54 protein-coding genes and 1 pseudogene (2 of these 55 cut by a window edge) are annotated in these 57,671 nt (G+C 37.5%); 25 read left to right on the top strand and 30 right to left on the bottom strand.

The genetic code is table 11. The features are described 5' to 3' along the window. Window positions 1–534, top strand: the final stretch of a protein-coding gene (locus AAKU52_RS04310; protein WP_354330601.1) for a glutamine--tRNA ligase/YqeY domain fusion protein. Its footprint begins 1,128 nt before the window's first position; only the last 534 of its 1,662 coding nucleotides appear in the window; its start codon lies off the left edge, out of view; it ends in the stop codon at window positions 532–534. 279 nt (window positions 535–813) lie between these two features. Here the strand turns inward: AAKU52_RS04310 and AAKU52_RS04305 are convergent, their stop codons facing one another. After that, complete coding sequence (locus AAKU52_RS04305; RefSeq protein ID WP_354330599.1) at window positions 814–1,650, bottom strand: N-acetylmuramoyl-L-alanine amidase; 837 nt, start codon at window positions 1,648–1,650, stop codon at window positions 814–816. Window positions 1,651–1,810: 160 nt separating this feature from the next. Here AAKU52_RS04305 and AAKU52_RS04300 point away from each other — a divergent pair, with 160 nt between their 5' ends. Continuing rightward, a complete protein-coding gene (locus AAKU52_RS04300; protein ID WP_354330597.1) occupies window positions 1,811–3,493 on the top strand; it encodes a DUF8614 domain-containing protein in 1,683 nt (560 codons plus the stop codon). Between the two features lie 11 nt (window positions 3,494–3,504). Here the strand turns inward: AAKU52_RS04300 and AAKU52_RS04295 are convergent, their stop codons facing one another. Genes AAKU52_RS04295 through gltX form a run of 8 tightly spaced genes read right to left on the bottom strand, consistent with a single transcriptional unit; the run spans window position 3,505 to window position 12,755 of the window. Next, window positions 3,505–3,870: a response regulator gene (locus AAKU52_RS04295; RefSeq protein ID WP_354330595.1), complete on the bottom strand. Its 366-nt coding sequence runs from the start codon at window positions 3,868–3,870 to the stop codon at window positions 3,505–3,507. Then, the gene (locus tag AAKU52_RS04290; protein WP_354330591.1) at window positions 3,857–4,444 is read right to left on the bottom strand and encodes a chemotaxis protein CheB; all 588 of its coding nucleotides are present in this window, start codon (window positions 4,442–4,444) and stop codon (window positions 3,857–3,859) included. Before AAKU52_RS04290 ends, AAKU52_RS04295 begins: the two co-directional genes overlap by 14 nt. 1 nt (window position 4,445) lies before the next feature. After that, the gene (locus tag AAKU52_RS04285; RefSeq protein WP_354330589.1) at window positions 4,446–5,267 is read right to left on the bottom strand and encodes a CheR family methyltransferase; all 822 of its coding nucleotides are present in this window, start codon (window positions 5,265–5,267) and stop codon (window positions 4,446–4,448) included. 9 nt (window positions 5,268–5,276) lie between these two features. Further along, a complete protein-coding gene (locus tag AAKU52_RS04280) occupies window positions 5,277–5,648 on the bottom strand; it encodes a response regulator (RefSeq protein WP_354330587.1) in 372 nt (123 codons plus the stop codon). Window positions 5,649–5,670: 22 nt separating this feature from the next. Then, window positions 5,671–9,249, bottom strand: coding sequence for a response regulator (locus AAKU52_RS04275; protein ID WP_354330585.1), 3,579 nt, complete (start codon window positions 9,247–9,249; stop codon window positions 5,671–5,673). Window position 9,250: 1 nt separating this feature from the next. Next, on the bottom strand, window positions 9,251–10,378 hold the full coding sequence (locus AAKU52_RS04270) for an ATP-binding response regulator (protein ID WP_354330583.1): 1,128 nt from the start codon (window positions 10,376–10,378) through the stop codon (window positions 9,251–9,253). A 29-nt stretch (window positions 10,379–10,407) separates the two neighbouring features. After that, window positions 10,408–11,238: a KPN_02809 family neutral zinc metallopeptidase gene (gene ypfJ / locus AAKU52_RS04265; RefSeq protein WP_354330581.1), complete on the bottom strand. Its 831-nt coding sequence runs from the start codon at window positions 11,236–11,238 to the stop codon at window positions 10,408–10,410. An 8-nt stretch (window positions 11,239–11,246) separates the two neighbouring features. Further along, complete coding sequence (gene gltX, locus AAKU52_RS04260; protein WP_354330579.1) at window positions 11,247–12,755, bottom strand: glutamate--tRNA ligase; 1,509 nt, start codon at window positions 12,753–12,755, stop codon at window positions 11,247–11,249. A gap of 88 nt (window positions 12,756–12,843) precedes the next feature. Between gltX and AAKU52_RS04255 the strand changes: the two genes are divergently transcribed. The 5 genes from AAKU52_RS04255 (at window position 12,844) to AAKU52_RS04235 (ending at window position 16,254) form a co-directional block, all read left to right on the top strand. Continuing rightward, window positions 12,844–14,055, top strand: coding sequence for a sensor histidine kinase (locus AAKU52_RS04255; RefSeq protein WP_354330577.1), 1,212 nt, complete (start codon window positions 12,844–12,846; stop codon window positions 14,053–14,055). Then, on the top strand, window positions 14,036–14,542 hold the full coding sequence (locus AAKU52_RS04250) for a DinB family protein (protein ID WP_354330575.1): 507 nt from the start codon (window positions 14,036–14,038) through the stop codon (window positions 14,540–14,542). The genes AAKU52_RS04255 and AAKU52_RS04250 overlap by 20 nt, the downstream gene beginning before the upstream one ends. A 221-nt stretch (window positions 14,543–14,763) precedes the next feature. Then, entirely contained in the window at window positions 14,764–15,120 is a 357-nt protein-coding gene (locus AAKU52_RS04245; protein WP_354330573.1) for a DUF6249 domain-containing protein, read from the top strand. A 79-nt stretch (window positions 15,121–15,199) separates the two neighbouring features. Continuing rightward, window positions 15,200–15,778: an RNA polymerase sigma factor gene (locus tag AAKU52_RS04240; RefSeq protein ID WP_354330571.1), complete on the top strand. Its 579-nt coding sequence runs from the start codon at window positions 15,200–15,202 to the stop codon at window positions 15,776–15,778. Further along, window positions 15,775–16,254, top strand: a complete 480-nt coding sequence (locus AAKU52_RS04235) for an anti-sigma factor (RefSeq protein WP_354330569.1) — start codon at window positions 15,775–15,777, stop codon at window positions 16,252–16,254. Before AAKU52_RS04240 ends, AAKU52_RS04235 begins: the two co-directional genes overlap by 4 nt. A 53-nt stretch (window positions 16,255–16,307) precedes the next feature. On the opposite strand, the gene AAKU52_RS04230 is transcribed toward AAKU52_RS04235, so the two are convergent. After that, window positions 16,308–16,868, bottom strand: a complete 561-nt coding sequence (locus tag AAKU52_RS04230; RefSeq protein WP_354330566.1) for a DUF2911 domain-containing protein — start codon at window positions 16,866–16,868, stop codon at window positions 16,308–16,310. Window positions 16,869–16,879: 11 nt separating this feature from the next. Beyond that, window positions 16,880–17,062: a hypothetical protein gene (locus tag AAKU52_RS04225; RefSeq protein WP_354330564.1), complete on the bottom strand. Its 183-nt coding sequence runs from the start codon at window positions 17,060–17,062 to the stop codon at window positions 16,880–16,882. A 253-nt stretch (window positions 17,063–17,315) separates the two neighbouring features. Here AAKU52_RS04225 and AAKU52_RS04220 point away from each other — a divergent pair, with 253 nt between their 5' ends. Then, window positions 17,316–19,907, top strand: coding sequence for a phosphoenolpyruvate carboxylase (locus tag AAKU52_RS04220; protein ID WP_354330562.1), 2,592 nt, complete (start codon window positions 17,316–17,318; stop codon window positions 19,905–19,907). Window positions 19,908–20,201: 294 nt separating this feature from the next. Here the strand turns inward: AAKU52_RS04220 and AAKU52_RS04215 are convergent, their stop codons facing one another. The 4 genes from AAKU52_RS04215 to AAKU52_RS04200 form a co-directional block, all read right to left on the bottom strand. Beyond that, window positions 20,202–20,786 carry a carboxymuconolactone decarboxylase family protein gene (locus AAKU52_RS04215; RefSeq protein ID WP_354330560.1) on the bottom strand — a complete coding sequence of 195 codons (585 nt, stop codon included), beginning with the start codon at window positions 20,784–20,786 and terminating at the stop codon, window positions 20,202–20,204. Window positions 20,787–20,861: 75 nt separating this feature from the next. Continuing rightward, window positions 20,862–21,407: a peroxiredoxin gene (locus tag AAKU52_RS04210; protein WP_354330558.1), complete on the bottom strand. Its 546-nt coding sequence runs from the start codon at window positions 21,405–21,407 to the stop codon at window positions 20,862–20,864. Window positions 21,408–21,519: 112 nt separating this feature from the next. After that, the gene (ygiD, locus tag AAKU52_RS04205) at window positions 21,520–22,347 is read right to left on the bottom strand and encodes a 4,5-DOPA-extradiol-dioxygenase (RefSeq protein ID WP_354330556.1); all 828 of its coding nucleotides are present in this window, start codon (window positions 22,345–22,347) and stop codon (window positions 21,520–21,522) included. A gap of 491 nt (window positions 22,348–22,838) precedes the next feature. Further along, window positions 22,839–23,243: an HYC_CC_PP family protein gene (locus tag AAKU52_RS04200; RefSeq protein WP_354330554.1), complete on the bottom strand. Its 405-nt coding sequence runs from the start codon at window positions 23,241–23,243 to the stop codon at window positions 22,839–22,841. A gap of 109 nt (window positions 23,244–23,352) precedes the next feature. Here AAKU52_RS04200 and AAKU52_RS04195 point away from each other — a divergent pair, with 109 nt between their 5' ends. Together AAKU52_RS04195 and AAKU52_RS04190 are read left to right on the top strand one after the other, a co-directional pair. Then, the gene (locus tag AAKU52_RS04195; protein ID WP_354330552.1) at window positions 23,353–24,051 is read left to right on the top strand and encodes a peptidylprolyl isomerase; all 699 of its coding nucleotides are present in this window, start codon (window positions 23,353–23,355) and stop codon (window positions 24,049–24,051) included. A gap of 47 nt (window positions 24,052–24,098) precedes the next feature. Next, on the top strand, window positions 24,099–24,869 hold the full coding sequence (locus AAKU52_RS04190; protein ID WP_354330550.1) for an exodeoxyribonuclease III: 771 nt from the start codon (window positions 24,099–24,101) through the stop codon (window positions 24,867–24,869). 96 nt (window positions 24,870–24,965) lie between these two features. Here AAKU52_RS04190 and AAKU52_RS04185 read toward each other — a convergent pair whose 3' ends face one another. The 6 genes from AAKU52_RS04185 to AAKU52_RS04160 all read right to left on the bottom strand — a co-directional run bounded on the left by AAKU52_RS04185 (window position 24,966) and on the right by AAKU52_RS04160 (window position 31,042). Further along, on the bottom strand, window positions 24,966–25,529 hold the full coding sequence (locus AAKU52_RS04185) for a 5-formyltetrahydrofolate cyclo-ligase (RefSeq protein WP_354330548.1): 564 nt from the start codon (window positions 25,527–25,529) through the stop codon (window positions 24,966–24,968). Window positions 25,530–25,803: 274 nt separating this feature from the next. Next, window positions 25,804–26,418 carry an ABC transporter ATP-binding protein gene (locus AAKU52_RS04180; RefSeq protein ID WP_354330546.1) on the bottom strand — a complete coding sequence of 205 codons (615 nt, stop codon included), beginning with the start codon at window positions 26,416–26,418 and terminating at the stop codon, window positions 25,804–25,806. Between the two features lie 10 nt (window positions 26,419–26,428). Further along, on the bottom strand, window positions 26,429–27,214 hold the full coding sequence (gene lpxA / locus AAKU52_RS04175) for an acyl-ACP--UDP-N-acetylglucosamine O-acyltransferase (protein ID WP_354330544.1): 786 nt from the start codon (window positions 27,212–27,214) through the stop codon (window positions 26,429–26,431). Beyond that, window positions 27,211–28,623 carry a bifunctional UDP-3-O-[3-hydroxymyristoyl] N-acetylglucosamine deacetylase/3-hydroxyacyl-ACP dehydratase gene (locus AAKU52_RS04170; RefSeq protein ID WP_354330542.1) on the bottom strand — a complete coding sequence of 471 codons (1,413 nt, stop codon included), beginning with the start codon at window positions 28,621–28,623 and terminating at the stop codon, window positions 27,211–27,213. Before AAKU52_RS04170 ends, lpxA begins: the two co-directional genes overlap by 4 nt. Window positions 28,624–28,637: 14 nt before the next feature. Further along, on the bottom strand, window positions 28,638–29,696 hold the full coding sequence (lpxD, locus tag AAKU52_RS04165; RefSeq protein ID WP_354330540.1) for a UDP-3-O-(3-hydroxymyristoyl)glucosamine N-acyltransferase: 1,059 nt from the start codon (window positions 29,694–29,696) through the stop codon (window positions 28,638–28,640). Between the two features lie 122 nt (window positions 29,697–29,818). Next, window positions 29,819–31,042, bottom strand: a complete 1,224-nt coding sequence (locus AAKU52_RS04160) for an HD domain-containing protein (protein ID WP_354330538.1) — start codon at window positions 31,040–31,042, stop codon at window positions 29,819–29,821. A gap of 62 nt (window positions 31,043–31,104) precedes the next feature. Here AAKU52_RS04160 and porX point away from each other — a divergent pair, with 62 nt between their 5' ends. The 4 genes from porX to AAKU52_RS04140 are packed head-to-tail and all read left to right on the top strand — an operon-like array spanning window position 31,105 to window position 35,075. Continuing rightward, on the top strand, window positions 31,105–32,658 hold the full coding sequence (gene porX, locus AAKU52_RS04155) for a T9SS response regulator signal transducer PorX (protein WP_354330536.1): 1,554 nt from the start codon (window positions 31,105–31,107) through the stop codon (window positions 32,656–32,658). A 9-nt stretch (window positions 32,659–32,667) separates the two neighbouring features. Further along, complete coding sequence (gene tsaE / locus AAKU52_RS04150) at window positions 32,668–33,096, top strand: tRNA (adenosine(37)-N6)-threonylcarbamoyltransferase complex ATPase subunit type 1 TsaE (RefSeq protein ID WP_354330534.1); 429 nt, start codon at window positions 32,668–32,670, stop codon at window positions 33,094–33,096. A 53-nt stretch (window positions 33,097–33,149) separates the two neighbouring features. Further along, window positions 33,150–34,376, top strand: a complete 1,227-nt coding sequence (locus AAKU52_RS04145) for an alanine dehydrogenase (protein WP_354330532.1) — start codon at window positions 33,150–33,152, stop codon at window positions 34,374–34,376. Window positions 34,377–34,400: 24 nt separating this feature from the next. Beyond that, a complete protein-coding gene (locus tag AAKU52_RS04140) occupies window positions 34,401–35,075 on the top strand; it encodes a M15 family metallopeptidase (RefSeq protein WP_354330531.1) in 675 nt (224 codons plus the stop codon). Here AAKU52_RS04140 and AAKU52_RS04135 read toward each other — a convergent pair. Genes AAKU52_RS04135 through AAKU52_RS04125 form a run of 3 tightly spaced genes read right to left on the bottom strand, consistent with a single transcriptional unit; the run spans window position 35,062 to window position 38,554 of the window. Beyond that, the gene (locus tag AAKU52_RS04135; RefSeq protein ID WP_354330529.1) at window positions 35,062–36,237 is read right to left on the bottom strand and encodes an MFS transporter; all 1,176 of its coding nucleotides are present in this window, start codon (window positions 36,235–36,237) and stop codon (window positions 35,062–35,064) included. The two genes, AAKU52_RS04140 and AAKU52_RS04135, sit on opposite strands and share 14 nt — an antisense overlap. A gap of 42 nt (window positions 36,238–36,279) precedes the next feature. Then, window positions 36,280–37,341: an aminotransferase class I/II-fold pyridoxal phosphate-dependent enzyme gene (locus AAKU52_RS04130; RefSeq protein WP_354330527.1), complete on the bottom strand. Its 1,062-nt coding sequence runs from the start codon at window positions 37,339–37,341 to the stop codon at window positions 36,280–36,282. After that, window positions 37,328–38,554 carry a D-alanyl-D-alanine carboxypeptidase/D-alanyl-D-alanine-endopeptidase gene (locus tag AAKU52_RS04125; protein WP_354330525.1) on the bottom strand — a complete coding sequence of 409 codons (1,227 nt, stop codon included), beginning with the start codon at window positions 38,552–38,554 and terminating at the stop codon, window positions 37,328–37,330. Before AAKU52_RS04125 ends, AAKU52_RS04130 begins: the two co-directional genes overlap by 14 nt. A gap of 149 nt (window positions 38,555–38,703) precedes the next feature. On the opposite strand from AAKU52_RS04125, the gene AAKU52_RS04120 reads away from it, so the two are divergent. The 3 genes from AAKU52_RS04120 to AAKU52_RS04110 all read left to right on the top strand — a co-directional run bounded on the left by AAKU52_RS04120 (window position 38,704) and on the right by AAKU52_RS04110 (window position 41,226). Next, window positions 38,704–39,957: an aspartyl protease family protein gene (locus tag AAKU52_RS04120; protein WP_354330523.1), complete on the top strand. Its 1,254-nt coding sequence runs from the start codon at window positions 38,704–38,706 to the stop codon at window positions 39,955–39,957. Window positions 39,958–39,986: 29 nt separating this feature from the next. Then, on the top strand, window positions 39,987–40,928 hold the full coding sequence (locus AAKU52_RS04115; RefSeq protein ID WP_354330521.1) for a hypothetical protein: 942 nt from the start codon (window positions 39,987–39,989) through the stop codon (window positions 40,926–40,928). 106 nt (window positions 40,929–41,034) lie between these two features. Continuing rightward, window positions 41,035–41,226, top strand: coding sequence for a cold-shock protein (locus tag AAKU52_RS04110; protein WP_008241764.1), 192 nt, complete (start codon window positions 41,035–41,037; stop codon window positions 41,224–41,226). 137 nt (window positions 41,227–41,363) lie between these two features. Here AAKU52_RS04110 and AAKU52_RS04105 read toward each other — a convergent pair. Then, window positions 41,364–42,152: pseudogene (locus tag AAKU52_RS04105) on the bottom strand (glycerophosphodiester phosphodiesterase). Between the two features lie 72 nt (window positions 42,153–42,224). On the opposite strand from AAKU52_RS04105, the gene ybeY reads away from it, so the two are divergent. From ybeY to AAKU52_RS04080, 5 genes are all read left to right on the top strand, one after another. Next, complete coding sequence (gene ybeY, locus AAKU52_RS04100; RefSeq protein WP_354330517.1) at window positions 42,225–42,674, top strand: rRNA maturation RNase YbeY; 450 nt, start codon at window positions 42,225–42,227, stop codon at window positions 42,672–42,674. 153 nt (window positions 42,675–42,827) lie between these two features. Then, window positions 42,828–42,950 (top strand): glycoside hydrolase domain-containing protein, encoded by a 123-nt coding sequence (locus tag AAKU52_RS04095; protein ID WP_354330734.1) that lies wholly within the window; start codon window positions 42,828–42,830, stop codon window positions 42,948–42,950. 969 nt (window positions 42,951–43,919) lie between these two features. Next, window positions 43,920–45,788: an ABC-F family ATP-binding cassette domain-containing protein gene (locus tag AAKU52_RS04090; RefSeq protein ID WP_354330515.1), complete on the top strand. Its 1,869-nt coding sequence runs from the start codon at window positions 43,920–43,922 to the stop codon at window positions 45,786–45,788. Between the two features lie 187 nt (window positions 45,789–45,975). Then, window positions 45,976–47,838 carry a tRNA uridine-5-carboxymethylaminomethyl(34) synthesis enzyme MnmG gene (gene mnmG, locus AAKU52_RS04085; protein WP_354330512.1) on the top strand — a complete coding sequence of 621 codons (1,863 nt, stop codon included), beginning with the start codon at window positions 45,976–45,978 and terminating at the stop codon, window positions 47,836–47,838. Between the two features lie 143 nt (window positions 47,839–47,981). Next, the gene (locus AAKU52_RS04080) at window positions 47,982–49,622 is read left to right on the top strand and encodes an Ig-like domain-containing protein (protein ID WP_354330510.1); all 1,641 of its coding nucleotides are present in this window, start codon (window positions 47,982–47,984) and stop codon (window positions 49,620–49,622) included. On the opposite strand, the gene AAKU52_RS04075 is transcribed toward AAKU52_RS04080, so the two are convergent. Both AAKU52_RS04075 and nadB read right to left on the bottom strand, forming a co-directional pair. Next, window positions 49,615–50,124: a gamma carbonic anhydrase family protein gene (locus AAKU52_RS04075; protein WP_354330508.1), complete on the bottom strand. Its 510-nt coding sequence runs from the start codon at window positions 50,122–50,124 to the stop codon at window positions 49,615–49,617. The genes AAKU52_RS04080 and AAKU52_RS04075 overlap by 8 nt on opposite strands. Window positions 50,125–50,139: 15 nt before the next feature. Continuing rightward, window positions 50,140–51,726: an L-aspartate oxidase gene (gene nadB, locus AAKU52_RS04070; RefSeq protein WP_354330506.1), complete on the bottom strand. Its 1,587-nt coding sequence runs from the start codon at window positions 51,724–51,726 to the stop codon at window positions 50,140–50,142. A gap of 399 nt (window positions 51,727–52,125) precedes the next feature. Here nadB and nadA point away from each other — a divergent pair, with 399 nt between their 5' ends. Continuing rightward, window positions 52,126–53,118 (top strand): quinolinate synthase NadA, encoded by a 993-nt coding sequence (gene nadA, locus AAKU52_RS04065; protein WP_354330504.1) that lies wholly within the window; start codon window positions 52,126–52,128, stop codon window positions 53,116–53,118. Window positions 53,119–53,161: 43 nt separating this feature from the next. Beyond that, entirely contained in the window at window positions 53,162–54,202 is a 1,041-nt protein-coding gene (gene thiL, locus AAKU52_RS04060; RefSeq protein WP_354330502.1) for a thiamine-phosphate kinase, read from the top strand. On the opposite strand, the gene AAKU52_RS04055 is transcribed toward thiL, so the two are convergent. After that, window positions 54,197–55,516, bottom strand: coding sequence for a DNA recombination protein RmuC (locus AAKU52_RS04055; protein WP_354330499.1), 1,320 nt, complete (start codon window positions 55,514–55,516; stop codon window positions 54,197–54,199). The two genes, thiL and AAKU52_RS04055, sit on opposite strands and share 6 nt — an antisense overlap. A gap of 188 nt (window positions 55,517–55,704) precedes the next feature. Between AAKU52_RS04055 and AAKU52_RS04050 the strand changes: the two genes are divergently transcribed. Beyond that, complete coding sequence (locus AAKU52_RS04050; protein ID WP_502931014.1) at window positions 55,705–56,394, top strand: zinc metallopeptidase; 690 nt, start codon at window positions 55,705–55,707, stop codon at window positions 56,392–56,394. Window positions 56,395–56,398: 4 nt separating this feature from the next. Here the strand turns inward: AAKU52_RS04050 and apaG are convergent, their stop codons facing one another. Together apaG and dusB are read right to left on the bottom strand one after the other, a co-directional pair. Then, complete coding sequence (apaG, locus tag AAKU52_RS04045) at window positions 56,399–56,785, bottom strand: Co2+/Mg2+ efflux facilitator ApaG/CorD (protein WP_354330495.1); 387 nt, start codon at window positions 56,783–56,785, stop codon at window positions 56,399–56,401. A 32-nt stretch (window positions 56,786–56,817) separates the two neighbouring features. Further along, window positions 56,818–57,671, bottom strand: the 3' portion of a protein-coding gene (dusB, locus tag AAKU52_RS04040; protein ID WP_354330493.1) for a tRNA dihydrouridine synthase DusB. It continues 154 nt past the right edge of the window; 854 of the gene's 1,008 nt are visible here — the last part of the coding sequence; its start codon lies off the right edge, out of view; it ends in the stop codon at window positions 56,818–56,820.

Genomic DNA, 57,671 nt, shown 5'->3' with positions numbered 1-57,671 from the left:
GAAATACCTTTCAGTAACGAACTTTGGATTGAACGCGAGGATTTCATGGAAGTACCTGCAAAAAAATGGTTTAGACTAGCCCCAGGTGCTGTGGTACGTTTAAAGCATGCTTACATTGTAAAATGTGAAGATTTTGTTAAAGATGAAAATGGTAATGTTACTGAAATTCATTGTTCTTACCTTCCAGACTCGAAAAGTGGTGAGGATACCAGCGGCGTAAACGTTAAAGGAACTATACACTGGGTGAGTAAGGCACATGCTAAAACAGCTGAAATTAGAAGCTACGACCGCTTGTTTAGTGTTGAAGCGCCAGACAGTGAAGAAGGTGATTTTAAGGATTACCTGAACCCTGACAGCATGCAAATCATTAAAGAAGCTTATATAGAGCCCTTCCTTGCCAATGCACTGGCAACAGAAAGGTATCAGTTTATTCGTAAGGGTTATTATAGCCTGGATAAAGATTCAACCACTGAACATTTGGTCTTTAACAGAACCGTAGGGCTGAAAGATGCCTGGGCAAAAGGAAAGAAATAGCACAAAAAAACTGGCTGCTCATTTTATCAATGAGCAGCCAGTTTTTTTTGTGCCCTATTTTTTTCGCCACTCCACCATATTCAAGTTTTTCTGTATCGTTCAAGGCTGATATTTGAATAGGTTTTGCCAGGTCGTTGGCAGGTCCTTTCTAGGTCAAAATGACCTACCAACCACCTACCAAGGATAAGTAAATAATCCAGCATTAGCAACCGATAGCTAAACGGAAAATCGGGGCACAAAAAAGCCCGTCTGCATAAGAAATAAGACGGGCACTTTTAATTACAAATATTTAGTGTACAAATTGTAAAGGATCAACTTATCAGCAAGTGTTAGCTGAGGTGTAATATCAATTTGAACGAAGTGTCTCTTAAAAGCGGTTATTGCTGCACCTAAATTACTGATGTCATATCCAATAATCCGCAAGGCAAACGTAGAATTAAAATCAGCGGGAGGCATCATTAACACGTCATCATACCACAAGCCATAACCCTTAGCAGCCAGAACTTTCCATGGAAAATTGCTCGGATCTGGCTTACGGGTAGGTGCTATATCGGCATGGCCTATAAAATTAGCCTTAGGGATGTTGTATTTTTTCTTTAAAGTGCCGAGTAAGGCACACAAACTATTAATCTGGGCAGCTGAGAAAGGTTCGTTGCCATTGTTATCCAATTCAATACCAATCGAAGAAGAATTCAAATCGGTATCATTCCCCCATCGGCCAATACCGGCATGATTTGCTCTTAAATAATCGTTTAACATTTGAACCACTTTACCATCGCGGCTAACGACGTAGTGTGCGCTTACTTGCGTTCTGGTTAAAATAAAAGTTTTGATGGTCTGGTCTAAGGAGTTCTGTGCGGTATGGTGTATGATGACAAAATTTGGCTTACGGATACCAAAATTAACGGTGCCAACAAAAGACTGCAAATTCTGATCAAGTGAATCTATCTTTTGATTTACCGGAGGCATTGACTGTATAACAGTGGCAAAAGATTTTGTCTGCTCTTTATATACTTTATTTGTAGCGGCATATTTAGAAGTTGTACATCCACAAAAAGTGAGCGCTAAAACACCATATAATAAAACCTTTAAAGTTGAATTTTTTTGTACCATCATATATTCCATATCAAAATGTGAAATTAACCAATATTTATATATTTGAACCCAAAATACTGGAAACTTTAGGTATGCCGTATTTTTTTTTACTATTTTAGTTGCGTCCATTCACTGAAAAAGAATAAAATTCTGCAGAGAAGGACAACTAAACTATTATTCAATGAAAAACATATCTACAGCAGTACAATTATTTTTTGGCTGCGTAATGCTGGCAGGAGTAGCTTCTTGCGGAGGCAATGATGAAAAAAAAACAGTATTTACAGAAAACACAAAGCTTTTTAAAGATAGCCTGAATGATTATGTGAACGATAGAATTAATATTTATGAAAGCGTAAAGTTAACCACTAATTTAAATGAGCTGAGCGTTAATGATCGTAAAATTCTACCGCTTTTGATACAGGCAGCACAAATTATGGATGAATTGTTTTGGAAACAAACTTATCCGCAGCGTGATAGCCTGCTAAATACGCTGAAAGATGAAAAAACAAAATCTTTTGTGAGAATAAATTATGGCCCCTGGGACCGCCTAAATGGTGATAAGCCTTTTGTTGCAGGAACAGCGTCTAAACCTGATGGTGCAGCATTCTATCCGCTGGATATGACAAAGGAAGAGCTTGAAAAGTCGCCCTTAAAAGACAAGTATAATGCCTATAGTATAGTGAAAAGAGATTCTACAGGTAAGTTAAGCCTTGTTCCATACCATGTACTTTATGCCTCAGAATTACAAAAAGCTTCTAGCTTACTCAAGCAAGCAGCACTACTTGCCGAAGACCCTGCTTTTAAAAAATATTTAAACTTACGCTCTGATGCCCTGGTTACAGATAACTACATGGCCAGCGATTATGCTTGGCTGGATATGAAAAACAATGGCCTTGATATTATTATTGGTCCAATAGAGAACTATGAAGACAAGTTGTTTAACGCCAGGACTTCTTACGAGGCTTATGTGCTGGTTAAAGACAAGGCTTGGAGCAAACGCCTGGCCAAGTATGTAACTTTGCTACCTGCATTGCAAAAGGGCCTGCCCGTTGCCGCTAAATACAAAACCGAAAAACCGGGCACAGACAGCGAGCTGAATGCTTATGACGTGGTTTATTATGCTGGCGATTGTAATGCTGGGTCTAAAACCATCGCCGTTAACTTACCTAATGATGAGCTGATCCAACAGAAAAAAGGTACACGCCGCTCTCAGCTTAAAAATGCTATGAAAGCTAAGTTCGATAAAATTCTCCTGCCAATTGCAATGGTACTGATAGATAAAGACCAGCAGCAATATGTTAAATTTGATGCTTTTTTCTCTAATGTAATGTTTCATGAAGTGGCACATGGTTTAGGCATTAAAAAAACCATTACTGGAAAAGGATTTGTTAAAGAAGCGTTAAAAGAGCAGTATTCATGGCTTGAAGAGGGCAAAGCCGATATATTAGGCCTTTATATGGTTACTGGTTTACATAAAAAAGGAGAACTTACCGGTAATTTGAAAGATTATTACACCACTTTTATGGCAGGCATCTTACGCTCGGTGAGGTTTGGCGCTTCCAGTGTACATGGTAAAGCTAACATGCAGTGTTTTAACTTTTTTAAGGAAAAGGGTGCATTTATTAGAACTGCTAACGGAACTTATCAGGTAAATTTTGACAAATTTGCTGTAGCCATGAACGAGCTGAGTAAATTAATTATTACGCTGCAAGGCAACGGTGATTATAATGCAGTTGTTAAATTACAAAAAGAAAATGCGATCATTCCTGCTGAGCTTCAAAAAGATTTGGATAGGTTAGGAAAAATAGGAATTCCTGTCGACATCGTTTTTGAACAAGGTGTGGATGTATTAGGGGTAAAATAAACAGCCTAAAATTAAATTAAATGCTTGCTTACAATATCTTCCAGTTCAAAAATATCAAAGGGCTTGGACAGATAACCGTCTGCACCTGCCTGCTCTGCCAATGACTGTACATCGTTGTTGGCAGAAAAGTAGATCACAGGAATATGTTTTAAATCGACATCATTTTTAAGTGCCCTGGTGGCATCTACACCGCCAACATCAGGCAGCCAATTGTCCATGAAAATAATATCAGGTGTATAGGCATTCACCTGACTAATGATGTCATTTGAAGTAGAAGAAGTTTTTATTTCATAACCCGCATCCTCTAAAATGATGGTGCATAATTCGAGTATATCGGTATTGTCATCAAAAATAAAAACTTTCTTAACTGAAGCCATTTGATTCGGGTTTGGACAACAAATTTATGAATTCTGCCATATCTTCCGCATTTAAAATAAAATCAGTGTCAACCTGCAGTTTTGCCTGTTCCGGCATAAAGGCAACCTGAGCGGTTTCCGGGTTTTGAATAATGACCCTCCCGCCCCAATTCTTGGCTGTTTTTAAACCATTTACCCCATCAGCATTGGAGCCAGACAACAATAAACAAACCAATTTATCTTTAAAAACTTCTGCTCCTGTTTGAAAGGTTGGATCAATTGCTGGCCTTGAAAAGTTTATTTTTTCTGAATAATCCAATGAAAAAGTATGGTTAAGCTCTAAAAGTAAATGATAATCTGATGGCGCAATATAGATTGTTCCTGGTAAAAGCGCTTCTTTTTCTTCTGCTTCCTTAACCGTTAACCTGGTGTGCCCCGAAAGCAGCTCGGGAAGTAATGACTCCGTGCCATTTTTACGGTGGATGACGATAATAATCGGGAATTTAATTTGGCTATCGATAGCAGGTAATACTTTGAGCAACACATCTAAACTGCCCGCTGAACCACCAATGATTAATGCTTCACAATTCACCATGTTAATTAACTTTACGCCAAACCTTCTCGTGCTGTAACCTTTTATACTTTTTTGAAATTTGCGAAAAATCTATCGTTTCTTTACTGCCCAATGCCAGGTAACCAAGATCTTCTAAACTTGTATCAAACAATTCCAACACTTTATGCTGCAGCTCGCGATCAAAATAGATGAGCACATTTCTACATAAAACTAACTGGAACGAATTGAAAGAATAATCTGAAACCAGGTTGTGCGTAGAAAAAATCATCTTATCCCTGAGCTCATCATCAAATTTAGCTAAAGAATATTTAGCCGTATAATAACTTGAAAAATCGTTGTTACCGCCCGAGGATATATAGTTCTCGGAATATTGCTTCATATAACTCATTGGAAACATTCCTAAATTAGCTTTTTCTAACACTGAAGGATTTAAATCTGTTGCATAAATTAATGATTTGTGCAACAAATTAAGCTCTTTCAATAGAATGCTGATAGAATAGGCCTCCTCACCTGTTGAACAACCAGCTACCCATATCCTAATAAAAGGATAAGTGCCTAAACGAGGTAAAACTTCCTCCCTTAAAGTTTTAAAGAAGGTAGGATCTCTAAACATTTCTGTTACATTAACAGTAACCTGCTCAACAAACCGCTTAAAATAAATGCTATCATTCATTATTTTAAACCTAAACTCTGTAAAACCAAGGATTTTATCTAGGGAATACAAGCGGATAATCCGTCGTTTTATGGAAGCTCTGGAATACCCTGTAAAATCATATCCATAGTTTTCTAATATATGTGATAATAAAACCTCAATCTGCTCATCACTAACTACCGGCGACTCCAAATGTTTCTGTTATATAAATTGTGAAAGTAATTCTGTGAGCTTTTCTACATTGATAGGTTTTGAAACATAAGCCACTGCACCTGCATTGAGGCATCTTTCCCGATCGCCCACCATTGCCTGCGCCGTTACTGCTATTACGGGTATTTCTTTAAGATTAGGGTGCGCTTTCATTTTTGCAATAGCCTGATAACCATCCATTCCAGGCATCATCATGTCCATTAATACCACGGAAATTTCTGGATGCTGAGTCAACAATTGAATACCTTCTTCGGCAATTTGTGCCGACAAACATTGATACCCCCTGGCTTTTAATACCGCAGTTAATGCAAAAATATTGCGGTTATCATCATCAATTATTAAAATTTTCTTACTGTTTCCCATAAAATATAAATGGTCCTTATTTTTAAATTTTGTCGTAAAGCCATACCCGTAGCAAGGAAACCAACTGATCAATATCTACAGGTTTAGAGATATAATCTGAAGCTCCTGCTGCAATACATTTTTCTCTATCGCCCATCATAGCTTTTGCTGTTACCGCCAAAATAGGTAACTTTTTATAGGCAGGAATCTTTCTGATTTCTTTTGTACTTTCATAGCCATCCATTTCAGGCATCATCATATCCATCAATACAATATCTACAAGAGGGTTATCTTTCAAAATCTGTAAGGCTTCCTTTCCATCTGTAGCGGCGAGCACCTTCATTTTATGCAATTCCAATGCTTTTGTTAGCGAGAAAATATTACGAACATCATCATCAGCAATCAATACTGTTTTATTGTTCAGCACTTCGTATAAGTCGCCCAGCTTACCCGTAGATGGCCTAAAGTTTTCATCACCTTCTTTCGTTTCCACAAGGTGTAAAAAAAGACCTGCCTCATCCAATATCCGCTGGTAGGAATGTGCGGTTTTTACAACAATAGTATCTGCATATTGCTTAATTCGTATTTCTTCTCTTTTAGACAAATTTTTACCTGTAAAAATAATGATTGGAAGGTTTTCTAAACCTTCCGTCTTTTTTATTATTTCAAGCGTCTCATAGGCATTCTTATCCGGCACTCCCATGTCAAGAATAACGCAATCGACTTCATTTTTCTTTAATGCATCAATACTTTGACTTACATTGTTAACGACTTCTGTTTGAATGCCATAATTACTTAAGAAGTAGTTTAAAGCCTCTGCATGCTGCCTGTTTTCTTCTACAATGAGGACTTTTTTAGGATGCCTGGTTAAGGCATGTTCTAATTTGTGAAAAATCTGTTTCATGTGCTCCAAAGCGACAGGCTTATTGATAAAGTCGACAGCGCCTTTTAGCAAACTTTCCCTTTTAACTTCCAGTGATGACATGATGTGTACCGGTATGGAACGGGTTAAAGGGTTGGCCTTTAGCTCTTCCATTACCTGCCAGCCATCTTTAACGGGAAGTTGGATATCTAACAAAATAGCCAAAGGATGAAAATAATTGGCCATTTCAATACCTACATCCCCTCTCACTGCAACTATGCCTTTATAATTCCGCTTACGGGTAAAGGTGAGTAATGTTTTTGCAAAGGCTGTATCATCTTCAATAATTAAAATCACTTTATCACCAGGCAAAATATGATCTCTGTCATCTTCCACTTCTTGTGGTATTTTATCGACAGTAAACCTTTGCGGGAGACTTTCAGGAATAGTTTCAAAGTAGGTTGGCACCGCATAGCTGTACGCTTTTTCGAGTCTTTGCTCTTCTTCAATTTCCTGGAACAAATAAAAAGTAAACTCACTCCCTACATTCTGCTTACTGTTCAATTCTATTTTACCACCCAATAGTTTAGCAAGCTCCCTACTGATAGACAATCCAAGGCCAGTACCGCCATAACTGCGCCGCGTTGAACCATCGGCTTGTTGAAAGGCTTCAAATATCAAATCTTGTTTATCCGGTGGAATTCCAATCCCCGTATCTGAAACTTTAAATACCACAGCGTTATTGCTTTCATCTTTGCTGATGGTCAATGCCACCTTTCCATGAGCAGTAAATTTGATGGCATTAGAAAGCAGGTTTTTCAGGATCTGCTCCAGCCTCATCTTATCGGTATTCACCTGATTAATTCCAGGTTCAATTTCCACCAGCAGTTGAAGGTTTTTACTTTTTGCCGAAGGCATAAATAGGGAACGCATGTCTGTAGCAACTTCTTTAAGACTTACATCCTCAACTTCGAGCTTCATCTTTCCCGCTTCAATCTTGGAAAGATCTAAAACCTCATCTATTAAACCTAACAATCCTTGTCCGGAGCTTTGAATTACTTCTGCATACTCAATATATTCCTTATCCAGGTCTTTATTCTCAGACATGAGTTTAGAAAGCAACAGAATAGAGTTTAAAGGAGTACGCAATTCATGCGACATATTTGCAAGGAATTCAGATTTATATTTGGTGCTCTGCTCCAGTTGTTGTGCCTTTTCCTGTATTTGGAAATTACGCTCTTGAATCAATTGATTTCTTTCTTCAAGTAAACCAGATCTTTCTTCAAGTTCTTGATTGCTTTGCAGTAATTCTTCCTGTTGCACACGCAATTCCTCTTCTGAGGTTTGTATTTTTTGTGTCTGGGCTTCCAGTTCTGAATTTAGACCCTCCAATTCACTTTGTTGGGCTTGTAGCTCTTCTGTTTGTGCCTGGGTTTCTTCTAAAAAATCCTGTAATCTTTTCCTGTTTTGAGAAACATGAAAAGCAATACCAATGTTTGAAGCAATATTTTGAAGATAATCAAGATGCAAGGGTGTAAAAGAATTTATAGAACCAAATTCCATAATACCCACTAAAATTGATTCTCTGAGAATAGGAACGGCTACAATATTTCTAGGCCTGGTATTTCCAGTTGCATAGCTGATGGTTAATTCTCCATCGGGAATATCGTTGAGTAAGATTTGTTTCCTTGATAAAGCTGCCTGACCAACAACACCCTCTCCTATTTGCAGTACTTTTTTAAGTTCTTTATTTTCTAGCGCATAACTTGCGGTTAATAGGAGGTCTTTATTTTCTAACAAATAAAATGCACCTACCTGACTGCCTGTACGTTCAATATTGTATTCAATAATGTCAGTGGCTAGTTCGTCTACACTCTTTTCGCCAACCATCTTATCATTTAACCCTGCTATGCTTGACTGCAACCATTCTTTATCGTTTAATAGTGTAAAAGAATATTGCAGAGACTCTGCCATTGCATTTAAATGCCCGGCAAGACTGCCAAGGCCATCTTTTTCTTGCTGGTCTAATCTAATTTCGTAGTTACCATTGGAAATCTGGCTTGACAACTCTTGAATCACCTGAATCCTTTTTTCCATTTCATCATTTTTATCCTGTAGCTCTTGCTGTAGTTTCATGCGCTCAGTAAGGTCTTCAGATACTTTTCGGTAGAAGAAATAGGTGATCAGTACCGCCAGAAAAGCAGCCAAAAGAATTAACATAGGTGTATAACCTGAAAGCTTACTCGAAGCAGAAGTCTCTTTGTTGAACGCCCTGCTTTCTTCCCTCTTCATCTCCGCCACTAGTGAACGGGATTCATCCATGTGTGCTTTTCCATTCAGGAGTTCAGCAACACTTACATTTCCACCTTTACGCTTTATTTCAATAGTGTTATCAAGCACATCCAGTCGCTGTTTAACAATTCCCTGCAGCTTTTTAATATTCCTTTGGTGGAATGGATTATTTTGCGTTTGAGTAGCAACCTGGTTCATTAAATCAAAGGTAGATTCTCTTGCACCAATGTAAGGGGCTAGAAAAACTTCCTCACCAGTAAGTAAGAATCCACGCTGCCCTGTTTCTGCATCCTTCAAGGTAGAAATTACATTTTCTAAATTTGAAATTATTTCATTGCTTTTTGAAACGAGATCTGAGCTTTTAATGAGGTTGGTAATACTGACCCAAGATGCTAATGAACTGGTAAAGAGCACCAATAAGGATAAACCCAAACCGATTCTTAAGTTATTTCTTAAACTTTTATGCATATTAATTATTACTTTCTGGAGGGGAATTGATGGGTATGTTAAAATAAAATTCAGATCCTTCGCCAAGTTTGCTTATTACTCCCACTTCGCCACCGTGTCTTTTGATAATCTCTGCAGAAATATAGAGGCCAATTCCCAATCCCTGGAACTGTATTGCAGTTTCTTCTACCCTAAAGAACTTTTCAAAAACATTATTCTGCTGACTTAAATCTATTCCAATGCCATAATCCCTAACGCCAAGGTAAATAAAGCCTGCTTCATGACGTAAATTGACACTAATTTCGGTGGTGCCTGGAGAATATTTAATTGCATTGGTTAAAAAATTAATAATAACCTGTTCAATTCGCATTTCATCACCAAAAATTGGAATAGTGATCGACCCGTTTTTAATGATTTTGAAATCTGGATTCGAGTGATGGATGATTTCCATTACATTATCCAGCAGCTCATCCATATTAAAATCTTTATTATTGAATTTAAGCTTTCCACTTTCTATTTTGGAGATATCCAGCAGGTCGGCAATCAAGTCATTTAATTTTTCCAGCTGTGCCTGTGCCTTTTGTAAATGCCTCTTTACGGTAATCAAATCACCTTTATCTATAGATCGTTCAAGTAATTGCACATAACCTTTAACGCTAGTTAAGGGTGTTTTCAATTCATGACTAGCAATGCTGATAAACTCATCTTTTTTATTTTCAGCAATCTTTCGAATTTCTATTTCATGTAAAAGGGCTTTTTGTACTTCTATTAGTTTACGACTTTGTTCGTATATACGATAAAAGGTTTTCACTTTTAACAGCAAAATACCCATATCTACAGGCTTCGTAATGTAATCAAGGCCACCCGAAGAATAGCCTTTGGTAATAAAATTCACATCGGTATTAACGGCAGATAGAAAAATAATAGCCGTTTCTTTAGCTTTGCTATACCCTGAAATTGCTTCAGCCACTTCAAAGCCATCCATTCCGGGCATTTGAACATCAAGAATAATTAAAACATATTCATTTTTAAGAACTTTTTTAAGGGCTTCTTCTCCAGATGCGGCGGTGTCAACATCAAAATGATGTGCTTCAAGAACTTTCTTTAGGGAAATTAAGTTTTGGGGAGTGTCATCAACAATTAGGATCATTATTTTTTCAGGAAGGTAAAATTAATTAACTAAAGTTCGGTATCAAAGGTATCGCCTTGTTTAATGTCGCCAGTTTCAAAACCTTTTTTAAACCAGTGCATACGTTGAGCAGATGTTCCATGTGTAAAAGCATCAGGGACGACTTCACCTTGCGCTTGTTTTTGCAATTTATCATCACCAATGGCATTGGCTGCATTTAACGCCTCTTCAATATCACCTTCTTCCAATTTAAAATCTTTTAAGTTTTGTGCATCGTGAGCCCACACACCGGCAAAAAAATCTGCCTGAAGTTCCAGCTTTACAGAAAGCTTATTGTATTCTTTCTCACTAAGTTGGCTTCTGTAACGATCCATTTTTTCAGTAATGCCAAGGAGGTTTTGAACATGATGCCCAACTTCATGAGCAATGACATAAGCTTCAGCAAAATCACCCGAAGCACCAAACCTATCCTTTAATTCTTGATAAAACGTAAGATCAATATATACTTTACGGTCGCCGGGGCAATAAAAAGGTCCGACAGCAGCGCTGGCATTTCCGCAAGCCGATTGAACCATGTTATCAAAAAGAACCAATACGGGTTTCTCATAAGTGTTATTCATGGCCTTAAACTGCTGCTCCCAAACCTGGTTGGTTGATTCGAGTACACCATCTACAAATTTGCCACGTTCATCTGTCGGACTACCCAGTGCGACTTCCTGCTGGTTAGCAACAGGAAGTTGACTAACTAATCCGGTTAAATCTCTTCCAAAAAGGAGACCAAGAACAACGACAATAATACCTATCCCTCCACCAAGAGCTTTACCGCCACTCATGCCTCGCCTATCTTCTATATTACCACTTCCTTTTCCGAACCATTGCATAATAAAAATTATTTAAATGAGATAAGCGCATCATTTATTCTTTTTGCCGTTTCTTGAGCACCCAATAATTGAGCAATATCAAAAACTCCCGGTCCAAATTTGCCACCAACCAACATCACACGTAATGGGAGCATTAACTCACCTGGTTTAAGACTATGTAACTGAGCCATCGCTTTAAACTGTTCTTCCAACTGCTGAGCAGATAAATTTTCATTTAATACAGTAATAAAGGCCTTAAAAAAGTTTTCCTTTTCTATATTCCACTTCGGTTTAACTGCAGCTAGATCATATTCCTTAGGAGAAACAAAAAAGTAAGCACTTTGTGTGATGAAATCAGTTAACAAACTGCAACGATCTTTAATTAAGTCAATTACTTTTTCTAAATCAACTTCAGGCTGTAATGTAATTCCTTTATCTGCAAAACCTTCCTGCACAAAAGGCAATAGTTTATTAACTGTTGAATTCTTGATCCATTCATGATTATACCATTTTGCCTTTTCAAAATCAAATTTAGCACCTGCCTTACTGATTCTGTCGATAGAAAAACTATTAATCAACTCTTCCATGGTGAAAATTTCCTTATCACTTCCATCATTCCAGCCCAGCATCGCTAAGAGATTAACAAAAGCTTCGGGCATAAAACCTAATTCCTTAAAACCTGCAGTAATATCGCCAGTTTTAGGATCAGTCCAGTTTTGAGCATAAACAGGAAACCCTAAACGATCGCCATCCCGTTTGCTTAGTTTCCCATTTCCATCAGGTTTTAAAATCAATGGCAAGTGTATCCAGTGTGGCATAACATCAGCCCAACCTAAATAACGCCATAATAAGATGTGTACAGGAGCAGAAGGCAGCCATTCTTCACCTCTAAAAATATGACTGATTTCCATGGCATGGTCGTCAGCAACTACAGCTAAATGATAAGTTGGCATGCCATCAGCCTTTAATAAAACTTTATCGTCGACAAGGTTTGTATCAAAAGCAACATGCCCTCTAATTAAATCTATAAAAGAAACCTGTTCATTCTCAGGCATTTTGATACGAACGACATAAGGTGTTTTATTAGCTAAAAGTGCAGCTAATTCTGGATCAGGTAAAGTAAGGGAATTGCGCATTTGCATCCTATTAGCCTGACCATATAAAAAGTTAGGAAATTCTTTACGTTTGGCGTCCAGCTCTTTTGTTGTGTCAAAGGCATAATAAGCAAATCCATCTGCAATAAGCTGATCTGCATATTGTTTGTAAGTTGCTTTTCGTTCACTCTGGCGGTAAGGTGCAAAATCACCACCCTTTTGCGGACTTTCATCTGGTGAGATACCACACCATTCTAAACAAGACACAATATATTCTTCAGCACCAGCAACAAACCGGTTTTGATCAGTATCCTCGACCCTTAAAATAAAAGTACCCTTATTTTTTTTGGCAAATAAATAGTTGAACAGTGCAGTGCGAACACCGCCCAAATGTAGTCCGCCAGTTGGACTAGGAGCAAACCTTACTCTTACTTTCTTTTCCATAATCTTACTGCAAATATATATTTTTTACAGGGTTACCGTTGTATTGATACGTTATTGAATGCTATTTAGTAATTTGCGACCATATTTTATGAACCCATACGAAAAAAAACGTCGCTGGAAATTATTCTTACTGGTCTTTGCCATGGTAATTGGTACCGCCTCAGTTTTTTATACTGATTTCTTTGTAAAGAAGATGGAGCGTGAGGAAAAAATTCAGTTTGAACTTTGGGTAAAAGGCACTGAAAAATCTTCACAGATCTTTGATGATCTGCTCTATGCAGAAGTGCTCAACATGATCGTTTCCAGCAGTACTGTTCCTGTGATCTTAACCGACACCACGGGCACAAGAATTCAGACCTATTTGAGGCTCGACAGTACAAAGACAAATTACATGGATGCTACAGCCAAGGCAACTTACGATCCTGGCTATTTCCAGCGTGAGCTTAGGAAAATGAAGGAACAACATGACCCTTTGCCCATTAATTACATGGGTACAGAAATGCTGGTTTTCTACAAAGATTCCTTTATTTTAACGCAGCTTCGTTATTTTCCTTATATCCAACTGGGTGTTATTGGCCTGTTCTTAATGACGGCATATGTTGCATTCAGTTCTGCAAGAAAATTAGAACAGGATCAGGTCTGGGTTGGAATGGCAAAAGAAACAGCACATCAACTAGGCACACCCATATCCTCGCTAATGGCTTGGGTAGAACTTATAAAATCCAGGTTTAATGCAGAAGACGATCCCCTGATTGCAGAAATGGAAAATGACATCAAAAGACTCGAAGTGGTAACGGACAGGTTCTCAAAGATCGGATCCAAACCTGTTCTTGAGGATCACGTTGTCTTTCTGGTCATCAGTAATTTCATAGATTACTTTAAATTGAGAACGTCAGATAAAATCATCTTTAACATCACTGGCGACGAACAAGTAAGAGCATTATTAAATGTACCTTTATTTGATTGGGTAATTGAAAACCTTTTAAAAAATGCCGCCAATGCCATTTCTAATGAGGGAAGTATAACGGTTAATATCATTGAAAACCTGGCTAAGGAAGAAGTCTTTATTGATGTAACCGATACGGGAAAAGGAATTCAGCGATCTAAATTTGATGCGGTTTTTCAACCCGGATATACAACCAGAAAGCGAGGTTGGGGACTGGGATTATCACTTACACGACGTATTATTGAAAACTACCATAGTGGAGAAATATTTGTTAAAGATTCTGAAATAGGCCGAGGTACTACTTTCCGCATCATTCTAAAAAGCAGCATTACTTATGAACCGACCACAACCTAACGAATACCCCAATTGGGCAGAAAAATACATACAACTTGTTGAACAAGAAGATGTGCTTGCTATTCTAGAAAAGCAAGCACAGGAATTTCCTGATTATTTAATCAATCTTATTGAAAAAGCAGACTATGCCTATGCACCAGAAAAATGGACAATAAAAGAACTTGTGGCCCACATTATTGATACGGAGCGCATTTTATGTTTTCGCTTGCTCTCCTTTGCCAGAGGCGATAACAATTTACTGCCTGGATTTGAAGAAGATGCCTATGTTAAAAATGCACACTTCGCCGATAGGAGCCTATTTAGTCTAGGCGAAGAATTTTCTTTACTAAGAAAAGCAAATTTATACCTGTTTAAGTCTATAAATGAAACAGAATTGAACCGAGGAGGAATAGCCTCAGAAAAGTTTATGACTGTTCGTGCCTTACTTTTTATCATGGCCGGACACCTCATTCACCATACAAATATTATTAAAGAGCGTTACGTTTAATGTGGTTTAAAGAATTTACACTAGAACAAATTAACGATCGTGAAAAATTCTTAACAGAGAACGGGTAAGCCGTTTAACGGTTGTTATTCTACTTAGGTCACATTAATAAAGCCAGCTTCGGTTAATAATTTAAATGCAGGTGTAACCTGTAATAAAAAAGTCTCGTCTTAGCTGTTACATAATTAATTAATCCAATTATTTAACAATTAAAACACAAAACAATGGGACCAGAAATAGTATTTATATTCTTGATCATTTGCGCTTCAGCAATGGTGTTTGGCATCAGGTACATGTCAAATAAAGAAAAAATGGCGATGATAGAACGGGGAATCGATCCTGGGATTTCAAAAGCAAGGCAAGCTGCTCCAAAACCATTTTTAAGCTTAAAGTTTGGATTATTATTGGTTGGATTAGGCATTGGCCTCCTCTTTGCTTTATTTACTACGGTAAACATAGAAATGAGTGAAGAACAAAATGTAGCTGTCTATTTTGGCTGTTTAGGCATTTTTGGAGGCTTTGGACTAATCATTTCCTATATTATTGAGAAAAAATGGCTAGATCAACAACCACAAGATTAAAGGTTTAGCTATTAAAAAACCCCTATATTTTCTTTAAATTACAGTAACCTTCATCTACAATAAGAGTTGCCTTAAAACTATGCAGCAGCAAACAGATCTGGACTTAATAACAGCAGTACTTGCCGGAGATACCAGCGCTTATGCCTTACTAGTGAACCGTCATAAACGCTTCGTATTTACGATGGCTTTGAAATTTGCTAGAAATAGGGAAGATGCTGAAGAAATAGCCCAGGACTGTTTTGTTAAAGCTTACCGTGCTTTAGGTACATTTAAGCAAAAATCTAAATTCAGCACCTGGCTTTACACTATTACCTATACCACGGCCATGACGTTTTTAAGAAAGAAAAGAATTGAAACCCACTCCATTGATGAAGAGAACAGTCATTTGCATCTTCATAACCATATCTCCACCTTTGAGGCCAATGGCATTGAGAAGAAATCTAAATATGTCTATTTAAACCTGGCCATCTCAAAGTTATTACCAGATAATGCGGCCATCATTAACCTTTTTTATTATGGAGAACAAAGCCTGGAAGAAATTGCAAAGGTCTTAAACATGGAAAGCAATACAGTAAAAGTAAAGTTATACCGGGCAAGACTAAGGCTAAAAGAAAAACTGGAATATTTATTGAAAGAAGAAGTAAAAGAGTTGTTATGAAAAGTATAGAAGAACAAATCTGGGAATATATTGACGGACAGCTAACCGCTAAAGATCGGGCAATTATAGCTGAAAATATTGCAAATGACCAAACCTATGCGCTCATTTATGCCGAGCTCATGGAACTACACCAACTCATATGCGTCACAGAACTGGAAGAGCCTTCGATGGCCTTTACCCGAAACATAATGGATAAAGTAAATTTGGTGTCAGCACCCATGTCTTTAAAAACGAAAGTAGATACCCGCATTATATACAGCTTAGCGGCGGTATTTCTCCTGGCTATTGTTGCTGTAAGTATTTATGCCATCGCAAATAGCACCTTTACCTTCATTAAATTTTCCAACCCTTCATTTAATTTCTCTTTAAACTTGCAACAATTGGTGAGCCCGATTGCCCTTCAAACCTTCGTTTTTTTAGACATCATTTTGGCCCTGCTTTACCTTGACCGTTTCTACAGAAGCAAAAAAGCCTAAAAACAGAAAAAGCCCAGGAAAAATTTTCCCAGGCTTCACTTTTTGATATTTTTCTATTTAAATTGAATTGGCAATTGAACAGAGGTTTTATCCCATCCTATAACAAGGTCTGCACCACTGGTTTGTGGAACAAAAGTAATAGAGAAAGCTTCCACCACACTCGCCAATGGTTTTACAGGAACGTCAATACGAACCACGTCCAAACTTTGATTGTAAGTGTAAGCACCCCATCGGTCTGTTTGCTGGTTTAGAATTAAAGTCCAGGTTTCTTTATTTGGAATAGCAAATAAACTGTAGGTTCCTGCTTTTATAGCTTTCTTTCCAATGGTAACCGGTTTATAAAACTTAATGTCTACACTTTCGTTAGCTCCCAAACGATAAATTTTACCGAATGGCTCTAAAACACCAAATATCTCCCGTCCTTTTTTTGACGGTCTTGAGTAGACAACCTTTATTACTGGAGTTGAGGTATCACCAGCCTTTAATTTTGCCGCATTTAGAGGGTAGAATACAACATCTAAAGGGCTGGAATCAACTCCAGCAAATTTAACTTCCTGCGCATTTACGGCAAACCCGATAAATGCAACAAGTAACAACAGACTTAGTTTTTTCATATTTGAAATAATTAGTATTTACGTCCTTTAACAATTTTATTAAGGAATAATGCAGAGATTATAAATCCAATCAGACCGCCTAACAGCGAATAACCAAAACTACCGGAAATGATAGCTCCAATTAAAACCCCGAAAAACAGGCCTAAAACATAATAAACCCAATCAAAACTTGCTTTATTTTCTTCGTTAATCATTTTTAAAAATTCTTATGTCAAAGGTATTGAATTATTTTAAAAATGCCAGTGCTTAAATTGTAGATAAACATATATATCTTAATTAAGTCAATTCTAGCATTTAAAAAATTTTTAGTTCAACCTAGCCATTCATGAAACAATAAGAGCCATGTTTGAAAGATTTTTCTACTTCCAATTTCCAAATTATTGACACCAAATGACGTGTATGTTAATCATTTTTCTTAGATTAAGCCCAAAAATAATACCCGTTAACATGAACCACAAACTAAAAGCTACAGGACAAAAAGAATTAATCTTCAATAATGAAGTGGTTTCCAGGTTTGAACTATATAATAGCTTGTTCCTTACCCTCCCTTTTTATAAAATAAAAGACACAGGTACATTATTACCCCTTTTTATCAAGCATTGCGAAGAAGGAGTAAAAGCACATGCCACTTCCGCACAAATTATCAGCACCTTTTTTGATAAATACGCACAGAATTCTACCGATAAAGATGTCATTGACCTCCTATTTCGGTTTATTCAATACATTGAGCGACAGGTTGTACTCTTTGATGCGGTGGAAGATGCTTCTTTCAACAAGCTGAATACCATGGACGACCAGACTTCGCTGCACTCTTACCTATCTAAGGGGGTTGATAATGAAGAATTAGGCAATAAAATCAAAAAGCTGATTGAAGACTTCTCTTTACGTCTTGTTTTAACTGCTCACCCTACTCAGTTTTACCCTGGCAGCGTACTTTCCATTATAACAGATCTTACTGCTGCTTTAAAAACAAATGACATCACCAGTATCAACGAGCTTTTACAGCAACTCGGTAAAACGCCTTTCTTCAATAAAAAGTCGCCTACACCAGTTGATGAGGCTTTAAGCTTAGCTTGGTACCTCGAAAATGTGTTTTATTTTGCCGTTTCACAAATTCAAGCTGAGGTAGATCAAAATTTAAATGAGTTTCAGCTGGAATCAAAAAAGATCATAGAGCTAGGCTTTTGGCCGGGTGGCGATAGAGATGGCAATCCAAATGTACATACAGAAGATACCATACAGGTTGCTAAAATGTTGCGCCAGATTTTATTCGTTTGCTATTACCGTGATTTCAGAAAACTAAAGCGCCGCATTACTTTCAGAGGGGTTGAAGATACCATTGCTATTGTACAGGATGTGCTCTATAAAAATGCTTTTGACACGAATATTGAGCCTGAAAATATTGCTGAAAGTCTTATTGAGAATTTATATGAGATAAAAAATACGTTAGTAGAAGATCATGACGGACTATTCGCTGATCTTGTAGACGATTTAATTAGGAAAGTAAATCTTTTTGGCTGTCACTTTGCTTCCCTTGACATCAGACAGGATAGCCGCGTACTGAGAGATGTTCATGCTTTCTGCCGCCAGAGTAAGCCAATTATTTCTCTTTTCCCAGAGAACTATGAGTCACTAACTGAAGCCGAAAAAATCAAGGTGCTGTCTTTCAAAACAGCAAAAGTGATTTACCCCGAACAAAATGATGAGCTAATTAACGACACCCTTGATACCATTGCCGAAATCAAAGCCATCCAAAAATGTAACGGTGAGCTGGCCTGCCACCGGTTCATCATCAGTAACTGTCAGGAGGCAAGCGATATCCTGCAACTGATGGAACTTTTCTTATGGAACGGTTGGGATAATGAAAATTTAAGCATCGACTTTGTGCCTCTTTTTGAAACAGTAAATGATTTGGAAGGTGCCGATGAAATTATGCAAACCCTGTATACACATCCTTTCTACAAAAAGCACCTCGAAAAAAGAGGGAATAAACAGGATATAATGCTTGGCTTTTCAGATAGCACAAAAGATGGCGGTTATTTAATGGCCAATTGGTCTATTTTAAATGCAAAAGTAGCCTTAACGGCAATTTCAGATGCACACAACATCCGTTTGGCCTTTTTTGACGGCCGTGGTGGCCCACCAGCAAGAGGTGGAGGTAAAACACATCGTTTTTATGCTTCAATGGGTAAAGAAATTGCTAACGAAAATATTCAGCTAACCATACAAGGGCAAACAATCAGTTCACAATATGGTTCTATAGACAGTGCCGAATTTAACATGTCCCAGTTGATTAATGCCGGCATAACTTCAGGTATACGTGAAAAACATAACATCCTGCTGGATCCGGTAAATAAGGAATTGATGGATGTTATGGCGAGCGACAGCTATGAATCTTTCATTGCCTTACGTAAACATCCTTTGTTCTTGAGTTACCTGGAAAAATTCTCGCCACTAAATCTGCTTTCTAAAATTAATATCAGTAGCAGACCAGTGAAACGTAATTCGGGAGAACGCTTGAAACTGGAAGACCTGAGAGCAATTAGCTTTGTTACCGCCTGGGGACAGCTTAAACAGAATATTCCTGGTTTTTACGGGGTTGGTACTGCGTTAAAGAAACAAGAAGAAAAAGGAAACTGGGAAAACGTACAGAAAACCTACCATAAATCAGGTTATTTTAAAACCATTATTGATAATTGTATGATGTCGATGAGCAAATCAGACTTTTCTATTACTGCTCATTTTGTAAACGACAAGGAATTTGGTGCATTCTGGAAAATGTTACACGACGAATACGAGCTTTCTAAAGCCATGCTTTTAAAGCTTACTGACCAATCTGCCTTAATGGAGAATTACCCTGTAGAACGAAGTTCTATTGCGGTTAGAGAGAAGATTATACTTCCCCTGGTATTGATACAACATTATGCACTAGGGAAACTGCAGGAAGCTCCTGCTTCGGCAGAAGAACATCAATCGTACGAAAAACTGGCTATCAGAACAGTATATGGAATTGTAAATGCGGGAAGAAACTCTACATAGCATAACAAACAACTCCAATTCTTTTTAAGCATAAAAGGAGGCTGCATCATTCAAAAAATGATCAGCCTCCTTTTTTTATGCTTTGTTATTTATGCTTCGCCTAATTTTTTTGCCTAGCAAAAGTGTAAAATGGCCTTGTCAAAATGTTAGGTTTGCCAGGACTTTGGCAGGTCCTTGCTAGGTGGTTGGTAGGTCCTTGGTAGGTCTAAATGACCTAGCAACGACCTGCCAACCACCTGCCAACATTACATCAATTTTACCGCAGCATAAAGAGAAAGCCTTAGTGTTTAAAATTTAATAGATTACTTTACCAGCCGAGGTAATAATAGAAGCAATTCTAACCGCATCAAAAATTCTTTCTTCGGAAGCACCTAAACCTAGAATGGATTGCTCATGTGCATTAACACACATCTCACAACCATTAACGGCTGAAACAGCAATGCTCATTAATTCGAAAAATTCTTTTCCAGTAACCGGGCTGCTCATCAGCTGCATACGTACACGTGCTGGAATTTGTGTGTATTTTTCTTTGCCAGTAAAATGGCGGAAACGATAAAACACGTTATTTAAGGCCAATAAAGAAGCGCAACCAACAGCTTCAGCTATTTCTTCTGCGGTAGCCTCTTTAGCTAGCGCCTGTTGCTCAAAAAAGTTAATTAATACCGCGTTATTATTATTAACGGCAATACTTAATGCCATTAAGGCACATTCTTTTTCATTTAAATGTGAAGAAGAAAAAGTACTGCTGAAATTTAGTTTTAAATCGCGTACATACCTGGAGTTTCCTTTTTCTAATAAAATTAAACTCTCATTTCTATAGCCAGCATCAAGACCAGCGGTCAATAATAATTCCTGGATAGTTTCTGTTACATCACTCATGGTTATCAGTTATTTTTGGGTGCAAAAAATCCCTGCAAAATTGCATTTTACAGGGATTATGGTTGAAATTAAAAATTATGCGCTTAAAGTTTCCTGGCCTTTTTCCCAGTTACAAGGACAAAGTTCATCAGTTTGTAAAGCATCAAGAACTCTGATTACTTCTTTTACGTTACGGCCAACACTAAGGTCGTTTACACATACCCAACGTACAATACCCTGAGGATCAATAATAAAAGTTGCACGGTATGCGATTTTTTCGTTTGGCTCTAAAATATCTAAAGCTTCTGCTAATGATTTAGAAGTATCTGCAAGCATTGGGAATTTTAAACCACGTAAATCATCATGGTTATTTCTCCAGGCTAAGTGAACAAATTCTGAATCTGTTGAAGCACCAATTAATTTAGTGTCACGATCACGGAATTCGCCATAATGGTTATTAAATTCGGCAATTTCAGTTGGGCATACAAAAGTAAAATCTTTTGGCCACCAAAACATACAAGTCCATTCGTTATTATCATTCACTAGAGAATCAGAACTTAATGTTTCAAACTCATTTCCTTTTTCTAAACTTACTACAGCTGTTTTTGAATATGTGGGGAATTGTTGACCTATGTTTATCATAATTGTTTTTTTTTGTTGAGACAAAGGTACGGCTATATCTCCTCAAACACAACCATTAAGCAGTTATCCTGCATACTTATTCTTGATAGTGCTATAGACAAAAGCTATAAGATTAGCTTATTCTAACAGAAGTCATGGTAAGTGAGCCACCCACAGCTTTATCATTAAAAAGGGTTACTTTTTCGGTCTCATTTTGTAAACCCAGAGTATATAAAAGCGGAAGGTAATGTTCTGGCGTAGGAATGGCATTGAGCGCGGCTTTTCCTAAATTCTTATAATCTATTAACTGCTGATGTTCGTGGTTTAAAATCAGTGTTTTAAATTGATCGTTAATTTCCAGCGCCCAGTCATAACCACCCCCTTTAATCATTTCCCAGTTCATCATCCGCAGGTTATGCACCATATTACCGCTACCCATAATCAACACTCCTTTTTTTCTAAGGGCAGAAAGTTCCCTGGCCAGTTCATAATGTTCTGTAGGCGTTTTTGTGTAATCCAAACTCAGCTGCAATACCGGAATATTGGCCATAGGGTACATGTGCCGAACAACCGTCCATGCGCCATGGTCAAGGCCCCAATCATGATCCAACTGTATAGTTGAATGATCTACCAGGTTAGTCATCTCTGTGGCAAGCTGTGGGTTTCCCGGCGCAGGGTATTCCACATCAAATAGAGGCTGCGGAAAACCACCAAAATCATGAATTGTAGCCGGAAAATCCATCGCCGTAACGAAGGTTCCACGGGTAAACCAGTGTGCTGAAACCACAACAACCGCTTTTGGCAAAGGGATAGTGCTGGCCTGCTCAACCCATGCCTTGGTAAACTCATTATCCTCTATTCCGTTCATTGGCGACCCATGACCAATAAAGAGGACAGGCATCAATTGTTCCTGAACAGGAAGTGTGGAAGACAGTGTTTTTAAGATCGATAAATCTGACATAACTAAGTGAATTAATATAATTCAAAATTAAATTCTACCCGCGCCAGGTACATATTCTTGTTATACCGGCCCTCGATATTGCCTATTAGCTGGAAACGATAGCCCGAATCTATTCGGGTACGACTATTCAGTATCAGCTGTAATGCAGGCGCTAAATCAACATAAGACCGTCCGTTTGCGGGATTTGTTTTACCTAGGGCTTCAACATATAAATTGAAATTAGGCTGGTTATAATTTTTACAAGTGAAAGGCAGCAACAGATAACCGGAGGATAAACGATAACCAAGAAGATGATTCGGACTTGGCGCACCAGCTACCTGTCTGTTTTTGGTTTCATATACCTGGCTATAACTTACTGTTCCTGAAAGGGCTAGTTTATGGAGTAATCAATAGTATTAAATTTATACTCTTTTTCATGATAATTTTTTAAGAATAATTATTAAATAAAAAAAAAGCCGCAAGCAGCCCTTTAATGAAATAATATTCCTGGTCTAATTTCTGAAAAAACAGTTGAAGAGGTGCAAAGAGGTCTTTGTGGAGAGTGGCGGCGCTTTATTTGCTATTTTAGTAAACAAGCCCGGCAAAATAGATTGCAAGAATTCTGCAATCATTGGGGTAAATAATAGTGCAATACTAAAATTTGTTGGCAAATCGACATTGGAAGCAGATTGATGCTGGTCGGTAATTTTAGATTCTACCGTTGTATTTTTACAACAGTTATCCTTTTTGGCCATCTTTTCATTGCCCATTGATTTACAAACATTACAATTTACTTTTTTTGTAAAATCAACTGAGGAAAGTTTATTGCCACAAAAATGCAAACTAAGGGCAATACCCATTACACTAAGCAGGTAAAAGGCACACAATCCATAAGCTATTTTTTGTCGCATCTTCATCAGCAAGTAAAATTAAGAATTTTAAATGATAAAAGCTGCTTGAATATCAATTCGTAGATTTGATAATAAATTGTTATTTTAAATTAATTTTAGCGCTAAACAAATTCACATGAAATACCTTTTCACCCTCTTTCTAGTATTGTTTTTTAGTATAACCTTCGCAAAAAAACCCGAAAATAAATACATTAAAATTACCACAATTCATGGAGAGTTCTTGATCAAACTGTACAATGAAACACCATTACATCGGGATAACTTTATTAAACTAGCAAAAAAAGGCTTTTATAACGGGACTATATTTCATAGGGTAATTAAGGATTTTATGCTACAGGGGGGAGATCCAGATTCAAAAAAGGCAGCAAGCGGTGTTACACTTGGCGGAGGAGATGTAGGCTACACTATCCCTGCTGAATTTAGGGACAATCTCTTTCATAAAAAAGGGGTTTTAGCAGCAGCAAGAGACGACAACCCACTTAAAGCTTCTAGCGGCTGCCAATTTTACCTTGTTCAAGGCAAAAAGTTTACCGATGAACAGCTAGATTCCCTGGAAAACAAACGCCTTCATTTTAAATTGCCTTTAAATCAGCGGCAAGTGTATAAAACCATAGGTGGCACACCGCATTTAGACAGGAATTATACTGTTTACGGGGAAATAGTGCGGGGAATAGAACTTATTGATCAGATTGCAGCAGTAAATACTGATGAAGGCAACCGACCTGTTACAGATGAGAAAATGACTGTCACAGTTTTGAAAAAGCGGGAAGCTAAAAAGCTGGAAAAAAGACTGCTTGCTTTAAACAAGCAATAGATGAATAAAAGTAGAAGTTAATTGATAACTTAAAAACAAGTAATCGCATGAAAATTATATCGTACAACATTAATGGTATCCGCGCTGCGGCCACCAAGAATTTTTTAGAATGGCTAAATGCAGTTAACCCCGACATGGTTTGTTTGCAGGAAGTGAAAGCATTACCTTCACAAATTCCTGATATCATTAACGTGATTGAACAACTGGGTTATCAGCATTTCTGGAACCCGGCAGAAAAAAAAGGTTACAGTGGTGTAGCCATCTTCAGCAAAATAAAACCAAAGCATGTGGCATACGGTTGTGGAGAAGAGTGGATTGACAAAGAAGGAAGAATTTTGAGGGCCGATTTCGAAGATTTCTCTCTAATGAGCCTTTATATGCCTTCAGGATCAAGCGGAGAGGAGCGACAGGGTAAAAAGTACGAATTTATGCGCTTTTTTGATGATTATATAGCTAAACTTCGATTGGAAATCCCTAACTTAATCCTTTCGGGAGATTATAACATTTGCCATAATGCGATTGATATCCATAACCCAAAATCTAATGCAAAATCTTCTGGTTTTTTACCTGAAGAACGGGAATGGATGGAGCTCTTTTTAAATAATGGCTTTATTGACACTTTCCGGCATTTTAATAAAGACCCACACCAATATACCTGGTGGAGTTACCGCGCTAATGCAAGGGCAAAAAATTTAGGCTGGCGTATTGACTATCAGCTGGCCACAAAGCCAATGCTGGAAAAACTCAAAAGTGTTACCATTTTACCTGATGCCGTTCATTCTGATCATTGTCCTGTTTTGCTTGAATTAACATTTTAATAGCTGTTGTGCCAACCAGGGTATTGCAATTGCTTATCTGCATCTATGTGAAGGAGCCATGCAGATGAGTAACAGCCGGAAAGATCAAGTTAAAGCTCAAATAAACGTATAAACCCCATCTGGTGTCAAACAATAATCCATTATCACATCATATTGATCTATGTCGGTTATTTCCTCTACAGGAGAAAATAGTGAGATACCCACTTTTTTAGTAGGAATGTTTTGCAGAAAACGATCATAAAAGCCTTTTCCATAACCAACCCGGTAACCACGTTTATCGAATGCCAGCAAAGGAATCAACACCAGATCTATTTGGCCTTCATGAGGGTGGTCACTTTGAGGTTCCAGGATATCATAAAGATTTTTTTCTAAACCTTTTTTGTCTGTATAAAGATGGTGTGTCATTAGGGCCGTGTCAAAATCAGCCCTTGGAACAAGGATTTTAATGTTGGGATGGTGCTGCTGCAGCCAGTCTATAAAAAGAAAAGTGTTTGGTTCATTTTTCTTTTCTATAGGAAGAAAGATATGGATTACATTGACTGTTGAAAGATCTTGTTGGATAAAATAAGCCAATAGCTGCACACTCATTTCGTGAATTTGCTCAGAACTTAAACCACTACGACGCTTCATTGCTGCTTTTCTAATCTCTGCTTTGTCCATTACAAACAAATATAAAAAAAAGATGGCTTCGGGAACCACTCCGAAGCCACAATCAACCTAAACCTAAAACTAAACTATGAAAATTCTTATTATAATTCTTTCTAATATTTTTGCCCTTTTATTTTGAAATCGCAACCTTAACTTTGACGCTTTTTCGTGCCGCAAAGGTAAATACTAAAGTTGGATTCTACAATAGTAAATTTAAAATATATTTATTAGAAGAAATTTGACTTAATTCATGACATTTTGATTAGAAAACCTTTTAAATCTTAGCCTATTTATAATCATTAACCTGAATAGTATGCTTACAAAAAGCATACTCAATTTCCTGATTTGAGCATACAACCACTAAACGATTTTCAGTAAAATCCTGTATCAACTCCTGGTACCAGTCAACCCCTTGAACATCTAAATTTGAGGTAGGCTCATCGAGCAATAAAACAGGCGTATCTGAACAGCAAGCCAACACCAACTTGGTACGTTGTTTCATTCCTGAAGAGAAGTACTTTAGCGCTTTGTCCTGGGCTTTTGCCATGCCTAAACGATGTAATACACTATCCAAATCCATCCCTTCATGGAAGGGCTTAAATTTGAAGTGAAATTGTATAGTTTCTTGTAAAGTAAATTCCTCGATCAAATCCAGATAAGGCGCAGCAAAACTGATGTGTTGATAAAAGCTTTCTACCGGTACTGGCTTGGTATTGCTATAGGCAATACTACCTTCAGAAGGCGATAAACTACCCATAACAACACTTAATAAGGTAGACTTGCCTGAGCCATTAGGGCCCAGGACAGCATATTTTTCACCGGGATTAAACTGGTAAGTAAAATTCCTGAAAATCCATTCCTGGTTAAAGCGGCGGCCTGCATTATTTAGCTCAATTTTCATTGAACATTAATTAGCTTCCTGATCCATAGCCTTTCATCACACCTCGGTTTGAATTCCTGATGAAATCAACAATTTCATCACGGATTTCAGTTGGTTGGAATTCCGCTTCAATAATATCCAAAGCCTTAGAAATATTATTATGTCTTACAAAAAGGACGCGGTAAATCTCCTGAATCTCATTGATCTTTTCTGGAGAAAAGCCTCTTCTCCTTAAGCCGACAGAATTTATACCTGCATAGGACAAAGGCTCCCTTGCCGCTTTAACATAAGGGGGCACATCCTTACGCACTAAAGAACCTCCAGTAATAAAGGCATGGGATCCAACTTTAACAAACTGATGGATAGCCACCAGACCTGCCAAAACGACATAATCACCAATGGTGATATGACCAGCAAGAGTAGTACTATTTGAAAAAATGCAGTAATCTCCCACCTCACAATCGTGTGCAATATGCGAATAAGCCTGTATCAGGCAGTTCTTACCAATTACTGTTTTCCATTTATCTTTTGTTCCACGGTTAATGGTTACACACTCCCGGATGGTCGTGTTATCGCCAATTTCCGCAGTTGTTACTTCTCCGGCAAACTTTAAATCCTGTGGTATACCCGAAATCACTGATCCTGGGAAAATCCGGCAGTTTTTACCGATACGGGCACCATCCATGATGACCACATTTGAACCAATCCAGCTACCTTCTCCAATTTCTACATCTTTGTGTATAACTGCAAAAGGCTCTATTACTACATTATCTGCAATTTTAGCCTGAGGGTGTATATATGCTAAGGGTTGAATCATAAGGTGCGTTCGCTATCTTTAACTTTTGAAATTTGGGCCATCATCTCTGCTTCCACCACTATTTTTTCACCAACCATACCCACGCCTTTCATTTGGGCAATACCCCTTCTGATAGGCTCCACCAAATCACAGCGAAAAACAATGGTATCTCCTGGGAGCACTTGTGCACGGAAACGTACGTTATCTATCTTTAAGAAATAAGTAAGGTAGTTTCTAGGATCAGGAACCGTACTTAAAACTAAAATACCGCCTGTTTGAGCCATCGCTTCAATCTGTATCACTCCCGGCATGACTGGCGCACCAGGAAAGTGACCTTTAAAAAACTCTTCGTTCATGGTAACGTTCTTCACCCCCACCACATACGTTTTCGTTAATTCCAGAATCTTGTCAATAAACAAAAAGGGTTGTCTGTGCGGCAAAATATCCATGATCTGCATCACGTCGTATAAGGGCTTAGCAGCTGGATTGTAGATATGTTGTTTTTTTTTATTTTTTTCTTTTTTAATAATCGCCTTAATTTTTTTTGCAAATGCAATATTTGCCGCATGTCCCGGACGGGCAGCCATAATATGTCCTTTTAAATGCATCCCTACCAAGGCTAGGTCTCCGATCATATCTAAAAGCTTATGTCTGGCCGGCTCATTTTGGTAACGCAATTCCATGTTATTTAAAATTCCCTGAGGCGCAACATCAATTGCACTGCGCTTAAATATAGTCGCCAGGTGATCCAACTCTTCCCTGGTAACTTCCTTGTCAACAATAACTATTGCATTGTTTAAATCGCCCCCTTTAATCAGGTTATTTTTCAACTGATATTCCAGTTCATGAAGGAAACAAAAAGTACGGCAGGAAGCTATTTCTTTTTTAAATTCGGCAATGCTTGATATTCCGGCATGCTGACTACCTAAAACCGGAGAGTTATAGTCTATCATACAGGTAAACCTGTAATCATCCAAAGGCATAGCTACAATCTCTACTTTCCTTTCTGCTTCTGTATAAGTGATGTTGTACGGAATTTGGAAATATTCCCTATCCATATCTTGCGACTCTGAACCGACACTTTCCAGTGCTTCTAAAAAAAGGATGGCACTTCCATCCATTATAGGTGCTTCAGGTCCGTCAACTTTCATTAGAACGTTATCAAGATCCATCCCCACTAGTGATGCCATAACGTGCTCTATTGTACTTACGCTCGCACCATTTTGTGAAATGGTAGTCCCACGAGCCGTATCAGTCACATTGTCGCAATCTGCATCTACAATAGGTTGTCCAGGTAGATCAATTCGTTGAAATTTAAACCCGTGGTTTTCCGGAGCAGGACAAAAAGTTAAGGTCACATTAGCACCGGTATGTAAACCGACGCCACTTACAGAAACCTCTGCTTTAATGGTTTTTTGTTTAACGTTCATTATTATTATTGTAACTACTTATTAATATTAATTAAGATTAATTCTTTTATAGCTGCTTCCAGCTTAATAATTCGCTGTTCCACATGTGGCAACTGTTTAAAAATAACTGAAGCCCGCATCCAGTTTCTTAAAGGCTGTGCCGGACTTCCATGCCATTGTTTATATTCTTCGGTAATGTTGAAATTAAGTCCGGCTTGTGCGCCAATTTGCGTGCCCTTGGCCAACGTTAAGTGCCCGGCAATACCTACTTGTCCGCCAATAATAGAATTACCGCCCAGTTTTGTACTTCCAGAAATTCCTGTTTGTGCGGCAACCACACTATGCGAGCCCAGATCAACATTGTGTGCAATCTGAATCAGGTTATCTAACTTCACTCCTTTACGGATAAAAGTAGAACCCATCGTTGCCCGGTCAATAGATGTATTTGAACCTATCTCCACATCGTCCTCGATCACTACGTTACCAATCTGTGCAATTTTTGTATAAGTTCCATCAGCCTGTGGAGCAAAACCAAAACCATCGCTGCCCACTACAGTATTGGAGTGTATGGTGATACGGTTACCTAAAACAGTTTGATTATATAGTTTAACACCAGGATGTATCACACAATATTCACCAACGATCGAATGATCACCGATATATACGTGTGGGTAAATTTTACTGTTATCTCCAATTTCTACAAATTCTGAAATATAACTGAATGCAGCGATATAAACGTTCTTCCCTATTTTTGCAGAAGGATGAATAAAGCTTGGCTGCTCAATTCCAGTGCGATTAGCAGTTTGGCTCATCACTTCTTTGTATTTTTCCAACAATATTGAAAAAGCACTGTAAGGATCTTTTACTTTAATTAAAGCACATTTAACAGCTTGAGAAGGAACAAAATCTGCTCTAACAATAACAACCGAAGCCTCGGTCGTATATAAAAAGTGTTCATATTTTGGATTGGAAAGAAAACACAGGGAACCTGCCTTACCATCCTCAATTTTTGAAAGCTCCGCCACTTGAACGTTTTCATCACCCTCAACGGTCCCACTCAATAGTTCGCTTATCTGCTTGGCAGTAAATTGCATTTTACAAAGGTAAATGTTAAATTGATATGAACAAATAAACCAATATGGCTTATCTTCTAATTAATACTATATAAGAATAGCTAAAAAACGGCATAAAAATAGAATTCTTTTGTTAAAAAATGCTAAATAATTCTTGGGTAGCAAAGTATATATTTTTTAACTGTTTTGTCTAAAGATTCTAAATTGGATAAATCTGATGCTTTAGCAATATCAATTAACGTGTTATTTTTCAATAAAATATAAATATTACTGCTTCCAGCATTATAGGCCCTATTCCTTATAACGTCTTCAAACACAAAGTAACGCACTTCTTCCTTACTGATGTTTAACACCACACCCACACTTTCCTTAAGTAATGCTATCCTACTTTCGTCAGGAGCCTCGTTAGTGATCTCTATTTTATAAAGATTTCTGGTTGTCAACATTTTACAGAGACGAGCTAAAATAGCATCTGGATGATCTTGCCATACTTTAATTGAAGCAAAAATATCCTGATCATCAAGCTCCATAAATTGTTGCAGGTGCAGTTCCTGTTCAAAAAAATCTATTACATTAATGCGATTGGACAAAAAATGCTGTAAGGCTGGTGTAGCAAACAGCTTTACTCCCTTTAAGGCCAGCTCCCTGGCCCGCTCCAAAATTTTAACCAGCAACTGCTCTCCTGCTATAACGGTTTTATGCAGATAAACTTGCCAATACATTAATCTTCTTGAAATTAGGAAATTTTCAATCGAATAAATACCCTTCTCTTCAACTACGAGGTTATCATCAACCACATTGAACATCTTTATGATACGGTCGAAGCTAATGACCCCTTCAGTTACCCCCGTAAAAAAGCTGTCACGGTTCAGGTAATCCATCCGGTCAAGATCCAGCTGACTAGAGATCAATTGGTGCAAAAACTTTTTTTGGCAGTCACCCTTAAATACAGCAATGGCAGAAGTCAGTCGCCCTTCAAATTCCACATTGAGTTTTTCCATGATGAGCATGGATAAATCTTCATGATGTATCCCGTTTACCAGTGTATGTTCCAAAGCATGTGAAAAAGGTCCATGACCTATATCGTGTAGCAGAATAGCTATAGTGGCCGCTTCTTCTTCGACTTTTGTCACCTCCTGGCCTTTTCCCCTCAAAACTTCTATTGCTAAACTCATAAGGTGCATAGCCCCCAATGCGTGATGGAAACGGGTATGCAAAGCACCTGGATAGACTAAGTGAGTCATACCCAACTGTTTGATATACCTTAACCTTTGAAAATAAGGATGAGAAATCAGGTCAAATACCAGTTCAGATGGTATATTTATAAAGCCATATACTGGATCATTTATTATTTTCTTTTTGTTCAATGCTACTAAATAAAATTATACGGTACAAAAATTGCTATTTTTATTTACAAATCAGAAATATAATGCAGGAAACCAAAATTCTATGGGCAGATGATGAGATCAACTTGTTAAAACCACATATATTACTACTTAACGAAAAAGGCTACCATGTAACTACTTTTACAAATGGAAATGATGCCTTGGAAGCATTTGGTAAGGAACATTTTGATCTTGTTTTTTTAGACGAAAACATGCCAGGCCTAAGTGGATTAGAAACCCTTTCAGCTATTAAAAACATCAGAAGCGATGTTCCTGTGGTACTCATCACAAAAAGTGAAGAAGAGAACCTTATGGAGGATGCCATCGGATCAAAAATAGACGACTACCTGATCAAGCCCGTTAACCCCAAACAGGTATTGCTGACGATAAAAAAGATTATAGACAACAAGCGCCTCATCAGCGAAAAAACTTCTATGGCTTATCAGCAAGATTTCAGACGTCTTGGCATGACGCTTAATGATAAGCTGAGTTACGAAGAATGGGTAGAGGTATATAAAAAACTTGTCTTCTGGGAGTTGGAACTCGAAAAACTGGACGATCCTCAAATGCATGAAATTTTAACCATGCAAAAGGCCGAAGCCAATATGCAGTTTTCCAAATTCATCGAAGACAATTACCTTGGTTGGGTAAATGGTAAAGAAAAAGCACCTTTACTTTCCAATGAGCTCTTGAAAAAAAAGGTATTCCCCTTGATCAATTCAACCACTCCGGTATTCTTTATATTAATCGATAACCTGCGCTATGACCAATGGAAAATCATTAATCCGTTAATTACAGAATATTTCCGCCTGGAGGAAGAAGATACTTATTCCAGCATCTTACCAACGGCAACACAATATGCAAGAAATGCAATTTTCTCTGGCCTTATGCCTTTGGAAATGGAGCGAAAGTTCCCATCGCTTTGGCAAAACGATGATGAAGAAGGCGGTAAAAACATGCATGAAGAAACGTTTTTAGCAGAACAAATAAAACGTACGTTGCGAAAAGACTGCAAATTCAGTTATCATAAAATCCTTACTTATGATGATGGTAAAGCTTTAAACGAGCAATTCAATAATTTAATGCAAAACGAATTCAATGCCATCGTTTATAATTTTGTCGACATGCTTTCTCATGCTCGCACAGACATGCAAATGATTCGTGAGCTTGCCAACGATGATGCTGCCTACCGTTCACTTACTCTTTCCTGGTTTGAACACTCTCCGTTATTGGAGTTATTGAAAAAACTAAGTCAAAAGAAAGTGAAATTGATCATCACTACCGATCATGGAACGATCAGGGTAAAACGTCCGAGCAAGGTAATCGGCGACAGAAATACAAATACTAACCTGCGTTACAAACAGGGAAGGAATCTTAATTTTAATCCTAAAGAGGTTTTGCAAATCAAAAACCCCCATGAAGCACAATTGCCTAAAATCAACATCAGTTCCAATTATATTTTTGCCAAGGAAGACCGATATTTTGTTTATCAAAATAATTACAATCAATTTGTAAACTATTACAATGAAACGTTCCAGCATGGGGGTATTTCATTAGAAGAAATGATCATTCCGATTGCGACTTATAGCACACGTTAGTCTTTGTTTATGAAATTGAAAATAAACGGCCTAAATGAATTACAGGAAGCCGCCCAACAACTTTTAACCTTTGCTGGAGAAGAAAAAATATTCCTCTTTGAAGGAGATATGGGTGCTGGTAAAACTACTTTCATAAAGGAAATCTGCCATGCATTGGGCGTGGTAGATGTAGTTTCCAGTCCAACCTTCTCTATTGTAAATGAATACCTTATCCAAAATAATAATCGGCCGGTATATCACTTTGACTTCTATCGCATAAAAAACCTACAAGAAGTTTATGATATTGGTTATGAAGAATATTTCTTTTCCGACAGTATTTGTCTGGTAGAATGGCCAGAAAAAATAGCAGATCTCTTGCCGGAATCGCATATTAAAATCACCATTGCGGCCTTGAATGAAACCGAACGCAATATAAGCTTCGTTAAAATTAAAACATAGGTTATTAAAGTTAAGTTTTTAATTGTTAAATTTAAGCGAAAAAATTAATCAAAATGTCTACAGGACTAAGAGAAGGAATGGCCACAATTGCTCAAAAAGGGTTGCAACAGCCTAAAGAGACTTTGTCAGCAATCCGGCAGAAAAACAACAGTTTGTACATTGGCCTACCCAAAGAAATTTCTTTCCAGGAAAACAGAATAGCACTGACACCCCTCTCCGTGGCCTTACTGGTCAATAATGGGCATAAGGTCATTATTGAGTCTGGTGCTGGTGTAGGTGCCAATTTCTCCGACAGGGACTATTGCGAACAGGGTGCCATCATTACTTATAACAAGAAAGAAGTTTTCGATGCAGATATCATTGTCAAAATTGCTCCACCCACCCTAGGAGAAATCGCCTTAATGCATAAAGGACAAACCCTACTTTCGGCCTTACAAATGGGTAATTTAAAAGAAGATTACATCAAGGCACTGATGAACAAGAAGGTTAATGCCCTCTGCTTTGAACACCTCCGTGACGAGGGTAATATTCTTAGTGTAGTTCGTGCGATGAGTGAAATTGTAGGGGCTACAACGATTTTTATTGCAGCAGAGTACTTAAGTAACGTTACAGGAGGTAAAGGATTAATGCTTGGTGGTTTTACAGGAGTACCACCAACGGAAATAGTAATTCTTGGAGCGGGAACTGTGGGTGAATATGCAGCACGCACAGCCATATCGCTCGGTGCGTCAGTTAAAGTATTCGACAGTTCTATATACAGGCTAAGGAGGCTACAAAATAATTTAGGCAGCAGGGTTTTTACTTCAGTAATGCAGCCTATCGTATTAACCAAAGCCATTACCACCTGTGATGTGGTTATAGGTGCAATGAGAGCCAAAAACGGCAGAAGTCCTTGCATCGTTATGGAAGAGACAGTAAGTCAGATGAAACCGGATTCCGTAATTATCGATGTAAGTATAGACCAGGGCGGTTGCTTTGAAACCTCTGAGGTAACCAACCATACCAATCCGGTTTTCCGTAAATATGATGTCATCCATTACTGCGTTCCAAATATAGCATCAAGAGTACCGCGTACAGCATCTTATGCATTAACGAACATCTTGACACCCATCTTAATGGATATCGGCGAATTGGGCGGCTTAATGAATGTTGTTTGGAACAGGCCTGGCATAAGGGAATCACTTTATATTTACCAGGGTCATTTAACCAGCAAAGACCTTTCAAACATGTTTAACCTTCCTTTTAAAGACCTTGAATTGTTGGTTGTCTCTAACCAATAAATGACAGGATGTAACCCTAAAAATATGAAAGCATTTTTCCAACTGATAGCTTTTACCCTTTTTGCAACAATAGGTATAAATGTAAGAGCACAAAAGTTATACGTTACCAGCACTTTAAGCGAGTATAATGCGGCTATCCAAAAATCTCCAGAGAAGCAACTGATTGATATTAAAAAGGCAATACCTGATATTACTTTAGATATCCGCTATGCAACTGACGATAACTTTATGAATCGGGTGATGTATTCTGAAGCGAGTGCTTTTGCCCGCAAACCGGTAGTAGCACAATTAAAAAAAATCCAGAAGGAACTGCGTAAAAAAGGATATGGCTTAAAAATATACGATGCCTATCGCCCCTATGCCATTACTGTTGCTTTTTACGAACAGGCATCAGACAAGAACTTTGTGGCCAACCCGGCAAAAGGTTCAAAACACAACCGTGGATGTGCGGTAGATCTCAGTGTGATCAATTACAAAACCAAAGAAGAAATACCCATGCCCACACCTTTTGATAGCTTTGCTGCATCGGCGGCAGTTACCTATCAAAACTTACCAGAAGCTGTAATAAAAAACCGTGATTTTCTAATTAAAACCATGGAATCCCATGGTTTTAAAGTGCTCAACAATGAGTGGTGGCATTTTGATTTTATTGGCTGGCAGAACTTTGAGCTTTTAGATATTCCCTTTAAAAGTCTTTAGGTTTCATTTTATAAATGTAATGTAAATAGACTAATGCTATTAATGTAATTCCTGAACAGGAATAAAATACAATTGGAATCATAGTAATATCCGTAATAAATAACCAGCCTGCAAGCAGGGCACCAATACCTATTCCAGCCTCTAGCGCAATGTACATGGTAGCCATGGCCTTACCACGGTGTTCTGGTCTGCTTAAATCGATGGTCCATGCCGTAACAGTTGGCGAAAGCATACCAGTAGCTACCCCATATAATGCCGATGCGGCCATCAAATGAAAGGAAGTATTTGCTAAACCGATCCCTAACATCGCAAAAACCAGCAACGAAAGGGAAACTTTCAAAATATGCATCCTGCCATATTGGTCAGAAGCCTTTCCGGCTACAAAACGGATAAGCAGTGAGGAAATAGTAAATACCATAAAAAACAACCCTTTGTTACTGGTACCAAGGTGGCTGCCCCAATCGCCAATAACCGTTAAAATGGCACCATAACTAATATAACACATAAAAGTAACCACACACGCTGGTATAACCTGAAATTCAATTATTTCGTGCTTGCTTATTTTTAGTAGCGATAAAGTAAACTTTTGCTTCTGTATTAAAGTTTCCTTCATGTTGGAGAGAATCACAATTGATAAAAGAGCAAACAAAGAAGAACAGTAAAACAGGATGTCAATTGAAAAATGATCGGTAATTAAACTCCCAATTGCTGGTCCAATGGCTAAGCCTGTGGTAAAACACACCCCATGAACACCCATCGCCTCTCCCCAGCGGTTTTTTGGAACTAAATCTGCAACATACGCTGCGGTAGCCGTTGGCTTAAAGCCAGTAGAAAAACCATGAAGCAGCCTTAGAAGCAAAAAACCGGCAACCGTAGTCAATACCGGATAAAGAAAACCGCATAAAAAGCAAACGATTGAGCCTACAGCCATTACCGGAATCCTTCCAACAGTATCAGTCAGTTTTCCACTGAAAGGCCTGGAGATGCCCGCAGTTAATGTAAAAAGGGCAATTATCAATCCCTTATATTCCACTCCCCCCAAAGCCGTTAAATAAGCAGGAAGCTCTGGAATTAACATATTAAAACTCGCGGAAAATAAAAAGGAGCTTAAACAAACAAGGCCAAATTGGAAGGTATAAATAGAGTCAATACTTTTTTGCATCAATTAATAACATGAGAATATAAGCAGACAAAGTTAATCGCTTTAAAGAGAACAGGGAATCAATTTCAGTAAAATAGCTAAATCCTCCTTCTGATGCCAGCTGCTCAAAACAATTCTGTTTAACAAGTCACCAGCCTGATCAGGATAAGCAAATGAAGAAATCAAAACCTGATTTTCCAATAAAGTGGAGGCTAAATGCTGATCCTCACTTAAATACACGGGGAATCCTTCCATAGCCGCAAATGCAGCTTTTTCAGCACCTAATCCTACTGAAAAATAATCACAAAGAACCAAAAGTTTTGCCAATTCTTCCTTATAAATTTCTTCAGCATGCATAAATGCATATAAACCGGCAGCAGCAGGTGGAGAGGCTCCAGCATATACAAATGTTTTCTTAAGTTGCCCAATCAATGCTGCGGAACTTAAAATCAAGCCAGCATCCACACCCAGGGCTTTTGCCATAGAGGCGACCACAACAATCTTTAAAAAGGATAGTTTTGGCAATTTAGGCAAACAACCCATGCCGTTTGATAAAACACCAATACCATGCGAATCATCAACAATTAGCAAAACGTCTTTTCCTGGCGCTATGTTTTCAATGAAAGAAAAATCATACTCTTCCGGAAATAGGTTATTGATAGAATTACTGATCAACACCCAACGTGTCGATTTACTTTGGTTAATGAGCTCGACAACGTGGCGGCTCCAAAAACCAAAAGAGCCTTTAATACCAGGATCGCCAGCTATCCATAAAGCAGGATGCGTATGAGGGGCATATAATACCTGACCCCAATCAGCAAAATGTTGTACCGTTAGCTGAGCGGCCAAATAACCACTGGAGGTAATTAAAGCTGCCTCGGCACCATACCGCTGTGCAGCAACAGCCTCTGCCTCATCATAAATACCCAACTGCACATTGTTGCTTCTGCTGGTACCATTATTTAATCCGAAGGTTTTAACCCCGGTTGCATAAAGATGTAAAAAATGTTCATTTTGTGGAATACCCAAGTAAGCTGTACCACCAAAATATAAGTAAGAATTGGATTTCTGATGAATTCTAGACCCTAAAGCCCCAGAAAGTTTGTTAAATTTAATAGCGTTCATGTATTTGTGTCACAATTCTTCCCATTTCTTTTCTTACTGTTGCCGTTGGCAATACAAAGTTATTGTTCAGGAAAGAATAAATATAAATTTTGCCTTTTTTAGTCAGTACATAACCACTTTGGTTGTGTACATTAGATAAAGTTCCTGTTTTACCATAAACAAAAGGCGTATCCGTAGCAGGGTAAGCATTTTTAAGTGTGCCACTTTTACCACCTGCAGGCAGCATTGAAAATAACCTTTTTTGATCATTGACCTCCTCATAAATCAAGCGCAGCAAGATCACTATATCTCTGGGAGTAAATAAATTATTTCTTGATAAGCCAGAACCATCCACCCAAACAGGCTTATCCGGCAGGGCCGATAAATAGGTTTTCTCAATATGGGCAATAGCGGTTTGGCTATTTAGTTCTGCAGAAAGCTGGTTAGCATAAACGAGCAACAGTTGCTCTGCAATAAAATTATCGCTAGGTAGCATCATCAGCTTTAAAACACTATCTGTTTTCAAATTATGAATGGTTTTAGCATTTACAGGCATAGCCATTTGCACCAGCTCAACCTTTTTGTGCAAGGTATCATTCAATAAATTCAAGGTAGTTACGGTATTAATTTTATAAGGCAGCTCCTGTCTGAAGCTGTTGCCTACCGGTACCCGCGGATAAAGAAATAAATTGCTGTCAAAATTCCTTTTCACTTTAAAATTTCCCGTTTTTATAGTGCTGTCCAGTATAAAACAATTTTCAAAGAGCGCAGGTATAATCCTCAACCCACCATTCTCAGCTTTCACGGTCACTAAATTATCCATGATTGGCAACTCATTAATTTCCGCTTGGTAATAATCATTATAATCGTCCCATGCCCATCCATAACCAAAGGAATCACCTTTATAACGGCCAGCGGCAAAGAACAATTGCTGTTTACTGTTTTTTAAAAATTCAAGTGCTTTTGTACCCTTCAACTGTGTTTGTAAAAAAGAAGGGTCTCCGGTTCCCCAAAAAATCAAGGAGTCACCTTTTATTACGTACCTTAAAGAAGGTATAGAATCGGGAATCATCTTTAAACCAGCATAAAAAGTAAAAAGCTTGGTATTAGATGCGGGCACAAAATATTTGTCGGAATTCTTTTCATAAACCATTTTACCAGCTTCCAGGTCGTACAAAGCAAAGCCAACAGGATATTGACTAACCACAGCCGACTTTTCAAATGTCTTATCCAACTGTTTAGCAATACGTTGGTGCACAGAGCAAGCCTGTAAAATTAAGGTTAAAAAGAGAAGAAAAACTATATAAACACTGGGAAACTGATTAAAACGCATGCTAAAATTTATACTTATGGTAATCTGTGCCTAATTTATTAAATTAGTTCATGAAATCCATTTTACGGCGCATAAAAATATTTTCTATCCGGATGGTATTCGTATTATCCATTATGCAACTATGGCCTGTGCATTACAGTTATGGCCAAAACTTCGTGTTTGATGGTAAGCGAAAAAAGGAGAGCCTCAATTTTATACTATTAAAAAACCTAATCATTGTACCACTTTACATTAATGGAAAAGGGCCATACAATTTCATTTTAGATACAGGAGTGAGTCCGCTAATCATCACAGACCACAGTATTATCGACAGTGTGAGTTTAAAAGGGCTGAGAACTACCAAACTGGTTGGTCTGGGCGAAGGAAATGATCTGGAGGCTTATTTAACCGATATAATTTTTGTCCGTTTGGGGCATGCCACCATCAATAATATGCCTACGGCTATCTTAAAGGAAGACATCTTTAATTTATCTAACTATGTTGGGATCCGGATTTATGGCCTCATAGGCTATTATTTCTTTAACAGTTTTACCGTACAAATAAAATATCCTGCCAAAAAGATAGTTTTCACCATTCCGGAGGTCAGGTTAAAAAAGAAAGGAGAAAAAATTCCAATAGAAATCATCAATAATAAACCATTCATACAGCTATTTATCAGTGAAACTGGCATCGAAAAAACAGCAGTAAAAATGGTTGTAGATCTTGGTGCGAGCCATGCCATATCGTTAGAATCATTTAAAGGAGGCCCATTTCCTTTGCCTGAGAAAACGATACCTGCCAACCTGGGGGTTGGCTTTGCCGGTTTAATAAGTGGCAATATTGGCCGTTTAAACCGTGTTGAAATTGGCAGCTTCAGTTTTAAACAAGTGCTTTCCTCTTTTCCTGAGTTTTCACAGGCAGGGGCAAAAACAGGCGTAACAGTGCGTAATGGAAACTTGGGCAGCGACCTGCTTAAACATTTCGACCTGACTATAGATTATACCAACAGGTCAATATTCCTGAAGCCTAATTCCTTTTCACGAATGACATTCGAGCACGACATGTCGGGAATGGAAGTCTATATACAGGATGTGGACAAAAAACATTACTTAGTGGGCCGCATTGAGCAAGATTCACCAGCAGAAAAAGTCGGTATTTTACCCAACGATCAATTGGTTTCCATAAACTTCAAACCTATAAACGAATATACCCTTGATGAGATCGATTTGATATTGAAAGCAGGCGATGGTAAAAGAGTTATCATACAACTTATTCGCGATGATAAACTGATTTACAAAATCCTGATTTTAAAAAGACGGATTTAGTAGTTTATATTTGCCACAAACACCAGTACATGCTTAAAAAAAATTTAATATATATTTTCCTTAGCCTGCTTTTTCTACTTTACAGCTGCACCTCTTCTGATGCTCCAGTAAAAACAAAAATAACAACTTCTAAAACACGGCTTTCTTTCGAAACCATTAAAGGAATTAAATACCAGGAAGTAAAACGCAGGTTCTCTAACGGCTTATCCTTCGATTCCCTTGGTTTCCAGCAAGAACCTAGCTGGATCATTCAATTCGTATCAAATGATTCCATTAGGGCTTATAGTCCACAGAAAAAGGCCATGCAGGGTTTTCATCTGCATTACGATCATGGTGATGTCTATAATTTTGCTAAAGAATGGTTCCGAATAAAAAGTATTTCGAAAGACAGCGTGGTCATGCAGCGTTTATTTGTGAGTAAAAAGGAAATTGCAAAAGACATCCGTTCAGATGTAAACCTTACCTATTATGCACAGGACTACATAAAAAACACCTTAAAAACAACTGCAGCAAAATTACAACGACCAACAGCAAAAGATACTACTTTCATTAGGGGCTTATCAGATCAAGCAAACCGCAACCCTACCACTCGGGACAGTGTATTTGCTGGCAGACAACCTGTACGGTTTATACCTAAGAATAAAATGATTTCTGTAGAGAAATTATCGTCAGTTGATGTGCTGAACGGTAAAACTGAGGCATTCGACTACCTTTACCCGAGTTACAGGATGGTTATTCAAAAAGCCTATAAAGATTTTGGCTATACTTTTACCGTTTTGGTAGATAAAAAAGGAAAACTTTACCTCGGCACCTTTAGTGGCGAAATACCTGAATATCATGAAGTACGGAAAAAAGTTCTGGAAGGAATCATCTCCGTTTATCTACAAAATTTATTAACGATTAAACCGGGTACCACATTAGGGATACCTCACGCAAGTGAGGTTACGGTGACCGTTAAAGGAATTAAGTAAAGTTAACAAATGGCTCAACACCAAATATTTATCATTTTTATTTGCAATTATAGTAATTCTCGAAATAATTCCTATCTTGCAGACTTAATTATTAATACATAATACAATGCAAGAAGGAACAGTAAAATTTTTTAATGTAACTAAAGGTTTTGGTTTTATCATCCCTGCAAACGGAGATAGCGAAATTTTTGTACATTCAACAGGCCTTATCGACGAAATTCGTGAAAACGATAAAGTTGAGTATGACGTAGAAAGCGGCAAAAAAGGGTTGAATGCGATTAATGTTAAAGTAATCTAGATTATTATAATCATCATTCGTACGAGCTTCCTGATCTTATCAGGAAGCTTTTTTTATGCATTATCTACTGCGTAATACGATAAATGAACTTTTGCATCTTTTATTCCTGTAGAGTTATAAAACTTTATTTTCACGATTTACTTCCTGCTATCAGCCTTTTTTAAAACTTCAAAAAGTAATTCGGGCTCATTAGTAGTTATAAAATCCACCTTATTATCCAGTAGCCATTGCATGTCTGTTGCCGTGTTCACCGTCCAGGCATTTAGCGTTAAGCCTAATTCTTTGGCCTTACCAAACCAATTGTTGGTTTTATAAACAGTAAATTAATAATCAGCGCCAGAAAAACCATCCTGCTTTAATTTATCGGCAGTTACATCCCCATTCAAATAGGCTACCGTTGCCGAAGAATTAAGTTCTAAAACCTGCTGCATGGCAGCATAGCTGAAACTAATGTATTCTACCCATTGCTGTGCTTTTAATTGATGTACCATAGCCACTACAGCTGCTGTAACTTCGCGCATCTGCGCTGGATTTTTAATTAGCTTAATTTCCAGAATGAGTTTAGTTTTCCCCTGCTTTTTTCCCTCTTTTAAATAACTTTTCAGTGTAGGTAACCTTTCACCATTTGATAAAGGAAACTTCTTTAATTCGTTATAAGTAGTGTTGGCAATTACCATTCCCTTAAAATCATCATCATGGTTAACTACTAACACGCCATCTTTAGTCTGATGCACATCAAACTCAGCACCATAGCAGTGTAAACGAATGGCCTCTTTTAAGGCAGCAATAGAATTCTCCGGCAAGTTTTTCTTTTTCCAGGCACCACGATGAGCAATGACAGGATTACTGTTCCACTTAATGTTTTGGGCAATTAGCGTGGTAGAAAAGAAAATAAGGCAGCATAAAAGTGGGAAGAATAGTTTCATGTGAAGGCTATTGAAGCTGCAAAATACAATTTTTAATTAATTTACTAAATTTGTATTTCCAATTAATCTCCCATGAGCAAAATAGCTGTCAACTTTTTTAACGAAGACCTTAAATACACACTGAAACAGAAAACTCGTATCAGAACCTGGCTACTGGCCACCATTACCAAGGAAGGATATGCGCTTGAGGAATTGAATTTTATTTTATGTTCTGATGAATACCTACTCAAGATGAACCAGGAATACCTTGATCATGATACTTATACTGATGTGATTACTTTTGATAACTCAGAGACTCCCAAAACCATTGTAGGTGATATATTTATTAGCATGGAACGTATCCAAGAAAATGCAAAGGCTTTTAAGTGTAGTGTTTTTGAAGAATTGTGCCGCGTTATGGTACATGGCACCTTGCACATTTTAGGTTATAAAGATAAATCTAAAGCCGATAAGACACTGATGACCCAAAAAGAAGACCAATATCTCGGTCTTTTGGCGGAGAATAAAGTACCAACCAAATAAACTTAAAATTGTAGAGACCCAGTATTGATTAACGTTTTATTAAGTGATAATTTGCATTTAAACGAATAAAAATTTAAGGCAATAGACATTATTAAAATAATATTCTTTGTGATGGGATTTTATCAATTTACTCCCGGATTGTCACTATAGGTAATCAGATCTCCATTTTTTCAGCATCCCAAAATCAAGTTGAGCAATAGAAAAACTTTTTTAGTAGAAGTGAAAAACTACACTAAAGAGAATAAATATATTCAATCTGCCAGGTTAAATGGTTAAGAATGGAACAACCCATGTGACCAAAGTACTTTACCGCCTTCGTTTAGTTATGAAGGTAAAGGTAACTAATATTTAGCAGGTCGTTTCCTTATCCTTGGTAGGTCTTTGGTAGGTCCTTTGTAGGTCTAAATGACCTACAAAGGACCTACCAAAGATAATTTAAATACAACGGTTCTACATGCCGAAAATAATTGAGCAAATCTTTCTTTTTGAAAAAAACTACTGGCTTTGGTCGAAAAAATTCTGGCATTTGTCTTCATTGCACGGAAACTCGTCTAATTTAGCCTGTCTCCCTGAAACATTTCAACTTCTTTAATGTCTTATTTACAAATGTTTACGAATTAAATTGATCAAATTAAAGAGAACTTAAGACCAGAAATCAGGAAAGATGTAATGAAAAATTTTATCGGTTATAGTTTATTTATTAACATACTAATGGAAAGTGGGGTTGCTGCAAAGGCAGCCGACAATAACAACGCATTTATAGCACTAACAGTCCTTAAAAACATAAACAAAATATTGGTGTCAGAAAATGTAGAATTAATCCTTGTACAGAACGTTGTAGACTATGTAAGATTTTACCATTCACTTCATAACAAATGTTAGTGACGATGCAAAAATAAATCTTACCGGGAAAATAGATAGCTATTATGCCAAAATGAGCGATACAGCTGTTTTAAACTGTGAAGGTTTTGCGGATAAAAATACGGCTATTAGCAGACTGCAATCCAATGCTGATGATGGTGGCCTGGCCAGTAACAAGTATAAATATTTGTAGACTGATTATATTGAACGGATTACAAATGAATGATTAACACTCAAATTTTCCTTTTATAGGCAGAAAAAGATAGCCAAGGTTGTCTTTTTTTTGTCGTTACTTTCTTTGCCGGCTCCTGGCATCCTTATACAAAAAAATTATTGCTTACTTTTGTAATAATTTCTTAACTGACAAACCGTTAAAAGTATAATTTGAGCACACTAATTGCAGCTGAAGGCCTGGGTCATGCCTATCATGATGAATGGCTATTTAAAAATTTAACCCTGGGTATCCAAACCGGACAACGCGTAGCGTTAGTTGGTATAAATGGAGCGGGTAAAAGTACATTATTGAAACTTCTGGCAGAAAGGTTTAACCCGCTGGAAGGTAAAATAGTGAAAAATAAATCTGTAAAGATTGGTTTCCTTGATCAGGAACCTTCTTTCCCTGATGGATACAGCATCTCTGACTTTATTTTCTCTTTGGAAAATAAACAGCAGCAGCTAATCAAGGAATATGAAGAACTGATTGAAGACCCTAACCCCGATGAAAAAACATTGAACCGCTTATACGAAGAGTTGAGCGAACACAATGCATGGGAATATGAACATGAAATAAAAACAATTTTGAGTCGCATGGGTATTAACCACCTGCAACAAAAAATTGATACCCTATCTGGGGGACAAAAAAAACGCCTGGCTCTAGCTAAGCTGTTAATTGAGGATCCAGAGATTTATGTTTTGGATGAGCCTACCAATCATTTGGATATTGATACCATTGAATGGCTGGAGAAATTACTTACTTCGGGCAACAAAACGATCTTACTGGTAACGCACGACAGGTACTTCCTTGACAACGTTTGCAACACTATTGTGGAATTAGACCGTGGTAAAATCTACAATTATAATGGCAACTATGCTTTTTTTCTGGAAAAAAAATCAGAAAGAGAGGCATCAGATGAGAGTACATTTCAGAAAAACAAAAACCTGCTGAAGAAAGAATTGGAGTGGATGAGAAGAATGCCACAAGCCAGAGGTACAAAGTCACAGTCGCGCATAACCGCTTATTACGACCTTGATGAGAAAACAAAACAAAGAACTGACAATCAAAGCGTTACTTTAAACATGAAGATGTCGCGTCAGGGAAATAAAATTTTAGAACTGGACCATATCGGACAATCATTTGGCGATAAAAAAATCATCAATGATTTTTCTTATACTTTTAAAAGAGGCGATCGGATTGGTTTAGCTGGAAAAAATGGTACAGGAAAATCTACTTTTTTAAACCTGGTAACGGGCATCTTACAACCAGAAAAAGGTACTATTGGAACTGGAGATACAACAATTTACGGTTATTATAAGCAAGGAGGTTTAGCTTTCAATGAAAAAGAAAGGGTAATAGATATTGTAAAATCTGATGCCGAATACATTAAAATGGCTGATGGTTCTACCATTTCCGCATCTCAATTGCTAACCTTATTTTTGTTCCCTCCCAAGAAACAACATGGGATGGTGGAGAAATTAAGTGGTGGTGAAAAGAAGCGTTTACACCTGATGAAGGTATTGATGATGAATCCAAATTTCTTAATATTGGATGAACCTACAAACGATTTAGACATTGACACGTTAAATGTGCTGGAAGAGTTTTTAGAAAACTTCCCGGGTGTATTGATGCTGGTTTCTCACGACAGGTACTTATTGGATAAGATGAGCGAGCAATTGTTTATTATGGAAGGTGACGGGAACGTTAACATTTATAATGGTAATTATTCTGAATACAGAATTAGTTTAGAAGCAGAAAAAACCAAGGAAAATAAATCGCCTAAATCGGCAGAAGTTTCAAAAAGTGTGTCTTCCACAACCAAGAAACTGACTTATAAAGAACAAAAGGAATTGGAAGATTCAGAAGCAAGAATTGCAGTATTGGAGAAAAAAGTGGAAGAACTAACTGCTTCTTTAGTGAAGATTGACAGTGCTGATTACATAAAGATGCAGGAAGTAAATCAAATCTTAACTACCGATAAAAAGGAATTGGACTCGGTTACGGAAAGATGGCTGGAATTATCAGAAAAAACCAGCTAATAGAAAAAACATCACCTATTGTGATTAAGTTTATTCCATTAGTTATTCTAGCTGCGCTGTGGATGTTTGCCTTAAAAACATGCCACCTAATAAAATTGAAAAGTAAACGTTCCACGTGAAACCTTAAGGCCTTTGAGGCTTAAAACTCAACGCTCGTTTCACGTGGAACATAAAACATAATAAGACAATGTTTAAAGAATACGATGTGATTGTAGTGGGTGCCGGGCATGCAGGCTGTGAAGCTGCAGCGGCAGCTGCAAACCTTGGCTCCTCTGTTTTGCTGATTACCATGAACATGGAAACCATTGCACAAATGAGCTGTAACCCTGCTATGGGTGGCGTAGCAAAAGGTCAAATTGTAAGAGAGATTGACGCCATGGGCGGCTACTCAGGAATAATAGCGGACAAGACGACCCTACAGTTTAGGATGCTGAATTTATCTAAAGGTCCTGCCATGTGGAGCCCGCGTGCGCAGAATGATAGGAAACGTTTTGCCGAAGAATGGCGATTGGCTTTGGAGCGTACACCTAATGTAGATTTCTGGCAAGAAATGGTGAGCAGCTTATTGATCAAAAACAATACTGTTATTGGCGTAAAAACTTCCCTGGGTATTGAAATTAAAGGGAAGTCTGTCGTATTAACCAACGGCACTTTCTTAAATGGGTTAATACATATTGGGGAAAAGAAATTTGGTGGCGGCCGTACCGGTGAAAAAGCAGCAACGGGCTTAACAGAACAATTAAGGGAATTAGGATTTGAAGCTGGCAGAATGAAAACCGGTACCCCTCCCCGCGTGGATGGCAGGTCATTAAATTATTCCTTAATGGAAGAACAATGGGGAGATGAAAACCCAGGAAGATTTTCTTATACAGATGTTGCGCGACCAACTGAACAACGCTGCTGTTGGATCACTTATACCAACAGTAATGTGCATGAAACATTGAAAGAGGGCTTTGAAAAATCACCGATGTTTACCGGAAGAATAAAAGGACTTGGCCCACGCTACTGCCCTTCTATTGAAGATAAAATTAATCGTTTTGCGGAACGCGAAAGACACCAGATTTTTGTTGAACCCGAAGGATGGAATACCTGTGAAATTTACGTGAATGGTTTCTCTACTTCTTTGCCTGAAGATGTACAGTATAAAGCACTCATACAAATTCCTGGATTTGAAAAAGCTAAAATGTTCAGACCAGGTTATGCCATTGAATATGATTATTTTCCACCTACACAGTTAAACCTTACACTTGAAACTAAAAAAATAGCGAATCTATTCTTTGCAGGACAAATTAATGGAACTACAGGCTATGAAGAAGCTGCTAGTCAGGGGTTTATTGCCGGAATTAATGCGCATCAGAAAGTATACGACAAACATGAGCTGATTATGAAGCGTTCGGAGTCTTATATAGGGGTATTAATCGACGATTTGGTAACGAAAGGAACAGATGAACCGTACCGCATGTTTACTTCGCGCGCCGAACACCGCTTGTTATTGCGACAAGATAATGCCGACATCCGCCTCTCCCCTATTGCCTACGATTTGGGATTGATAAATGAAGAACGATTAGAGGTGGTTAAACAAAAAGTGGCTAACTCTGATGCCATCGTGGCCTTCACTAAAAAAACAGGTATAGCTAGTTTAGCGGCCAATGAAATGCTAGAAAATTTAGGTACCAGTGCCTTAAATCAGAACGTAAAAATATTCAGTATTTTAAGCAGACCCCAGGTTGGCATAGAAGATATCAGAAAGGTAAGCCCTGCCTTTAATGAACTCTTAAATCAATTTGACAAAGAAACCGTAGAACAGGCAGAAATTAAAATTAAATACGAGAGTTATTTCGAGAAAGAAAAGGATATCGTTAACAAAATGCAGAAAATGGAAGACAAGGATATCAATCCAGATTTTGATTATGCAACCCTAATTTCCCTTTCTAAAGAGGCCCGGGAGAAATTACTAAAAATAAAACCACGTACCTTGGGTCAGGCCTCCCGTATTTCGGGTGTTTCCCCTTCAGATATTTCTGTTTTAATGGTACACATTAGTAAATAAATTATAAACTATTGATTTATAGTAGTTTAATAAATTTTTAAAGCACTTAATTAATGGCTTGTTTTAAATGGATTTAAGAGGCTATAAAAATTTCGGATACATAATCATTAAAACGAATAAAAAATCAATTATAAAGCATTAAAATGGCTAAAAAAGGTATATTTCTCATCGTCCCCGTTTTTTTCATGCTACTTTTAGGAATGTCACTGTTTTATGGCTGTGGAACACAAGGACAATTGACTGGCGGGCCAAGGGATAGCATCGCCCCTAAGGTTTTGAAAATGAACCCAGAAAATTTACAAACAAACTTCAAGGCTAAAAAAGTTGAGATAGAATTTGATGAGTATTTTAAAATTGAAAACGAGGCAAAAGAATTTTCCGTATCCCCGGAGTTTGAAATGCAGCCTATTTTAAAAATCAAGAAAAAAATATTAGAAATTTCTTTCCCGGATACCCTGGAGAAAAATACCACTTATACTTTGAACTTTGGAAAGGCTATTGCCGACATCAATGAATCTAACTATATCAAAAACTTTACCTATGTTTTTGCTACTGGTCCACAATTGGATTCTTTGAGCATAAGTGGTAAAGTTACCAATTCATTAACTGGCCTTCCCGAAATAGAAGCCGTAGTAATGATCTTTCCACTGGCAAGGGATACCTTATTTGGCAAGAAAAAACCATCAATATATACTACAACAGACAGCAGTGGTAATTATAAATTAAATAACCTAAAAAAAGATTCTTATAAAATATATTCGTTGAAAGAACAAAGCAGTGATAAAATTTACCGGCAGCCAACAGATGAAGTTGCTTTTATAAAGGAACCTTTAGTCTTAGCAGGAAATTTAACTGGTATTAACCTGCAAATTTTTAAAGAAGACGCTACCCTATTCCGGGTGGTAGACCGAAAGTTTAATGATGACGGCAGTATATTTATGAACCTGAATCAGCAATTAAAAAAACCTTCGCTTCTAGTAATTGAGCCTAAAGATTTGGATGCTGGAAAGCTGGTAAAATATAATTCAACAAATGATTCGCTCAGGCTCTGGTTAAAAGACCTGAGTTTTGATTCTGTAAAAATAGCCATTTTAGATAGTGGAATAGCGCTGGATACGGTAAAATTTACCCGTGGCAAAAAGGATACTTATAAGCGGAATATAACGGCATTGGATAACCTGGAAGGAAATTTACTCAACCCTAACAAGCGTTTAAAACTAACTTTTAACCTACCTGTAGAAAGTATAGATCTGGGTAAAATTACAATTACGCAAGATTCTGTTTCAAAAACTGGTATGACTATAACAAAAGACAGTGTAGATTTTCTGAGCTACTATGTAAATTACCCATGGGTGGCTAAGAAAAAGTATGAAATTAAGTATGCTGCTGGAGCTATTACAGGAATTTTTAAGTCGACCAATAAGGAGTTTTTAAAGAATTTTGAGTTAACCGGCAGGGATAATTATGGTACGCTGCAACTGAAAGTTGTTACTTCAGCTCCAGGTAAACAATACCTTTTACAGGTAATTGATGAGAATAAAAACTTGATTAACAGCAGTACGATTAGAAAGGATACTACCGTTAAATTTAGCAATTACAGAGCAGGAAAGTATTTTGTACGTATAATTTATGACACTAATAAAAATGGTAAATGGGATACAGGAAACGTATCAAAAAAGCTGCAACCAGAAAAGATTTACAATGAACCAAAGGAGTTGTCGATAAAAGCTAATTGGGATAGAAATGAAACCATTACTATCCCAAAAGAACCTGAAACTAACTGAACCAATCAGAGTACATGATATAATTATCTGGTAATTTATTTAATAAAGCCCTTTGCTGTTCAGTAATGGGCTTTATTTTTTTAGCTGGTGTACCTGCGTAAATAAAGCCACTTTCGCAGATGGTGTTTTCCAAAACTACGGCTCCTGCAGCAATGATACAATATTCTTCAACAACAGCATGGTCCATTACAATGGCACCCATACCAATAAGTACATTATCTTGTACCAGACAACCATGCACAATAGCATTGTGACCCACAGAAACCCTGTTACCAATGGTGGTTGCCGCTTTAATATAAGTAGCATGTATTACAGCACCATCCTGAATATTGGTTTCATTACCGATAGTGATGGTGTTTACATCGCCTCTAATCACGGCATTGAACCACACGGAGCAGTTACTACCCATCGTTACATCGCCAACAATGGTAGCGTTTGGAGCAATAAAACAATTTCCTCCCCAATCGGGAGATTTACCTTTTACGGGCAAAATGACGGCCATATTCTTTATTTAAATTTAAACAATTGTATCAATTAATTTTGCGGCATGCGTTGGATAATCAGTTGTATAATGTAAGCCTCTGCTTTCCTTTCTGGCCATCGCAGATTTAATAACGATGAAGGCAACCTGAATTACATTACGGAGTTCACAAAGTTTTACAGAAACTTTATTTTCTTTATAAAATTCTTCTGTTTCTTCATACAATAAAAAGAGCCTTCTCATGGCACGGTCTAAGCGAAAATCTGAACGCACAATGCCCACATAATCACTCATGAGTTTCTGCATTTCACGCAAGTTATGGGTAACTAAAATATCTTCATTACTCTGGGTAACTCCATGTGAGTTCCACTCCGGAATATGATCTGGAATAATGTTCTTTGTAAATTGTTCCATTGCATCGAGGTAGATCCTGTGAGCAAAAACTGGTGCTTCTAACAAAGAATTTGAGGCTAGACGGTTAGCACCGTGCAGCCCTGTAGAAGAACATTCGCCACAAGCATATAAATTTTTAATGGTAGAACGGCCAAATTCATCAACCATAATACCCCCACACATGTAATGTGCAGCCGGTGTAACAGGTATTAAATCTTTAGTCATATCTATTCCAATAGATAAACACTTTGCATAAATATTGGGAAAGTGCGCCAGAATGTCAGCCTTTTTTCCATGCGTAATATCCAAGTAAACGAAGTCTTCACCAGATTTTTTCATCTCCGCATCGATAGCTCGTGCTACAATATCACGCGGTGCTAAAGAACCACGGGCATCGTATTCATACATAAATTCTTCTCCATTCTTTCTTTTAAGGACCCCTCCAAAACCTCTTACAGCTTCAGAAATTAAAAAAGAAGGATACTCACCTGGATGATAAAGTGCCGTAGGATGGAATTGAATAAATTCCATATTCCTCATTTTTCCTTTAGCACGGTAAACCATTGCCATTCCGTCTCCTGTAGCAATAACCGGATTTGTAGTACTCGAATAGATATGCCCGGCACCTCCAGAAGCCATAATGGTCACCTTTGCTAGTATCTTTTCCACATCGTTAAGCTCTGTATTAAAGGCATATACACCAAAACAGTGGATAACTTTTGTGCTCTTGTCCACAAACTCACCCAGGTGATGTTGGGTAATTAGCTCCAGACAGAAATAGTGTGTTAATATCTCTATGTTCGGATTGAGATGAATTTGGCGCAGTAATACACTTTCAATTTCATAACCAGTGATGTCTTTATAGTGCAATACCCGATGCTCAGAATGGCCTCCTTCCTTAGCGAGATCATATAGACCAGTTGGATTTTTATCAAAGTTGATACCGTAATCTATAATCTCCTGGATACGCTGGGGGCCCTCTGTTACAACTATTTCCACCACCTCAGGATCGCAAAGCCCATCACCAGCAATTAAAGTATCGTGTATATGTTTACTAAAAGAATCCCCTTTATCCACAACTACAGCAACGCCACCCTGGGCATATTTGGTGTTGGATTCGTCCTCATTGGACTTGGTTATGATTAAAACTTTTCCATGGCGGGCAGCTTTCAAAGCAAAGCTTAAACCTGCAATACCCGAGCCTATGACTAAAAAATCGACGTTTCTCATTAAATTAAGCTAATTACCACATTTTGTTAACAAGTACTGTTTATATGTTAGTTTCTTGTATATATAAATAGAACAAATATTTTAGAATGTTTAAAGCTAAGGTAAAAAGGGATTTTGACACAATATTTTCAGTTATTTTTAAGCAACTTTGTATAGCTTATTAACTTTTTAGGGTTAGACAAAAAATAAACATATTGATATGGATAAGTTTTTAAAGGTTATAACATCTCATTGTAAATCAGTCTATATTTTAAAATGAAAAGCAGATTCCATGTGGATAACTACATAATAAGTCATTTATCAGCAGGAATAAATTGTATTTACCAACATTACTAACACACTAATAAACAATAGAAATCTATTTATATTAAATAATTATTAATTATTGAAACGTTGAAAATGGATACCTTAGAAGAATTAAAAAGCAAAGGATTTGTAGAAGAAAACATTGATCCTACTCTCGATCTTTTTGAAGAAATTGAAAAATTAAAAAAAGAAAAAAATGCGATAATACTAGCTCATTACTACCAAGAACCTGATATTCAGGACGTAGCAGATTATATTGGCGATAGTTTAGGCTTATCGCAGGAAGCAGCAAAAACGGAAGCAAAGGTGATTGTATTCGCTGGAGTACATTTTATGGCCGAAACAGCCAAAATTTTGTCTCCAGAAAAAACAGTTTTACTTCCAGATTTGAAAGCTGGTTGTTCGCTTGCTGACAGTTGTCCGCCGCACCTTTTCAAAATATTTAAAGCCAAATACCCCGATCATTTGGTGATCACTTATGTGAATTGTACGGCAGAGCTGAAGGCAATGAGCGACATCGTTTGTACCTCTACCAATGCAGTACAAATTGTAGAAAGTCTGCCAAAAGAGCAGAAGATTATTTTTGGTCCGGATAAAAATCTTGGTGCCTGGGTATCCAAGAAAACTGGTCGTGACCTGGTTTTATGGAATGGTGCCTGTATGGTTCATGAAATTTTTTCGAGAGAAAAAATTACTAAGCTTAAGGAAAGACACCCGAATGCGAAGTTTATTGCCCATCCGGAATGCGAAGAAGCAGTTTTGCAGATGGCAGATTATATTGGTTCTACCACGGGCTTGTTGAAGTATTCTATCAACAGCGATGCCCAGGAATTTATTGTGGCTACTGAGAGTGGTATTATTCACCAAATGGAAAAGGCGAGTCCTGGAAAAACTTTTATTCCGGCACCACCAAATAACAATTGTGCTTGTAACGATTGTCCGTATATGAAAAGAAATACACTGGAAAAATTATACCTGTGTTTAAAAAATGGTTTACCTGAGGTAACTGTTCCGGTGCATGTTATTGCAGAAGCCCGTAAACCAATAGAAAGAATGCTGGAGATTTCAGCTCGTTTAGGCTTATAAAATGGAGACTAAATGTTTTTTAATTTTAATTTAAAATAATAAAATGTTTGAGAATAAAGAACGGACAGATTTAGCCCTTCTTGGGGAATTTGGTCTGATAAAGCACCTGACTGAAAATTTTAAAATCAATCATGAAAGCAGCATAAAAGGAATTGGTGACGATGCCGCAGTGTTGAGTTTCGATGGTAAGCAGGTTTTGGTATCCACTGATTTATTGCTAGAAGGCATCCATTTTGACCTGGCTTATATGCCTTTAATGCATTTAGGCTATAAAGCTGTTCAGGTAAATCTGAGCGACATTTATGCTATGAATGGTGTTGCAACACAAATTACTGTTTCTTTAGGTCTTTCGAGTAAGTTTCCTTTGGAAGCTGTTGAAGAATTATATAAGGGCATAGAACTGGCTTGTAATAAATTTAACATTGATGTGGTAGGTGGTGATACTTCTTCCAGCAAACAAGGTTTAATCATCAGCATCACCAGCATTGGTTTTGCAGATAAAAAAGAGGTATGCTATCGCAATGGGGCTAAAGACGGTGATCTTTTATGTGTTTCTGGTGATTTAGGAGGTGCTTATGTTGGTTTACAAATTCTGGAACGCGAAAAACAGATCTTTTTAGAGAACCCTAATATACAACCAGATCTGGAAGGTAAAGATTACATTATTGAACGCCAGCTTAAACCAGAAGGCAGAAGGGATATAGTTGATCTATTAAGTCAGATGGAACTTTTACCCACAGCAATGATTGATATTTCTGATGGTTTAGCCTCTGAGATTCTACATATTTGTGAGCAGAGTGAAGTAGGCTGTACAATTTATGAAGATAAATTGCCTATTGATCCGATGACTTATGAAACCGCACGTGAATTAGGTTTGGATCCTACAGTTTGTGCCTTAAATGGTGGTGAAGATTATGAATTATTGTTTACCATTAAACAGGCAGATTATGAAAAGTTGAAGCATGATGTAGACATTACTGTTATTGGGCACATGACTGATAAAAATTCAGGAGCAAAAATGATTTCAAAATCTAATGTAGTTCATGAATTAAAAGCACAAGGCTGGAATGCCTTCAAATTATAAATCATCATCTTCTTCCAGCGCTGGGTCTAAAAACTTCGAATCTATTTGTTTGTTTGTTTTTGCACCCAGCTTTTTAATTTTTTCAGAAGTACTGGCTAAATTACCTGCTCCTGTAGAGAGTTTATTTAAGGCTTTGTCATAAGCATCCTGACTTTGTCTGATGTTACGTCCTATGCCATCCATATCGCTTAAGAAGCCAACGAACTTGTCATACATGCTTCCACTTAACCGGGCAATTTCTAAAACATTCCGGTTTTGACGCTCTTGCTTCCACAAGCTTGCAATAGTACGTAAAGTTGCCAATAAGGTTGAAGGGCTAACGATAACGACTTTACGGTCCCATGCGTAGTTAAACAATTCAGCATCTTTTTGAACGGCAAGGGCAAAGGAAGATTCTATGGGGATAAAGAGCAATACAAAATCAGGAGAGTTAATTTGGTATAGGTCATGGTAATTTTTACCAGAAAGACCTTGAACATGTCCTTTTATAGAAAGAATATGTTGTTTTAACTGTACTTCACGTTCCAGTTCTGTTTCTGCAGAGACGAGTTTTTCGTAAGCAACTAAAGAAACTTTTGCATCAATAACCAGGTGCTTATTATCTGGGAGATCCAGAATAACATCGGGTTGTAAACGCAAGCCATCAATACCTGTAAAAGAAGCTTGTGTACGGTATTCGCTGTCTTTAACCAAACCTGAACGTTCTAAAACACGCTCGAGGATAACTTCTCCCCAGTTTCCCTGTTTTTTACTATCGCCTTTTAAAGCCTTACTGAGGTTACCTGCCTCTTCCTGTATTTGTTTACTTTGCAGCATCAACTGTGAAATGACCCCTTTTAGTGTATGGCGTTCGGCTGCTTCGGTATGATATACTTTATCTACTTTTTCTTCAAAAGCTTTAATGTTTTCTTTTAGTGGTTTAAGGATAAAATCCAGGTTTATTTTGTTCTGCTCAGTAAATTTACTGGTCTTTTCTTCTAATATTTTATTTGCGATCTGCTCAAATTCCAACCTTGACTTTAACTGTAGTTCGTTGATATATTGAGCCTGTTCACTTTGTTTTTCGACCATGCTGCGCAGGTTCTCTTCTGCTTTAATAAGTTTACTTCTTTCTTCAAAGAAAAGCGCTCTTAAATCATTTAGTTCATCTTCTGTTTTGGATTTTTCTTCGCGCAGCCAGGAAATTGCTTTTTGGTGCTCCTGCTCCTTAACCGCTAATAAATTATCAACTGGTATTGTTACAGGTTTTTTTAGAAACAATGTGATAAGAACTAGTAAAATGACCAGAAGAAGGATTATTGCTAGGAGTTCCATTTGCTAATATTTTTATCAAAAATGAGTATTATTTATATTTATATCAAATATATTAGTAATTTTAATTGTAGCTTAAAGATAAGATCATTCTATGCTAGTAATTTTAAATCCTTTGTAGTTGATTGTTAAATTAGGGAACACTTTTTGTTTATGTCTATTTGAAAAACATACCCTTAAAAAAAATGGAAATGTATTTGATAGCGATGGTAATCATACTGATTATTAGTATGGTTGTGCAGTGGAGTTTTAGAAACAAGTTTTCAAAATATGCAGAAATGCAATTAAGTTCGAAGCTTTCAGGTAAAGAGGTCGCAGAAAAAATGCTTCAGGATTATGGTATTTATGACGTGCAAATTATGAGCACGGAAGGACAGTTATCTGATCATTATAATCCTGCTGATAAGACTGTAAATTTAAGTACTGATGTGTATCATGGCAGAAGTGTTGCTGCAGCGGCGGTTGCGGCACATGAATGTGGTCATGCCGTACAACATTCCAGAGCATACCATTGGTTGGAATTCAGGTCTAATATGGTTCCGGTAGTTAGTATATCCTCTAACCTTCTTCAGTGGGTTTTGATATTAGGAATACTGCTCATCGGTTTTACCGGAAACCCTTTTGTATTAAGTATGGGGGTTTTGGGCTTGCTACTGATTACTATTTTTAGCCTGGTAACGCTCCCTGTTGAATTTGATGCTAGTAAAAGAGCGTTATTATGGTTAAGTACCAATACCGATGTGATGTATACAAAAGAAGAAAACAGGCAGGCAAAAGATGCTTTATGGTGGGCTGCAATGACCTATGTAATTGCTGCCTTAGGTGCCGTCGCTAATTTAATTTATTATACTTCTATGCTTTTTGGAAAGGGTAAAAATTAATAAATTAGTTCAGTTTATAAGGCACTATCAATTGAAATTCTGGAATATCAACTGTAAATTCAGTATTGACAAGTACTCTTGACATGTAATAATGGCCCTTCATGCTGCCAATTTCTGTGGATATTTGACAACCTGAAACATAAGAGTGGCTGCTTCCAGGCTCAATGATTGGCTGAAGGCCCACAACACCCTCTCCTTCCACTTCTCTAACTATTCCATTAGAATCAAAAATAAACCATTTTCGTCTTTTTAACTGGATGGTATAATCTGATAAATTCTCTATCTCAATGCGATAAGCGAACATAAACTGTTCATTACCAGGATTAGAATAATCATCCTGGTACATCGTTTCTATGGAAATTTTTATATCCTGTGTTATTGCAGTAACCATTGTAATACAATTTACTTTTTAGATTTCAAAAATCAAGCCATTTCAGTTAAAGGTTCAATGTGTTCATATTTATAAGCCACTTCATCCAGCAGGCTATGGATTACTTCTATGTTTTCCTCTTTCACTAAAAGCATTCTATAACCTTTAAAATCTGGTAATCCCTTAAAATAATTGGCATAATGCCTCCTCATTTCAAATATTCCAACTCTTGGGCCTTTCCATGCCAATGATTTTTCAAAATGTGTTCTACAAACTGACACTCTTTCTTTTACCGTAGGTCCAGCAAGCATTTTACCAGTTTCAAAGTAGTGTTTAATTTCCCTGAATATCCATGGATAACCAATAGCCGCTCTTCCAATCATGATTCCATCAACTTCATATTCCATACGCCAGGCTAATGCCTTTTGAGGACTATCAATATCCCCATTTCCGAATATAGGAATTTTTATTCTTGGGTTTCGTTTAATTTGCTTGATCATGGTCCAGTCTGCCACACCTTTATACAACTGTGCACGCGTGCGACCATGGATGGTTAAAGCCTGAATTCCGATATCCTGGAGCCTTTCAGCTACTTCATCAACGTTTTTGGTATGGTCATCCCATCCTAAACGAGTTTTGACGGTTACAGGTAAATGTGTTGCTTTTACAACGGCTTCAGTCATCTTTACCATTTTGTCGATATCTTGCAACAAACTTGCTCCTGCGCCTCTGCAGGCCACATTTTTAACCGGACAACCGTAATTGATATCTATCAAATCCGGACCAGCCAGGCTCGCTATTTCTGTTGCTTCCCGCATATGGTCAATCTCACTCCCAAAAATCTGTATGCCTATAGGCCTTTCGTACTCAAAGATATCAAGTTTCTGGCGGCTTTTTGCAGCATCAC

The organism is Pedobacter sp. CG_S7, assembly GCF_040544395.1.
In the GTDB taxonomy this organism is placed as follows: Bacteria; Bacteroidota; Bacteroidia; order Sphingobacteriales; family Sphingobacteriaceae; genus Pedobacter.
Note: the sequence above shows the minus strand (reverse complement) of the source record. Positions and strands in the feature narration are given on the sequence as shown.

Coding starts and splice junctions, on each gene's coding strand:
- AAKU52_RS04235 (WP_354330569.1), top strand. CDS start 15,775: ATGAAAAGTATAGAAGAACAAATCTGGGAATATATTGACGGACAGCTA.
- AAKU52_RS04185 (WP_354330548.1), bottom strand. CDS start 25,529: ATGGACAAAGCAGAGATTAGAAAAGCAGCAATGAAGCGTCGTAGTGGT.
- AAKU52_RS04275 (WP_354330585.1), bottom strand. CDS start 9,249: ATGCATAAAAGTTTAAGAAATAACTTAAGAATCGGTTTGGGTTTATCC.
- AAKU52_RS04195 (WP_354330552.1), top strand. CDS start 23,353: ATGAAATACCTTTTCACCCTCTTTCTAGTATTGTTTTTTAGTATAACC.
- AAKU52_RS04220 (WP_354330562.1), top strand. CDS start 17,316: ATGAACCACAAACTAAAAGCTACAGGACAAAAAGAATTAATCTTCAAT.
- AAKU52_RS04255 (WP_354330577.1), top strand. CDS start 12,844: ATGAACCCATACGAAAAAAAACGTCGCTGGAAATTATTCTTACTGGTC.
- AAKU52_RS04190 (WP_354330550.1), top strand. CDS start 24,099: ATGAAAATTATATCGTACAACATTAATGGTATCCGCGCTGCGGCCACC.
- AAKU52_RS04270 (WP_354330583.1), bottom strand. CDS start 10,378: ATGATCCTAATTGTTGATGACACTCCCCAAAACTTAATTTCCCTAAAG.
- gltX (WP_354330579.1), bottom strand. CDS start 12,755: ATGGAAAAGAAAGTAAGAGTAAGGTTTGCTCCTAGTCCAACTGGCGGA.
- AAKU52_RS04110 (WP_008241764.1), top strand. CDS start 41,035: ATGCAAGAAGGAACAGTAAAATTTTTTAATGTAACTAAAGGTTTTGGT.
- AAKU52_RS04240 (WP_354330571.1), top strand. CDS start 15,200: ATGCAGCAGCAAACAGATCTGGACTTAATAACAGCAGTACTTGCCGGA.
- AAKU52_RS04230 (WP_354330566.1), bottom strand. CDS start 16,868: ATGAAAAAACTAAGTCTGTTGTTACTTGTTGCATTTATCGGGTTTGCC.
- AAKU52_RS04145 (WP_354330532.1), top strand. CDS start 33,150: ATGTCTACAGGACTAAGAGAAGGAATGGCCACAATTGCTCAAAAAGGG.
- AAKU52_RS04180 (WP_354330546.1), bottom strand. CDS start 26,418: ATGAAAATTGAGCTAAATAATGCAGGCCGCCGCTTTAACCAGGAATGG.
- nadA (WP_354330504.1), top strand. CDS start 52,126: ATGGATACCTTAGAAGAATTAAAAAGCAAAGGATTTGTAGAAGAAAAC.
- AAKU52_RS04055 (WP_354330499.1), bottom strand. CDS start 55,516: ATGGAACTCCTAGCAATAATCCTTCTTCTGGTCATTTTACTAGTTCTT.
- thiL (WP_354330502.1), top strand. CDS start 53,162: ATGTTTGAGAATAAAGAACGGACAGATTTAGCCCTTCTTGGGGAATTT.
- ybeY (WP_354330517.1), top strand. CDS start 42,225: ATGAGCAAAATAGCTGTCAACTTTTTTAACGAAGACCTTAAATACACA.
- lpxA (WP_354330544.1), bottom strand. CDS start 27,214: ATGATTCAACCCTTAGCATATATACACCCTCAGGCTAAAATTGCAGAT.
- tsaE (WP_354330534.1), top strand. CDS start 32,668: ATGAAATTGAAAATAAACGGCCTAAATGAATTACAGGAAGCCGCCCAA.
- AAKU52_RS04050 (WP_502931014.1), top strand. CDS start 55,705: ATGTATTTGATAGCGATGGTAATCATACTGATTATTAGTATGGTTGTG.
- AAKU52_RS04120 (WP_354330523.1), top strand. CDS start 38,704: ATGAAATCCATTTTACGGCGCATAAAAATATTTTCTATCCGGATGGTA.
- AAKU52_RS04300 (WP_354330597.1), top strand. CDS start 1,811: ATGAAAAACATATCTACAGCAGTACAATTATTTTTTGGCTGCGTAATG.
- ypfJ (WP_354330581.1), bottom strand. CDS start 11,238: ATGCAATGGTTCGGAAAAGGAAGTGGTAATATAGAAGATAGGCGAGGC.
- AAKU52_RS04170 (WP_354330542.1), bottom strand. CDS start 28,623: ATGAACGTTAAACAAAAAACCATTAAAGCAGAGGTTTCTGTAAGTGGC.
- AAKU52_RS04200 (WP_354330554.1), bottom strand. CDS start 23,243: ATGAAGATGCGACAAAAAATAGCTTATGGATTGTGTGCCTTTTACCTG.
- AAKU52_RS04080 (WP_354330510.1), top strand. CDS start 47,982: ATGGCTAAAAAAGGTATATTTCTCATCGTCCCCGTTTTTTTCATGCTA.
- nadB (WP_354330506.1), bottom strand. CDS start 51,726: ATGAGAAACGTCGATTTTTTAGTCATAGGCTCGGGTATTGCAGGTTTA.
- ygiD (WP_354330556.1), bottom strand. CDS start 22,347: ATGTCAGATTTATCGATCTTAAAAACACTGTCTTCCACACTTCCTGTT.
- AAKU52_RS04215 (WP_354330560.1), bottom strand. CDS start 20,786: ATGAGTGATGTAACAGAAACTATCCAGGAATTATTATTGACCGCTGGT.
- AAKU52_RS04305 (WP_354330599.1), bottom strand. CDS start 1,650: ATGATGGTACAAAAAAATTCAACTTTAAAGGTTTTATTATATGGTGTT.
- porX (WP_354330536.1), top strand. CDS start 31,105: ATGCAGGAAACCAAAATTCTATGGGCAGATGATGAGATCAACTTGTTA.
- apaG (WP_354330495.1), bottom strand. CDS start 56,785: ATGGTTACTGCAATAACACAGGATATAAAAATTTCCATAGAAACGATG.
- AAKU52_RS04295 (WP_354330595.1), bottom strand. CDS start 3,870: ATGGCTTCAGTTAAGAAAGTTTTTATTTTTGATGACAATACCGATATA.
- lpxD (WP_354330540.1), bottom strand. CDS start 29,696: ATGCAATTTACTGCCAAGCAGATAAGCGAACTATTGAGTGGGACCGTT.
- AAKU52_RS04130 (WP_354330527.1), bottom strand. CDS start 37,341: ATGAACGCTATTAAATTTAACAAACTTTCTGGGGCTTTAGGGTCTAGA.
- AAKU52_RS04210 (WP_354330558.1), bottom strand. CDS start 21,407: ATGATAAACATAGGTCAACAATTCCCCACATATTCAAAAACAGCTGTA.
- AAKU52_RS04250 (WP_354330575.1), top strand. CDS start 14,036: ATGAACCGACCACAACCTAACGAATACCCCAATTGGGCAGAAAAATAC.
- AAKU52_RS04225 (WP_354330564.1), bottom strand. CDS start 17,062: ATGATTAACGAAGAAAATAAAGCAAGTTTTGATTGGGTTTATTATGTT.
- mnmG (WP_354330512.1), top strand. CDS start 45,976: ATGTTTAAAGAATACGATGTGATTGTAGTGGGTGCCGGGCATGCAGGC.
- AAKU52_RS04245 (WP_354330573.1), top strand. CDS start 14,764: ATGGGACCAGAAATAGTATTTATATTCTTGATCATTTGCGCTTCAGCA.
- AAKU52_RS04280 (WP_354330587.1), bottom strand. CDS start 5,648: ATGGGAAACAGTAAGAAAATTTTAATAATTGATGATGATAACCGCAAT.
- AAKU52_RS04140 (WP_354330531.1), top strand. CDS start 34,401: ATGAAAGCATTTTTCCAACTGATAGCTTTTACCCTTTTTGCAACAATA.
- AAKU52_RS04115 (WP_354330521.1), top strand. CDS start 39,987: ATGCTTAAAAAAAATTTAATATATATTTTCCTTAGCCTGCTTTTTCTA.
- AAKU52_RS04135 (WP_354330529.1), bottom strand. CDS start 36,237: ATGCAAAAAAGTATTGACTCTATTTATACCTTCCAATTTGGCCTTGTT.
- AAKU52_RS04290 (WP_354330591.1), bottom strand. CDS start 4,444: ATGGTGAATTGTGAAGCATTAATCATTGGTGGTTCAGCGGGCAGTTTA.
- AAKU52_RS04075 (WP_354330508.1), bottom strand. CDS start 50,124: ATGGCCGTCATTTTGCCCGTAAAAGGTAAATCTCCCGATTGGGGAGGA.